At 42.9% G+C, this 57,671-nt stretch carries 52 protein-coding genes and 3 tRNA genes (2 of these 55 only partly in view); 28 read left to right on the top strand and 27 right to left on the bottom strand.

Annotation, left to right across the window (positions count from 1 at the left end; all coding sequences use genetic code 11):
• The 4 genes from D9A03_RS08215 to D9A03_RS08200 all read right to left on the bottom strand — a co-directional run.
• A protein-coding gene (locus D9A03_RS08215) for an ABC transporter ATP-binding protein (protein WP_120496709.1) crosses the window boundary here: on the bottom strand, positions 1 to 296 show its 5' portion. It extends 829 nt beyond the left edge of the window; the window shows 296 of its 1,125 coding nt (coding positions 1-296); its start codon is at positions 294 to 296; its stop codon lies beyond the left edge, outside the window.
• An 8-nt stretch (positions 297 to 304) separates the two neighbouring features.
• A complete protein-coding gene (locus tag D9A03_RS08210; protein WP_120496708.1) occupies positions 305 to 1,186 on the bottom strand; it encodes a carbohydrate ABC transporter permease in 882 nt (293 codons plus the stop codon).
• Entirely contained in the window at positions 1,179 to 2,078 is a 900-nt protein-coding gene (locus D9A03_RS08205; RefSeq protein ID WP_120496707.1) for a carbohydrate ABC transporter permease, read from the bottom strand. The genes D9A03_RS08210 and D9A03_RS08205 overlap by 8 nt, the downstream gene beginning before the upstream one ends.
• Before the next feature lie 84 nt (positions 2,079 to 2,162).
• Positions 2,163 to 3,407, bottom strand: a complete 1,245-nt coding sequence (locus tag D9A03_RS08200; RefSeq protein WP_120496706.1) for an ABC transporter substrate-binding protein — start codon at positions 3,405 to 3,407, stop codon at positions 2,163 to 2,165.
• A 250-nt stretch (positions 3,408 to 3,657) separates the two neighbouring features.
• Here D9A03_RS08200 and D9A03_RS08195 point away from each other — a divergent pair, with 250 nt between their 5' ends.
• Complete coding sequence (locus D9A03_RS08195; RefSeq protein ID WP_120496705.1) at positions 3,658 to 4,710, top strand: LacI family transcriptional regulator; 1,053 nt, start codon at positions 3,658 to 3,660, stop codon at positions 4,708 to 4,710.
• Positions 4,707 to 5,741 (top strand): hypothetical protein, encoded by a 1,035-nt coding sequence (locus D9A03_RS08190; RefSeq protein WP_120496704.1) that lies wholly within the window; start codon positions 4,707 to 4,709, stop codon positions 5,739 to 5,741. Before D9A03_RS08195 ends, D9A03_RS08190 begins: the two co-directional genes overlap by 4 nt.
• A gap of 88 nt (positions 5,742 to 5,829) precedes the next feature.
• Here the strand turns inward: D9A03_RS08190 and D9A03_RS08185 are convergent, their stop codons facing one another.
• Positions 5,830 to 6,099: a hypothetical protein gene (locus D9A03_RS08185; protein ID WP_120496703.1), complete on the bottom strand. Its 270-nt coding sequence runs from the start codon at positions 6,097 to 6,099 to the stop codon at positions 5,830 to 5,832.
• Positions 6,100 to 6,476: 377 nt separating this feature from the next.
• Between D9A03_RS08185 and D9A03_RS08175 the strand changes: the two genes are divergently transcribed.
• Positions 6,477 to 7,610, top strand: a complete 1,134-nt coding sequence (locus D9A03_RS08175; protein ID WP_216825413.1) for a M14-type cytosolic carboxypeptidase — start codon at positions 6,477 to 6,479, stop codon at positions 7,608 to 7,610.
• A 50-nt stretch (positions 7,611 to 7,660) separates the two neighbouring features.
• A complete protein-coding gene (locus D9A03_RS08170) occupies positions 7,661 to 9,616 on the top strand; it encodes an ABC transporter substrate-binding protein (RefSeq protein ID WP_254054994.1) in 1,956 nt (651 codons plus the stop codon).
• Positions 9,617 to 9,693: 77 nt separating this feature from the next.
• Here the strand turns inward: D9A03_RS08170 and D9A03_RS08165 are convergent, their stop codons facing one another.
• The 9 genes from D9A03_RS08165 to D9A03_RS08125 all read right to left on the bottom strand — a co-directional run bounded on the left by D9A03_RS08165 (position 9,694) and on the right by D9A03_RS08125 (position 18,825).
• The gene (locus tag D9A03_RS08165; protein ID WP_120496701.1) at positions 9,694 to 10,473 is read right to left on the bottom strand and encodes an MBL fold metallo-hydrolase; all 780 of its coding nucleotides are present in this window, start codon (positions 10,471 to 10,473) and stop codon (positions 9,694 to 9,696) included.
• 2 nt (positions 10,474 to 10,475) lie between these two features.
• Positions 10,476 to 11,264: a TatD family hydrolase gene (locus D9A03_RS08160; RefSeq protein WP_120496700.1), complete on the bottom strand. Its 789-nt coding sequence runs from the start codon at positions 11,262 to 11,264 to the stop codon at positions 10,476 to 10,478.
• On the bottom strand, positions 11,264 to 12,817 hold the full coding sequence (gene metG, locus D9A03_RS08155) for a methionine--tRNA ligase (protein WP_120496699.1): 1,554 nt from the start codon (positions 12,815 to 12,817) through the stop codon (positions 11,264 to 11,266). Before metG ends, D9A03_RS08160 begins: the two co-directional genes overlap by 1 nt.
• Before the next feature lie 45 nt (positions 12,818 to 12,862).
• Positions 12,863 to 13,978, bottom strand: coding sequence for a DNA polymerase III subunit delta' (locus tag D9A03_RS08150; protein ID WP_120496698.1), 1,116 nt, complete (start codon positions 13,976 to 13,978; stop codon positions 12,863 to 12,865).
• On the bottom strand, positions 13,971 to 14,612 hold the full coding sequence (gene tmk / locus D9A03_RS08145) for a dTMP kinase (RefSeq protein WP_120496697.1): 642 nt from the start codon (positions 14,610 to 14,612) through the stop codon (positions 13,971 to 13,973). Before tmk ends, D9A03_RS08150 begins: the two co-directional genes overlap by 8 nt.
• Before the next feature lie 5 nt (positions 14,613 to 14,617).
• The gene (locus D9A03_RS08140) at positions 14,618 to 15,763 is read right to left on the bottom strand and encodes a D-alanyl-D-alanine carboxypeptidase family protein (RefSeq protein WP_162938035.1); all 1,146 of its coding nucleotides are present in this window, start codon (positions 15,761 to 15,763) and stop codon (positions 14,618 to 14,620) included.
• Between the two features lie 129 nt (positions 15,764 to 15,892).
• Positions 15,893 to 16,849, bottom strand: a complete 957-nt coding sequence (locus tag D9A03_RS08135) for a septal ring lytic transglycosylase RlpA family protein (RefSeq protein ID WP_120496695.1) — start codon at positions 16,847 to 16,849, stop codon at positions 15,893 to 15,895.
• A gap of 124 nt (positions 16,850 to 16,973) precedes the next feature.
• The gene (locus D9A03_RS08130) at positions 16,974 to 18,263 is read right to left on the bottom strand and encodes a lytic murein transglycosylase (RefSeq protein WP_254054993.1); all 1,290 of its coding nucleotides are present in this window, start codon (positions 18,261 to 18,263) and stop codon (positions 16,974 to 16,976) included.
• A 103-nt stretch (positions 18,264 to 18,366) separates the two neighbouring features.
• Positions 18,367 to 18,825 (bottom strand): hypothetical protein, encoded by a 459-nt coding sequence (locus D9A03_RS08125; protein WP_120496693.1) that lies wholly within the window; start codon positions 18,823 to 18,825, stop codon positions 18,367 to 18,369.
• Between the two features lie 127 nt (positions 18,826 to 18,952).
• On the opposite strand from D9A03_RS08125, the gene D9A03_RS08120 reads away from it, so the two are divergent.
• The 3 genes from D9A03_RS08120 to D9A03_RS08110 all read left to right on the top strand — a co-directional run bounded on the left by D9A03_RS08120 (position 18,953) and on the right by D9A03_RS08110 (position 19,981).
• Positions 18,953 to 19,291, top strand: coding sequence for a hypothetical protein (locus tag D9A03_RS08120; protein WP_120496692.1), 339 nt, complete (start codon positions 18,953 to 18,955; stop codon positions 19,289 to 19,291).
• 54 nt (positions 19,292 to 19,345) lie between these two features.
• Entirely contained in the window at positions 19,346 to 19,690 is a 345-nt protein-coding gene (locus tag D9A03_RS08115; RefSeq protein ID WP_216825412.1) for a FliM/FliN family flagellar motor switch protein, read from the top strand.
• Between the two features lie 201 nt (positions 19,691 to 19,891).
• Positions 19,892 to 19,981 (top strand) — tRNA-Ser (locus tag D9A03_RS08110).
• A gap of 49 nt (positions 19,982 to 20,030) precedes the next feature.
• Here D9A03_RS08110 and D9A03_RS08105 read toward each other — a convergent pair.
• A complete protein-coding gene (locus D9A03_RS08105; protein ID WP_120496691.1) occupies positions 20,031 to 20,576 on the bottom strand; it encodes an NADPH-dependent FMN reductase in 546 nt (181 codons plus the stop codon).
• Positions 20,577 to 20,707: 131 nt separating this feature from the next.
• On the opposite strand from D9A03_RS08105, the gene D9A03_RS08100 reads away from it, so the two are divergent.
• The gene (locus D9A03_RS08100) at positions 20,708 to 21,607 is read left to right on the top strand and encodes a LysR family transcriptional regulator (RefSeq protein ID WP_120496690.1); all 900 of its coding nucleotides are present in this window, start codon (positions 20,708 to 20,710) and stop codon (positions 21,605 to 21,607) included.
• A gap of 31 nt (positions 21,608 to 21,638) precedes the next feature.
• Here the strand turns inward: D9A03_RS08100 and D9A03_RS08095 are convergent, their stop codons facing one another.
• Complete coding sequence (locus D9A03_RS08095) at positions 21,639 to 22,952, bottom strand: FAD-binding oxidoreductase (RefSeq protein WP_120496689.1); 1,314 nt, start codon at positions 22,950 to 22,952, stop codon at positions 21,639 to 21,641.
• Positions 22,953 to 23,305: 353 nt separating this feature from the next.
• Positions 23,306 to 23,548 carry a hypothetical protein gene (locus tag D9A03_RS08090; protein ID WP_120496688.1) on the bottom strand — a complete coding sequence of 81 codons (243 nt, stop codon included), beginning with the start codon at positions 23,546 to 23,548 and terminating at the stop codon, positions 23,306 to 23,308.
• Between the two features lie 407 nt (positions 23,549 to 23,955).
• Here D9A03_RS08090 and D9A03_RS08085 point away from each other — a divergent pair, with 407 nt between their 5' ends.
• The 6 genes from D9A03_RS08085 (at position 23,956) to D9A03_RS08060 (ending at position 30,734) form a co-directional block, all read left to right on the top strand.
• A complete protein-coding gene (locus D9A03_RS08085) occupies positions 23,956 to 25,593 on the top strand; it encodes an ATP-binding protein (RefSeq protein WP_254054992.1) in 1,638 nt (545 codons plus the stop codon).
• Positions 25,594 to 25,602: 9 nt separating this feature from the next.
• Positions 25,603 to 27,000 (top strand): sigma-54 dependent transcriptional regulator, encoded by a 1,398-nt coding sequence (locus D9A03_RS08080; protein WP_120496686.1) that lies wholly within the window; start codon positions 25,603 to 25,605, stop codon positions 26,998 to 27,000.
• 232 nt (positions 27,001 to 27,232) lie between these two features.
• Positions 27,233 to 28,213, top strand: a complete 981-nt coding sequence (locus D9A03_RS08075) for a TRAP transporter substrate-binding protein (RefSeq protein ID WP_162938034.1) — start codon at positions 27,233 to 27,235, stop codon at positions 28,211 to 28,213.
• 92 nt (positions 28,214 to 28,305) lie between these two features.
• Positions 28,306 to 28,848: a TRAP transporter small permease gene (locus tag D9A03_RS08070; protein ID WP_120496685.1), complete on the top strand. Its 543-nt coding sequence runs from the start codon at positions 28,306 to 28,308 to the stop codon at positions 28,846 to 28,848.
• Positions 28,848 to 30,209: a TRAP transporter large permease gene (locus D9A03_RS08065; protein ID WP_120496684.1), complete on the top strand. Its 1,362-nt coding sequence runs from the start codon at positions 28,848 to 28,850 to the stop codon at positions 30,207 to 30,209. The genes D9A03_RS08070 and D9A03_RS08065 overlap by 1 nt, the downstream gene beginning before the upstream one ends.
• Positions 30,210 to 30,230: 21 nt before the next feature.
• Positions 30,231 to 30,734, top strand: a complete 504-nt coding sequence (locus tag D9A03_RS08060) for a CoxG family protein (protein WP_162938033.1) — start codon at positions 30,231 to 30,233, stop codon at positions 30,732 to 30,734.
• Between the two features lie 38 nt (positions 30,735 to 30,772).
• Here the strand turns inward: D9A03_RS08060 and D9A03_RS08055 are convergent, their stop codons facing one another.
• Positions 30,773 to 31,576: an alpha/beta hydrolase gene (locus D9A03_RS08055; RefSeq protein WP_162938032.1), complete on the bottom strand. Its 804-nt coding sequence runs from the start codon at positions 31,574 to 31,576 to the stop codon at positions 30,773 to 30,775.
• Positions 31,577 to 31,821: 245 nt separating this feature from the next.
• Here D9A03_RS08055 and D9A03_RS08050 point away from each other — a divergent pair, with 245 nt between their 5' ends.
• The 3 genes from D9A03_RS08050 (at position 31,822) to D9A03_RS08040 (ending at position 34,297) form a co-directional block, all read left to right on the top strand.
• Positions 31,822 to 32,931, top strand: coding sequence for an S-(hydroxymethyl)glutathione dehydrogenase/class III alcohol dehydrogenase (locus D9A03_RS08050; RefSeq protein ID WP_120496681.1), 1,110 nt, complete (start codon positions 31,822 to 31,824; stop codon positions 32,929 to 32,931).
• 104 nt (positions 32,932 to 33,035) lie between these two features.
• Positions 33,036 to 33,899 (top strand): S-formylglutathione hydrolase, encoded by an 864-nt coding sequence (fghA, locus tag D9A03_RS08045; protein ID WP_120496680.1) that lies wholly within the window; start codon positions 33,036 to 33,038, stop codon positions 33,897 to 33,899.
• Positions 33,900 to 34,003: 104 nt separating this feature from the next.
• Entirely contained in the window at positions 34,004 to 34,297 is a 294-nt protein-coding gene (locus tag D9A03_RS08040; protein WP_120496679.1) for a hypothetical protein, read from the top strand.
• A 313-nt stretch (positions 34,298 to 34,610) separates the two neighbouring features.
• Here the strand turns inward: D9A03_RS08040 and D9A03_RS08035 are convergent, their stop codons facing one another.
• Entirely contained in the window at positions 34,611 to 35,375 is a 765-nt protein-coding gene (locus D9A03_RS08035) for a DeoR/GlpR family DNA-binding transcription regulator (protein WP_216825411.1), read from the bottom strand.
• A gap of 174 nt (positions 35,376 to 35,549) precedes the next feature.
• Here D9A03_RS08035 and D9A03_RS08030 point away from each other — a divergent pair, with 174 nt between their 5' ends.
• Genes D9A03_RS08030 through D9A03_RS08005 form a run of 6 tightly spaced genes read left to right on the top strand, consistent with a single transcriptional unit; the run spans position 35,550 to position 41,326 of the window.
• Complete coding sequence (locus D9A03_RS08030; RefSeq protein WP_120496677.1) at positions 35,550 to 36,518, top strand: ABC transporter substrate-binding protein; 969 nt, start codon at positions 35,550 to 35,552, stop codon at positions 36,516 to 36,518.
• Positions 36,519 to 36,529: 11 nt separating this feature from the next.
• Positions 36,530 to 38,224 (top strand): iron ABC transporter permease, encoded by a 1,695-nt coding sequence (locus tag D9A03_RS08025; RefSeq protein ID WP_216825410.1) that lies wholly within the window; start codon positions 36,530 to 36,532, stop codon positions 38,222 to 38,224.
• Entirely contained in the window at positions 38,212 to 39,255 is a 1,044-nt protein-coding gene (locus D9A03_RS08020; RefSeq protein WP_120496675.1) for an ABC transporter ATP-binding protein, read from the top strand. Before D9A03_RS08025 ends, D9A03_RS08020 begins: the two co-directional genes overlap by 13 nt.
• A complete protein-coding gene (locus D9A03_RS08015) occupies positions 39,256 to 40,323 on the top strand; it encodes an MBL fold metallo-hydrolase (RefSeq protein ID WP_174233639.1) in 1,068 nt (355 codons plus the stop codon).
• Positions 40,320 to 40,865: a histidine phosphatase family protein gene (locus tag D9A03_RS08010; protein ID WP_120496674.1), complete on the top strand. Its 546-nt coding sequence runs from the start codon at positions 40,320 to 40,322 to the stop codon at positions 40,863 to 40,865. The genes D9A03_RS08015 and D9A03_RS08010 overlap by 4 nt, the downstream gene beginning before the upstream one ends.
• A complete protein-coding gene (locus D9A03_RS08005) occupies positions 40,862 to 41,326 on the top strand; it encodes an HAD family acid phosphatase (protein ID WP_120496673.1) in 465 nt (154 codons plus the stop codon). The genes D9A03_RS08010 and D9A03_RS08005 overlap by 4 nt, the downstream gene beginning before the upstream one ends.
• Before the next feature lie 183 nt (positions 41,327 to 41,509).
• On the opposite strand, the gene D9A03_RS08000 is transcribed toward D9A03_RS08005, so the two are convergent.
• From D9A03_RS08000 to D9A03_RS07965, 8 genes are all read right to left on the bottom strand, one after another.
• Positions 41,510 to 41,585: transfer RNA gene (locus D9A03_RS08000), tRNA-Glu, on the bottom strand.
• A gap of 221 nt (positions 41,586 to 41,806) precedes the next feature.
• A tRNA-Glu gene (locus tag D9A03_RS07995) sits at positions 41,807 to 41,882 on the bottom strand.
• 91 nt (positions 41,883 to 41,973) lie between these two features.
• A complete protein-coding gene (locus tag D9A03_RS07990) occupies positions 41,974 to 42,765 on the bottom strand; it encodes a DUF1194 domain-containing protein (RefSeq protein WP_120496672.1) in 792 nt (263 codons plus the stop codon).
• A gap of 9 nt (positions 42,766 to 42,774) precedes the next feature.
• Positions 42,775 to 44,577 carry a single-stranded-DNA-specific exonuclease RecJ gene (gene recJ / locus D9A03_RS07985; protein ID WP_120496671.1) on the bottom strand — a complete coding sequence of 601 codons (1,803 nt, stop codon included), beginning with the start codon at positions 44,575 to 44,577 and terminating at the stop codon, positions 42,775 to 42,777.
• Between the two features lie 135 nt (positions 44,578 to 44,712).
• Positions 44,713 to 45,681, bottom strand: coding sequence for a class II fructose-bisphosphatase (gene glpX / locus D9A03_RS07980; RefSeq protein ID WP_120496670.1), 969 nt, complete (start codon positions 45,679 to 45,681; stop codon positions 44,713 to 44,715).
• A 64-nt stretch (positions 45,682 to 45,745) separates the two neighbouring features.
• Complete coding sequence (locus D9A03_RS07975) at positions 45,746 to 47,035, bottom strand: homoserine dehydrogenase (RefSeq protein ID WP_120496669.1); 1,290 nt, start codon at positions 47,033 to 47,035, stop codon at positions 45,746 to 45,748.
• Between the two features lie 3 nt (positions 47,036 to 47,038).
• A complete protein-coding gene (locus tag D9A03_RS07970) occupies positions 47,039 to 48,250 on the bottom strand; it encodes an LL-diaminopimelate aminotransferase (RefSeq protein ID WP_120496668.1) in 1,212 nt (403 codons plus the stop codon).
• 191 nt (positions 48,251 to 48,441) lie between these two features.
• Complete coding sequence (locus tag D9A03_RS07965; RefSeq protein ID WP_162938031.1) at positions 48,442 to 49,446, bottom strand: OmpA family protein; 1,005 nt, start codon at positions 49,444 to 49,446, stop codon at positions 48,442 to 48,444.
• A gap of 225 nt (positions 49,447 to 49,671) precedes the next feature.
• On the opposite strand from D9A03_RS07965, the gene D9A03_RS07960 reads away from it, so the two are divergent.
• From D9A03_RS07960 to D9A03_RS07940, 5 genes are all read left to right on the top strand, one after another.
• Positions 49,672 to 51,516: an alpha/beta hydrolase gene (locus D9A03_RS07960; RefSeq protein WP_120496666.1), complete on the top strand. Its 1,845-nt coding sequence runs from the start codon at positions 49,672 to 49,674 to the stop codon at positions 51,514 to 51,516.
• Between the two features lie 162 nt (positions 51,517 to 51,678).
• Complete coding sequence (locus D9A03_RS07955) at positions 51,679 to 53,115, top strand: efflux transporter outer membrane subunit (protein WP_162938030.1); 1,437 nt, start codon at positions 51,679 to 51,681, stop codon at positions 53,113 to 53,115.
• Entirely contained in the window at positions 53,115 to 54,374 is a 1,260-nt protein-coding gene (locus D9A03_RS07950) for an efflux RND transporter periplasmic adaptor subunit (protein WP_120496664.1), read from the top strand. Before D9A03_RS07955 ends, D9A03_RS07950 begins: the two co-directional genes overlap by 1 nt.
• Positions 54,367 to 57,552 carry an efflux RND transporter permease subunit gene (locus D9A03_RS07945; protein ID WP_120496663.1) on the top strand — a complete coding sequence of 1,062 codons (3,186 nt, stop codon included), beginning with the start codon at positions 54,367 to 54,369 and terminating at the stop codon, positions 57,550 to 57,552. The genes D9A03_RS07950 and D9A03_RS07945 overlap by 8 nt, the downstream gene beginning before the upstream one ends.
• Positions 57,549 to 57,671 carry the beginning of a response regulator transcription factor gene (locus D9A03_RS07940; RefSeq protein WP_120496662.1) on the top strand. 537 nt of this gene lie beyond the right edge of the window, so 123 of the gene's 660 nt are visible here — the first part of the coding sequence; the start codon lies at positions 57,549 to 57,551; its stop codon lies off the right edge, out of view. The genes D9A03_RS07945 and D9A03_RS07940 overlap by 4 nt, the downstream gene beginning before the upstream one ends.

Below are 57,671 nucleotides of genomic sequence, written 5' to 3'. Positions count from 1 at the left end.
CCAAAAGCAATATTATCAGCCACTGTCATATTTGGGTAAAGCGCATACGATTGAAAAACCATGGCAATGTTACGTTTGGAAGGATGAACACCATTCATTTCTTGCCCTTTTATCGTCATAGAGCCTGATGTTATTTCTTCCAAGCCTGCAATCATGTTCAACAAAGTTGATTTACCGCAACCAGACGGTCCTACGAGCACCAGAAATTCACCTTCTTCAACAGCGATATTGATGTCATGAAGTACAGTTAGCTTTTCGTATGATTTGCTGACATTTTTGATATCAAGAAACGCCATAATATGAATTATCCTTTTACTGAACCGGCCATAAGGCCACGTACAAAGTAACGACCTGCGAGTACATAAACCAGAAGTGTTGGTAATGCGGCAATGATGGCACCGGCAAAATGTACGTTGTATTCTTTGACGCCTGTAGATGATGAAACCAGATTATTAAGTGCAACGGTCATTGGTTGACTGTCAAAATCTGTAAAAGAAGCCCCGAACAGAAAATCGTTCCAGATATTCGTAAATTGCCAAATGACACAAACTACAATAATTGGCCCTGAAACGGGCAACATGATCCGATAGAAAATTCGAAAGAAACCGGCACCATCAATTTGCGCTGCCATAATCAATTCATTTGGAATTGCCTTATAATAATTACGAAAATAAAGAGTAGTAAAACCTATTCCATAAACGATATGAACGAAGATCAGACCACTTGTCGATCCCGCCAGACCTGTTATCCCCAGAATTCGCGCCATGGGTATCAAGACAATTTGAAAAGGGATAAAGCAGGAAAACAACATTAACCCGAATAAAATTGTGTCACCTTTAAAACGCCATTTTGTTAAAATGTATCCATTAAAGGCGCCAAGAAGAGTCGATATTATCACAGCAGGTATAACGACTTTGATAGAGTTCCAAAAATATGGCGCAAGTCCTGTTGGTTCGATACCAACTTGTGCTGTTGACCATGCCTTCAACCATGGCTCAATTGTCCAACGATCTGGAAATGCAACCATATTTCCACTTAAGATTTCGTCAAGTGGTTTGACCGAATTTAAAACCATTATTCCGAATGGCAACAGATAATAAAGAGCAAAAAGAAAAAGGAAAAGATAGATCAGTGCTCTTGTAATGCGCCCGGTATTTATGGCTGTATCCTGTGTAATACTAGCCATTTTTATTTTCCTTTAATTCTGCATAGAGGTAGGGAACAATAACGCTTGCAATTGTAAGCAGCATAATGACGGCTGAGCTGGCACCAATACCCATTTGGTTTCGGGCAAATGTATAAGAGTACATGAAAGTTGACGGGACTTCGGTTGCCCGTCCCGGCCCTCCATTGGTCAGGGCGACAATAAGATCGTAAGATTTAATGGCAAGATGGCTGAGAATAACAAAAGCTGATAAAAATGCCGGACGTAACTGAGGGATTATGATACGTCTGTAAAGATTGAAATTAGACGCTCCGTCAATCTGCGCAGCTTTTAATAACTGATTGTCAATTCCACGAAGGCCAGCCAAAAACATGGACATTACAAAGCCTGATGTTTGCCATACAGCCGCGATAACAACGGTATAGATCGCCATATTTCGATCTTTGATCCAATTGAATTCGAAACTTTCCCATCCTAGTTGATGCATTGTGTGCTCAAGGCCGATACCAGGATCAAGAAACCACTTCCATGCTGTACCGGTTACAATAAATGATAAAGCCATCGGGTACAGATAAATTGGCCTTAAGAAACCCTCTCCCCGGATTTTTTGATCCAGAAAGATGGCCAGACTAAGCCCGATACAGGTGCAAATAACTATGTATAATGCACCAAATATGAAGAGGTTTGTTAACGCAATAGACCAGTGTCTCAGCCCAAATAACTTTATATAATTGCTAAAGCCAACAAAATCATAACTAGGTAAAATTCTGGAATCTGTAAAAGACAGTGCCGCTGAAAACAGAATAAAGCCATAAACAAAGATCAATATCAAAAACAGACTTGGTGACAAGACAATTTTTGGTAGAATATTCTGCACACGACTAGTCATATCCGGTTTTGAATAGGAAGACATAATCTTTGATCTTTCTTAGCAGGCGTAAAAATCACAGAAAAGCGCACTACATTCTGTTTCAGATGTAGTGCGCCTGCATTTCATTTACTTGGCGATTGCAATAGCATCGACAAGTTCTGCAACAGCTGTTTCACTATCAAATTCACCGTTAAAATGCGCAGTGATGACATCGTAAAATGCATTTTTTATTGCTGCAGGTGCAGAATGCCCATGGGCCATAGACCCATAAAGTTTCCCGTTGTCGTTTGCTTCAACAAGATCTTTCATTCCTTTTTTACCACATTCATCAAATGCAGCATCAGAAACATCTGTTCTAGCCGGTACAGAACCTTTAACTACATTAAATGCAGATTGGAATTCCGGGGCCAGGATTGATTTTGCTAATTGCGCTTGCGATTCAGTTTGATTGCCATCTACATTAAACATAGCAAACTGGTCGGAGTTAAAAGTAACATAACCTTGGGTACCTGGAACACGCAGACAAAGAAAATCGGCTCCCGGCTTTTTATTTGCTCTCAAAAATTCGCCTTTAGCCCAATCCCCCATAATTTGAAATGCAGCTTCGCCGTTGATAACCATAGCTGAAGCCAGGTTCCAGTCTCGACCAGAGAAATTATCATCAACATAACCACGGAGAACTTCCATGCGTTCAAATACGGTTTTCATAGTATCTGAACCTAAAGTCTCTTCATCCAGATCAATAAAAGCTTTTTTGTAAAAATCGCCACCACCCGTTAACAAGGCGATAGATTCAAACACTGTAGCGTCTTGCCAAGGTTGACCACCATGAGCCAAAGCAACCTTACCACTGGCCTTTACTTTATCCATTGCGCTAACCAAATCATCCCAGGAGTTCGGTTCACTTATATTCAATTCATCAAGAATGGCCTTATTACTCCAAATCCAGTTTGTTGAATGAACATTTACCGGGGCGGCAATCCACTTGCCCTCATGTTTGGAGAACTTTTGCAGGGCAGTTGGAATGACGGCATCCCAATTACCTTCTTTTGCAACAGCATTCAGGTCTGTTAATGCGCCTTGTTGCGCCCAGTCAAGTATGTCAAAGCCTAACATTTGAACTGCTGTTGGCGGGTTACCTGCTGCAACTCGGGCTCGAAGCACAGTCATTGCCGCAGTCCCACTTCCACCAGCTACAGGCATATCGTTCCAACTAACACCTTTGCTACTCAAATCATCTTTCAAGACATTTAACGCACCGGCTTCCCCACCGGAAGTCCACCAGTGCAGAACTTCTACACTCTGATCTGCATGAGTTTGAAAAGATAAAAGAGTAGTAAAAACAGTTCCCAACATTAATCTCTTAAGCATTTGAGGCCTCCAATGGTATTATTATTTATATAGTTTGGTATTTTTAATTGCGAATAATTATAACGTTATAAATTAAGCATCTGTCAATGGGTAATATTTTTCTGAATTTATGTAATTGATATTAAGTTGTTTTTTAGATTCAGTGATACGTTTACCCATTCCAATGTAAAATCTGTTTGTAATTTTGCAACGTTATAATTATAATTTTTTTTTGCAGGATAATGTTCCTACAGTACTAAAGGCAGTAAAAATGAGTGCTGAAAAAAAAACAAATAAAGTCTCACATATCAAAACTACCCAAAAACCTACATTACGTTCTATAGCTGAAAGTATGGGACTGGCTTTAACTACTGTTTCACGAGCACTTAAAAATGACCCCGCGATTGCTCAAGCAACACGCGAACGCGTTCAGAGTGTCGCACAATCAGTGGGGTACACGCCTGATCGTGCTGCACAAAAATTGAGAACAGGCAAAACCAATGTTATAAGCCTGGTTTTGAATCCCCACGAAGAGATTCTTGGCTTCGGTAGTTCACTCATATCAGGTTTAACACATTCACTGCGCGGTACAGACTATCATCTCAATGTAATGCCGCAATTTCACGGCACACCAACTCTTGAACCAATTAATTACATACTGAGAAACAAAACAGCAGATGCGATCGTTTTTTCGCGAACAAAACCTTTTGATGAACGAGTTAGCCTCCTATTGGAAAGTGACTTTCCATTTATCTGTCACGGGCGGACAACTCTGAGCACTCCTCACCCTTATGTCGACTATGATAATTTCAATTTTGGGTACCACGCTGCGAAGCGGCTCGTAGAAAAAGGTCGGGAAAATATTGTTTTTTTTCCTGCAAATCCAAGTTTCACATTTAGCCAGCATTTACAACATGGCTTTATGACTGCAATTCAAGAATCTGGTGTCAGGTTTCAAATACCTACTAATCTAAGCATTTACAGCCCGGCAAATGACATAAAAAATTACTGTTATAATGCAGCTAAGAGCACGGCTGCACCCGACGGATATGTTTGCGGTGGCGAGGTTTCTGCGCTTGCTTCGTTGGCTGGTTTAACGGATGCCGGATTAAAAATTGGCGAAGATGTTGATATTATTGGTAAACAAACATCACCTCTACTTGATCAAATCAGGCCAAAAATTGAAACAATATACGAGGACCTTTCTGCAGCGGGTCACATGTTGGGAACTCTTCTACAAAGACGATTACAGAATGAAGATATTAATAAACTCAATTATCTTCAGGAAACAATTCTTATGTTCGATAAAAAGCTGAACAAATGAGAAGTACAGAAAAAAAGCAAAATTCTATTTTATTGCAGACATCCAAAATCAGTCTGGAAATACAGCCTCTGGGCGCAATGATTGGGCCTGCCAGATTTATACTTCCTGGCGGAAAGGATATTAATCCATTCTTTGTCGCCCCCTGGTGCGATGATAATGACAACCCATGTTATGCTTCACTCCCTCCCCTGTTAAAAAAGTTACGTGGAGAATGGCCTTGTGTTCCTTTTGGAAGAACCATAAGACCAGAAGGTTTGAAAGATGAATGGAAGATTAAGACTTCAGTAGAAAGTATTTCTGGTGAAACCAATCCACATGGAATTTCTTCGAATTCTGAATGGGATCTGGAAAAACAAAATGATAATTCTTTAATTTGCAGGCTTAAATACCCAGAAGATCACCCTGTTGAATGGCTGGAAAGAAGAGTAGTTCTTTCCGAAAAACGGCCAAAAATCTATCTTTCGTTAACCATTCATGCACGACAAAACGCATTCCTTCCAATTGGATTACATCCCGTTTTTTCTCTTCCCATAACACCTGCTGCAGCTCAAATATCTGTATGCAAAAATGCACGTGCGTGGACATTTCCTGTTGATATTCAATCTGATCGAAGCTGGTTTCAGGCTGATCAAAGAAATATCAAGCTTGATGAACTTGTAAATCGAAATGGAGAAACCGATAGTATTAATTATCTTCCATTTATTGAACCTTCAGAGGATTTGGTTTTGTTATCGGGAACAGAGGGCAAAGTGAAACTTGATCATACAGAGGAAGGCTACAGCACACTGCTACAATGGGATGCCGAAATTTTACCGTCCTGTCTTTTATGGATATCCTGTGGAGGGCGTGATTATTATCCCTGGAATGGTCGGGTCAGAGCTATTGGAATAGAGCCGATTGCGGCTCCTTTTGATCTTGGTATAACACAGTCTGATGACCCATTGTCGACAGCTGGCATTTCCACCGGTATTCAATTAGACCCGACAAATCCATTAACGATCAATTACTCTGTTTCACTTCAAGAAATATAAAGAACACAGATGTTAAAAACAAAACAGGGAATAACGACTTATTATTCCCTGTTTTCTATGTAAGAACTAAACTTTGGAAAATTTTTATTTACAGTGTTGCCGGAAAATCCTTGAGAGGATCGCCAAACTTGTGTTCAGTCCACTTGACCATCAAAAAACCGCTAACAGCGATAATAGCAGCTATAAGAGCTGACAGCATAAGTGGTTCCAGTAATAACTGACTATTTCTCCCAAGAATGGGGAGAAGCGTTGCAAATGCACTAGCAGCAAAAATTGTAGCCAGCAGTGTTCCAATTCGACTTAGAAGCCAACCAGAAGACTTGAGTATCACTGGTAAATAGGTGGGCTTTTTACGCATGATACAACTACCTTTCTCTGTAGTTTGGAACATCACATTACCTGTTGTTGGAACAAATTTCAATCCGGTGCGCAATTTTGCCACAGGCAAATCAGGTTGAAGATAATCATTTTCAAGAAGCCCAATAGTGGAAAATCAAATCGGGAAATTCTTTTTTTTCATCTATTTCAAATCTGTAATCAGTAATTTTTTTCATTCCAGGGTGCAGAAACAGCGTTTAAATTTAAAGAAAATAATTTTTTGTTACAAAGATTATTGTCAGATTTTTAATCAGGAGAAAGATTTCTTGAACAGGACGACACAAGACTTGCTGCCTGTTACTTATCAGGTATTCTGATGTTTAAATATATAAGGATAATTAAGCGAGTAATATTCTAATGATCCGTATTTCAAGCAATTTTGATGCAGGCAACATTCGCTGCCTATCTTCTGATAATCCTTCTAATATTCAGTTAGAAATCGAATCAGACACGAATTCCCATTTTTATCAATGGTTTTACTTTCGTCTTAGTGGCGCTCAGGATCAGATCTGCACGTTGAAGATTCTCAATGCTGGCGGTGCTGCGTATCCTGGTGGGTGGGAAAACTATCAGGCAGTTGCTTCCTATGACCGTGAAACGTGGTTCCGCGTACCGACCACGTCTTATGACGGTGAAGTACTAACAATTGAATTTACACCAGGATATAACTCAGTCTATTTCGCTTATTTTGCCCCCTACTCTATGGAACGACACGCAGATCTCATTGCAGAAGCTCAACATGGGCAAGGAGTTACTCTTGATGTCTTGGGACAGACTATTGACGGGCAGGATATCGATCTGTTGACTATTGGCGAAGCTGACAAAAACAAAAAATCATGCTGGATTATTGGAAGACAACACCCCGGCGAAAGCATGACAGAATTCTGGATGGAAGGCTTTTTGGGACGCCTGCTGGATGAGAACGATGCTATCGCACGAGAACTGTTAAAAAAGGCTGTTTTTTATGTTGTCCCGAATATGAACCCGGATGGTAGCCGACGAGGGAATCTTCGGGTTAATGCCGTTGGTTCTAATTTGAATCGTGAATGGCAGGCACCTTCATTGGAAAAAAGTCCCGAAGTTTATTATGTTCGTCAGAAAATGATGGAAACTGGTGTGGATCTTATGTTTGATATTCACGGTGATGAAGCTATCCCGCATAACTTCATCGCGGGAACCCACGGCATTCCGTCTTTTGATGATCGATTATTAAATTTACTGGATCGCTTCCAAACCTATTACATGGAAGCCAGCCCCGATTTTCAAATCACTCATGGGTACCCGCAGAATGAACCGGGGAAAGCCAATCTTACGATTTGTAGTAACAATACGGCTGAGACGCACGATTGCCTGTCAATGACACTTGAAATGCCTTTTAAAGATACAGCTGATGCACCAAATGAGTTTGAAGGATGGTCGCCAGACCGATCCGAAAAACTGGGCGCCAGCAGTTTGGACCCTATTTACCGGATAATTGATGACCTTAGATAGAACCAACAAGTAAGATAAAGCGCTGGGTTTTCGGTATTATTGAGAGAAAAATGAACATAATAGCTGGTAAATTTTTAAAAACGTCAATCAGATCTTTGGCAATATTAGGTATGGTGACAGAAATATCGACAAGCCATGCGGAAACCTATCTCTCTCCTGCTTTTGATTTTAATGCTGACACACTTAAGGAAGTTCCTGTCTTTGAAGGCAAAGTTATCAATGGTGAAATGCCACCTATCGCAAAGCGTGTACCGGAAACACCATTTGTTGTTAAACAAAGTCATCATTGGCAAGCAGGAAAATATGGTGGCTCAATCCGAAGCCTGATAGCCAAATCCAAGGATGTTCGGTTATTTTCCGTTTATGGCTATGCCCGTCTTATCGGCTATACACCGGACTTGGGTTTTACAACTGATATTTTAGATAAACTTGATGTCGAAGAAGGCCGTATTTTCACACTGACGCTTCGCAAGGGACATAAATGGTCTGATGGGCATCCCTTTACCTCTGCCGACTTTAAGTATTTTTGGGAAGATGTTGCAAACGACAGCAATTTAAGGCCGTTTGGTCCTCCAGCTGAATTACTTGTTGATGGAGAGCTGCCAACAGTAGAAATTATTGATGAACTCACGGTCCGTTATAGCTGGTCGGTGCCCAATCCTTTCTTTTTGCCAAGTTTGGCAGCGACGCGGCCGCTTTACATTTTTCAACCCGCCCACTATATGAAGCAGTTTCATGCAAAATATGTGGATGTTGACGATTTAGGGCAACGGGTAGAAAGTGCAGGTGCACGTAACTGGGTGCAGTTACACAATCGCAAAGCAAGGCAGTATAAATTTACCAACCCAAAGCTTCCAACCCTGCAGCCATGGGTTAACACGGTTAAACCGCCTTCGACGAGATTTGTTGGTAAAAGAAATCCTTTCTATCATCGGGTTGACGAATTCGGTCATCAACTTCCTTATGCGGACGAATTAATATTGTCTGTAGCAGGTGGCGGATTAATTCCGGCAAAGGTCGGATCTGGAGATTCTGATTTACAATCCAGAGGACTCAATTTTTCTGACTATACCTTTTTAAAAGGGAGTGATGATCAAAACGGGTATTCGGTTCGTCTGTGGAAGACTGTTCGTGGATCACAATTTGCACTCTATCCGAATTTGAACGCAAAGGATCCGGAATGGCGAAAACTGAACCGTGATAAAAGGTTTCGCCATGCTTTATCCTTGGCGACTAATCGTTATGAATTAAATCAAGTTCTCTATTATGGGTTAGGGCTTGAGGGAAATAACACCGTTTTACCGAGCAGTAGCCTATATAAAGAAGAGTACTTCAAAAAATGGACTGAGTATGATCTGGGAAAAGCCAATGCGCTTTTGGATGAAATCGGCCTGACACAGCGGGATGAAGATGGTCTTCGTTTATTAAGCGATGGTCGTCCGATGAAGATTATTATTGAGACAGCTGGTGAAAGTGGTGAAGAAACCGATATTCTTGAATTAATTGCAGATTCCTGGTTGAAAATTGGCGTAAAACTCTATCCTAAACCGTCACAAAGAGAAGTTTTACGTAACAGAATTTTTTCTGGCGAAACCAATATGTCGCTTTGGTACGGCAACTTGAATGCTCTTTTGTCACCACATTCTTCACCAGCTGAGTTAGTCCCTCGTCAACAACAATCATTCCAATGGCCTAAATGGGGACAGTACGTGGAAACCAAAGGTAATGCAGGTGAAGAAGTTGATATTACCAAGGCAAAAGAACTCAATAATCTTTACATTCTTTGGTTCAGAGCTCAGTCAACGGCAGAAAAAAGAGATATTTGGGAACGTATTTTGGAAATCAATGCCGAAGAAACCTATACAATAGGATTGGTAGCTGAAATCCCGCAGCCAATTGCCTTGTCAAACAAACTAATGAATGTACCGGAAAATGGGTTTTATAATTGGGAACCCGGTGCCCTGCTTGGCGTTTATAAGCCAGATGGTTTCTGGTTTGACGAGTGATTATTTATTCCAAATCGACGGTGAACAAAAAAGGCGGTGAAATTTTTTCACCGCCTTTTTTTGAGAGGTTAAATCTTTTAGATTACTTCAAATGTTAATCCATCATATCCAGGCTCTATACCCTCGGGACATTTTGATTTGAGATCACCATAATCAACTTGCTGATTCATATGGGTAAGGATTGTTCTTTCAGGCTTTAAACGCTCTACCCAGCTGAGAGTCTTTTCAAAATGAGCATGTGATGGATGGGGCTCGTAACGCAAGCAATCGACAATCCAGTATTTGATACCAGATAATATTTCAAAGGCGCGTTCATCAAGATCAAAGACATCGGTGGAATAGGCAAAATCGCCAAACCGAAATCCGAGAGATGTTGTTGTACCGTGATTTTGATAAAAAGGTATAATTTCAACTGATCCAACCTTAAAAGGGCCATCAATGGTTTTATCGTCCATCATTGGTGTATACGTACTTTCAGGGTCACATGAAGATGTAAAGGCGTAGGCAAAGCGGTTTGTAATTATTTCGCGATCTGCTTCGTCCATGTACGCTTCAATTGGGCCGCCAGCCTTGTAAGCGAGATATCTTAGTTCATCCAAACCGTGAATATGATCAGCGTGATCGTGGGTGTAGAGAACCGCATCGATACATTCTACGCCAGCATCCAAAAGCTGAACCCTCAGATCTGGGCCTGTATCAACCAAGATCGTTGTATCTTCATGCTCGACAAGTACAGAAACTCTACGACGTCTGTTTTTCGGGTTTTCCGGATTACAGTTTCCCCAATTTCCGCCGGGTGTGCCCGCGCAAATTGGAACGCCGCCTGAACCACCGCATCCTAGCATTGTAACTTTCATGATTATGCTGCCGTTGGTCTTTTAGCTTTTGTAAAGAGACGATAAAAGTTGTCAGTGGTTGTGGTATGAATTTCCTGCAAGCTTACCTTTTTAATATTCGCCAAGGCTTCTGCAGTGTGGCGCACAAAAGAAGGTTCATTCTTTTTACCACGCATTGGAACTGGTGCTAAATAAGGGCTATCCGTTTCAATCAACAATCTATCCAGTGGTGCTTCGGCTATGGTTGCTCGAATATCTTCGGCTGACTTATAAGTGATGATACCGGATAGAGAAATGTAAAAACCCATTGCCAAAGACGCTTTTGCCAGTTCAGCACCAGCCGTGAAGCAATGAATAAGTGCGGGATATGCACCTTTATTGTACTCATCGCGCATGATCGCAATCGTATCGTCATCTGCATCACGTGTATGAACAACAAGGGGAAGTCCCGTTTCTCTCGCGGCCTCTATATGCGCGCGAAAACTCTCTTGCTGACGCTCTCTAGGTGCGTGGTTGTAATAATAATCAAGACCACTTTCGCCCAAACCAATTACTTTTGGATCCCTGGCTTTTTCAATCAGGATATCAGGTGATGATAACCCTTCTGCCCCTGCCTCGTGCGGATGGATGCCAACGGTGCAGTAGATATCATTATTTGCCTTTGCAATGCCTAATACAGTGTCGAACGTGGATAGCTTGGTGCCAATGGTAACCATGCAGCCAATTCCAACGTCTCGTGCACGTGTTAAAGCATCTTCCAGATCACCGTCTTTCAGAAAGTAATCAAGATGGCAATGAGAGTCGACAATCATTATGCCCCCTCTTCCTCTACATACCGTGGGAAAACCCCTTGGGGTTTATCAATCTCGATACCGGTAGCAAGTGGTGTCTTCAAGTCAGAGAATTTTCGCGCATCTGCGGGCAAGTTCAACTGATTTAGCATCTTTTCCATTGAGTCCGGCATAACGGGTTGAAGAAGAATTGCTATTTGGCGAATAGATTCAGCCAGAACATACAAAACAGTTCCCATGCGGGCCAGATCAGTTTTCTTTAATGCCCAAGGTGCTTGTTCATCAACATATTTGTTGGCTGCTGATATAACGTTCCAAACAGATTCCAGACCGCGATGGAAGCTTTGCTGATCGAAATCATTTCTAAGTTTGGTATGTAACGTGGCTACGCTATCAAGAAGTTCCTTGTCGGCATCAGTAAAGTCGCCGTGCTCAGGAATTTTACCTTCGCAGTTTTTGAAAACCATTGAAAGTACACGCTGGGCCAGATTTCCGATATCGTTTGCCAAATCCCCGTTCATTCGCGAAATCATGGCCTGCTTTGAATAGTCGCCGTCTTTCCCAAAGGGAACCTCTCGCATCATGAAATAACGAACTTGATCAAGGCCATATTCGTCAATCAGAGCTATTGGATCTATGACATTGCCAATCGATTTGGAAATTTTTTGACCTTCGTTTGTCCACCATCCATGTGCAAATATACGTTTGGGTAATGGCAAGTCAGCTGCCATGAGGAAAGCAGGCCAATAGATAGCATGAAAGCGCAGGATATCTTTTCCTACCATATGAAGATCAGCGGGCCAGAAATTCTGATATTCTGTTGCGTTTTCATCCGGGTAGCCAACAGCTGTCAGGTAATTTGTTAAGGCATCCAGCCACACATACATAATGTGATCATTGTTACCGGGAACCTGGACGCCCCACTTGAATGTTGTGCGGCTGACTGACAGATCTCTCAAGCCACCTTTGACAAAGCTGATCACTTCATTACGACGGCTGTCAGGGCCGACAAAAGATGGGTCATTCTCATAAAGAGCTAGTAGTTTGTCTTCAAAAGCGGAGAGTTTGAAAAAACAAGACGGCTCTTCCACCCACTCAACTTCTGCGCCTGTTGGTGCAATACGCTTACCGTCTGCGTTTTTTGTAAGTTCGGTTTCTGTGTAGAAGGCTTCATCTCGAACGGCATACCATCCAGCATAACTTCCTAAATAGATAAAACCTTTGTCTTCCAGAACCTGCCAAAGTTTTTGACATGCTTTTTTGTGACGATCTTCAGTTGTTCTGATAAAATCATTATTTGAATAGTTACAAACATCTGTCAGGTCCCTAAAGTTCTGAGAAACCTGATCTGTAAATGTCTGTGGGTCTATTCCTGCCTTTTCAGCAGAAGTTTCGACTTTCTGACCATGTTCATCGGTCCCGGTCAGAAACTTTACATCATAGCCATCCAGCCTTTTGAAACGAGCGAGAACATCGCAGGCGAGTGTGGTATAGGCATGCCCAATATGTGGCTTATCATTCACATAGTAAATGGGCGTTGTGATATAATAGGATCCGTTTTCTGATCCAGTCATAGGAAACTCCTGATCAACAGTACTTGCCGGGAAACCCTGTACAAATCAGGCAGTCAGGTTTTGGAGTTCCGTTAAGGTTGTCACAACGACCTGCTTTTTATCCAGATTAGCACGAGTAGCACTGGCATAATTCTTCGAGCACTTCTCCCACAGGCCGAGCCATTGCGCAAGACCATGTCGTTCAATTAATGAAGAGATTAGTGTTTGTTCTTCGGGAATAACCATATCAGGCAAGACACCTTGCCCAACAGTTTTGGTTAAACGTGCCAGCCACCAAAGATACAGTTCCATACCGGTTTTAAAAGCTAGCGGATCTGTGCTGGAAAGCTTATCAGCAAAGGCATAGAGTTTTACCATGTCCAGGTTGGGGATAGTCGAAAGTAGAGATATCATTTCTCTATATAATTCAAGACCACCGCTTTTCCATAGATTCAGCGCCTTTCCGACAGATCCTTCTGATAGTTTGGCTAGTTGAATAGCATCATCATCTGAGAGTTCCGGTACTTTGTTTTTGAGTAAGGCTATAACCGTGTCTTCTTCCAAAAGTGCAAGTGGAAGATGGCAGCATCTGGAATGGATCGTCTGCAGAATTTGTCCGGGAAGATGTGATATGAGCAACAGCACTGTTTTTTCAGGTGGTTCTTCTAAAACCTTTAGGAGTGCATTTGCTGCATTGGTATTCATTTCTTCGACAGCATCGACAATGACAATGCGCCAACCACCTTCGATTGATGTCTTGTGCGAAAAGTTTACGATTTTACGAACATCATCGACCGGAATTGTTGTTCGCATCTTGCCTTTATCGTCTGGACTCAGCTCTAGAGTGACCAGATCTCCATGCGCCCCTGCCGCAATTCTTTTCGCTACAGGGTTGTCGATACCAATATCCAAAGTAGTTGGCGGGGCGCTATCTCCAAAGAGGCTGTTACCTTCGCCTTCATTGATTTGATTCATTAGAAAACGTGCAAAGCGATATGCAAGTGTTGCTTTGCCAATACCTTTGGGACCGGTAAGCATCCATGCATGCGGCAGTTTACCTGAATTAAACCCTCTAAGGAGAGTTTCTTCTGCTTTCGTGTGGCCAATCAGGTTCTGTGTTAATCTGGGATGATCAATGAAATCTGGTTCAGGTTGTGTTTTCTTTCGGGGTGCTTTAGCCATCGAACGAACCAGAGAATTTATCGGTGACAGCTTTCCATATAGAATTTTCTACGTCATCAAGTGATTGAGTGGCATCAATGACGATACACCGGCTTGGAGATTCCTTTGCGATAGACAAAAAGCCATCGCGCATCCGCTCATGAAAAGATGTTTCCATTCCTTCAAAACGGTTTTCACCCAAGTCGTGGCCTCTTGTCCGCCCTAATCCAACGGAAACAGGTAAATCCAATATCAATGTGAGATCAGGTTGAAAGCCACCTAGCACCCAATGGTGAAGATCTGTAATTTTTTGTGCCCCCAATCCATGTCCGATACCTTGATAGGCAACAGAGGAGTCAGCAAAACGGTCACAGATTACCCATTCCCCTTTTTCAAGAGTGGGCTTTATGACTTTTTCAACGTGTTCTTGGCGGGCAGCAAACATCAAAAGAGCTTCTGTCTTGGGTGTCCAGCGCGATGCATCACCACGTACCAATAAGTCACGAATAAGCTCTGCCCCCGGAGTTCCTCCGGGCTCTCTCGTACAAGTATTCTTGTAACTGTATTTATCAAGGCGTTGGGATAAGCGTTTGATTTGCGTACTTTTCCCTGCCCCTTCTCCACCTTCAAGGGATATAAAGAAACCTTTAGACATAAGGGTTATGATTTTCCGAAAATCAGATAATTCAGAGCAGAAACAATACGGCTAAAGCCCCCTTCTCTCTCTACTGAATTTGCTGCAACAAGCGGAATTTCAACCGTATCAATATCCGGTGCGGCGATAGTCAGTGTTCCCAGTCTTTCCCCTTTTTCGATTGGGGTCTGGATCGGGCCGACATAATTGACTGTGGCAGTCATTTTATTTTTTGCGTTCCGCGGCAAGGTCAAAAGAAGGTCTTCTTCGGGAACCAGATCGATGGTCTTTTCTGTGCCAAGCCAAACATCAGCTGTATCAACTGTTTCACCAGCTTTGAAGAGTTCAAAATTATCAAACTCTCTAAAGGCCCAGGAAACCAGACGTGCTGATTCTTCTGCGCGTTCTTTCGCACTTCCCATACCATTTAAAACCATAATGATACGTCGATCACCTTGTTTGGCGGATGCTGTTAAACCATAACCTGCTTCTTCGGTGTGACCAGTTTTAAGACCATCAGCCCCAAGGTTTTTATAGAGTAACGGGTTTCTGTTTCCCTGTGTAATACCAGACCAGGTAAAGGATTTTTCTGAATAAACATCATAAAATTCAGGGAAGTCTGTGATGATGCGATCAGCCAGAATTGCCAGATCTTTTGCTGTCATTCTTTGCCCTGGATCTGGCCAACCTGTCGCGTTAGCAAAGGTGCTGTTTTCCATACCAAGCTCACGGGCCTTCGTGGTCATCTCTAACGCGAAATTTTCTTCGGACCCACCAAGACCTTCTGCAACAACAATGCAAGCATCGTTACCTGATTGAACAATAATACCGCGCAAGAGATCGTGGATAGATATTTCTTTCCCGACTTCGACAAACATTTTTGATCCGCCTTTTCGCCAGGCTTTTTCGCTGACGGGCAATTTGTCATCCAAAGAAAGTCGGCCATCCTTCAAGCGTTCAAAAACCATATATGCTGTCATGATTTTACTCATGGAAGCTGGGGGCATAGAAACTTCGGCGTCTTTATTTATCAGAACCGTTTTGGTCGTGTAATCAATCAGATAGGCTTCTCTCGCTGACGTCTCAATAGCTTGCGCCGATTGAGTGAACGCGAATAGGCATACACCGCTGAATAAAATAGCTTTTAAAGAAGAACTGAAGTTTGAATTCATTTTATTTTGCAAGGGTCTGACCTGAGTGTCTCGGAGTTTTTTTGATCGTTAATCTGTCACGTAATACTAAAGGAGTACTGGGGCTTTGTGGAGAAAATATGGCTTTCAGCCTGCGTCTCATCCGAGATCCTAATCCACCACAACACGGGCATCATTGTAACCATTATCATGAAGTATTTTTAAGAGTTCGTCAGCCTCTTGAACATTTGTCAATGGGCCTAAACGAACACGATAAAACATACGTTCTCCGACGGCAGCATTAGCAACTTTCGCAGTACCTAGCGGAGAGAGACGCGCCCGAAGACGATCTGCATTATGGACTTGAAGGAAAGAGCCAGCCTGAACATAAATACTACTTGGTGCAACAGGCGTCTGAGACACGACGCCATCCGTAAAATTTGCAGTAGGCTCAATACTTGCTGTTTGCAACGATGAAGTTGGTTGGCTTGTTGTAGATGTGGTTGTTATTGGAGCATCCAAAGGCTCTGCCGTTACCGTTTCTGTTGGTGCAGCCAGTGTTGTATTGTCGCTTGAAACAACCTGTGGCGTATAATCTTTGCCTTGTGCTTGGGCGGTTAGTTGCCGGCTTTCTTCTTCGAGTATTTCAACCTTGACCTTTGCTGTTCCTTGAAGCTCGAAGCCCAAAAGCTGAGCTGCACGGCGAGACACATCAATAATACGATTGTTAGAGAAAGGGCCTCGATCATTAACCCGAAGCTTTATTGATCGTCCGTTTCCCAGGTTTGTAACACGTACAAGTGAAGGCATAGGCAATGTTCTATGAGCTGCGGTAAGTGCATATTGATCATAGATTTCCCCATTTGCAGTTTTCTTGCCATCAAATCCTGGGCCATACCAAGATGCTATTCCAGTTTCACTGTAATTGTAATCTACAGCCGGGTAATACCAGATATTTTTAACTTGATAAGGAGAGCCAACTTTATAGCGACCAATGGTTTTCGGAGCATCACTTCTTGTAATTGTTTTGGTGGCATGAGAAGCAAGCTCAATTTCTGCACATCCACTTAACCCCAGACCAATAGCAGTAAGGCATATTGCAATTTTAGGAAATTTATTTAAGCTCATTAAGCCCCCCATACATATACTGTAAAAGATTGTATGCTTCTATCGAAGTCTTATCAATCTTATCTAGTGCGATCCCTAGGATTAATTTTCTAAATACTTGTTGTTTCATGTAATATCTATGCCACTAGGATTTTCTCAGTTTCAATAAAAGAGCTTCATCGGGGTAGCCGTCTCCCGGTAACCCAACCTTCTTTTGGAAATTGCGAATGCCTTCGCGTGTTTTCCTGCCAATGATGCCATCGGCTTTGCCAACATCGTAGCCAAGTTTGGCAAGAAGGATTTGAATTTCTTCAATTTCGGTTCGATGCAGGGGACGTTCATCCACCGGACGTGGCGAAATTAGGGGTGTTTTCCCGGCAATACGATCTGATAAATGGCCAACGGCAAGAGCATAAAGTATGGATCTGTTCCAGTTCAGGATTTTTCGGAAATTGTTGTAAACCAAAAATGCTGGGCCTTTGTGACCAGAGGGAAGAATTAACGATGCTTCCAGATCAAGTGTGGGTAAATTGTTACCAGTTATTTTTCGCACACCTGCTTGTTGCCATTCTACCAAGGTCTTTCTGGTATCAAGGCCAACCAAATCCCAATTAAAGCCTTGAGGAAGCTGAACTTCTCTACCCCAAGTATATTGGTCATCCCATCCTATTTGCCCAAGATAGTTTGCCGCTGATCCAAAGACATCTGGCAAGCTGTGCCATATATCTTTACGGCCATCACCATTTTCATCTACGGCGTAAAGGTTATATGTTGAGGGAATAAATTGAAGATGCCCCATTGCGCCAGCCCACGAACCCTGCATTTTTTCCGGGGTAATATGCCCATCATCTATAATGCGCAAGGCTTCAAGCAACTGGGTTCTGAAAAAATCACTGCGTCGCGTGTCGTATGCAAGTGTCGCATCTGCCGCGATAACAGAAAAACCGCCGGTATGTTGGCCGAAATTACTTTCCAGTCCCCAGAAAGCGAGCAGGAATCTGCTTTGGACGCCGTACTTTTTACTGATGTTGTCCAATAGTTCTTTGTGAGTTTGCTGAAGTTCCTGTGCTTTTTTTATACGCTGGGTGTTAACGGCCCGATCAAGATAGTTCCAGAAAGTGCGCGTGAATTCCGGTTGCCTGCGATCATATTCAATGATTTTAGGAATCGGTTCTATACCCTTAAAACTTCGGATCAGGGTCTGTTCGGAAATCCCCTGGCTTCTTGCTTCTACTTTAAATTCGTTAAGCCATTGTTCGAATGATATCTTTGATGCAACTTGTTCGGGCGTACCCTCAATAGTTTGGGCATGTACGGTTGGAACTAAAAATGAAGAAGAAATAACCGTTGAAAGAAGGTATCCATAGAAAACAGTTTTGGGATTAAGGTGATGATTTTTTTTAAGTTTGAAGTTTCGGCGTATTAAAAGAAACAAAGTAAGCTCCGAATCGCAATAGATGATCTCATTCATATTTTGAGAACTCTATCCGAAATAATGAGGTAAACGCTAGCTTGTTTCCAATAATGTTGATTAAAATCTATATTCGTTTGTGATATACACGACAATTCGATGTACCCTGCCCTTTAAACAGGTAAATCCTGTCTTTTTCTGCAAGTTTTTTAGGGTCGTGTAGCATACTTGTTTGATATAAAGCCGCGCCGTACTTTCTACCCTCAACAACAGCAATGTATTGCATCGATTTTATCTGCTTGAAACGACCGCGCTGGCAGGCTTTGCTTAAGCCTACATCTTTTGTGAAAATTTCTCGTAAAGATTCTTCTGTGCTATATATTAGCCGACTTCCAAGATAACGTTCTTTTTTGAGCTGCTGATTTGGCAATCCAGGCTTTAACAACGGCTTACGTTTAATGTTGTTCGGAGTCAGGTAACCATTTTGCGCAACACTGTTGTGCGAAGAAACTGTAAAAGCAATACAGATTAATGCTGTTGATATAATTTTTTTCAGATGTTTCCGCATAACAATACTTTTTTTCATGCTCTATATTTCAAGAACACAAATATAACTGTTAAAAGAAAACGTAGAGTTAACATCTTGTTTCCATTTTTATGAGACCTTACAACTTATTGTATTATTAATTTATTTTTAAAGGTCTCACGCGGGCATGATCAAAAATTTGTTAGACAAGCTTTTTGGTAAAAAAGAAATACGCCGCGAAGGTCGCGAATTCGGCGTAACCGGAACTGTTGAGATTAGGGGTGTCGGTTATTCTTTAGATAATTGGAGTTCCAGTGGGTATGCCGTAAAAGGATATGATGGCCCTTTGTTACGCGGCGATCACATTGATATTCATTTCCGTCTTGAGTTGGATGGCAGTGCGTTGGAATTTGACTGTAAATCAATTATTGTTCGAATTGAACCGGACAAAGAAATTCTGGCAGGTGTTTTTGTTGAAATGAGTCCTGAAACGCGAGTTCTTATTGCTAATTATTTTGATAGCTAAGATCTCTAAGCCAGCGTATTCTATGTACAGATAAATTATATAAAAGGTAACTTCATGTCTGATGAAGAATCTATGAACAATGATGATGTTGATGATATGTTCGATTCTGCTCCTGCTGAACCAGATACGACTACGTCGGATTCCTCTGAAATAGATGAAAATGTTCCGGCTGTTCACGGTGTTGGGCTGGAAGTATCTGCAATTCTTGGTACGGCACAAATGCCTGTCAGCCAGCTTTTAAAAATGGGGCGTGGCGCAGTTGTCGAACTTGATAAGTATATCGGCGATACCATTGATATCTCTATTAATGATCAAATGATTGCCCGTGGTGAAGTTATGATTAAAGAAGATCGGCTTTGTGTTGAGATTATAGAGATGATTAAACGTACAGGTGATTGATATTGTACATTTCCCTATTGGGTAAAAGATATCATTGAGGCCAAAAATTAAAGAGCTTTGTAGCTCTGTTTTCGTTTTTTGTAAGAAAAAATCAAAAATGTCAATTTTTCTTATCTAAGCATTTGACACTACGTTCAAATGGAGATATTTCAAAGCCCGTCGGAAAGAGAATAACAAAATATAATTCTCAAGACGATATGTGGAAGGATGGCAGAGCGGTTGAATGCACTGGTCTTGAAAACCAGCAAGGGTGCAAGCCCTTCCAGGGTTCGAATCCCTGTCCTTCCGCCATCACCTAAAGAACAAGCGCCGATTTTGGCGCTTTTCTTTTTTGTACTACCTAATGCAAACCATGAAAGTTAATAAGCACCTCGCACAATTTTCTGTTCAAGTTTTTGTTTGTTAGCTGATTTTTATCGCTATCAAAATTATCGAAAAAACTTGGGATTGAAAGTGTGCCTTTTATCTCTGCACCAAAAAATGGTGCCGATGTCTCAGCTGATTTCAGAACACTGCTTGCTCCGCCTTGTCCCGGCGATGTAGAAAGAAACAATGATGGTTTATTCTGAAAAACCTTGATATTTATTCGTGATACCCAATCAAACAGATTTTTGTAAGCTGCTGTGTAGGATCCATTATGCTCGGCAAAAGAGATAATGAGACCGTCTGCTGACTTGATCTTATTATAAAAATCATGAGCAAGCTGTGGCTGTCCAAGTTCTTCTTCTCTATCAGTGCTGAACAAAGGTAGTTCGTAATCATTAATATCAATAACTTCTACAGTTACATTGTCTCGCAACTCTTTAAGTTGCTCACTTGCATAGGTAACGAGTGTTTTGTTGATTGATTTTCTACTGTTGCTGGCGGCTAAAGCGAGTACTTTCATTGTAACTTCCTATCTTGTACTTGGATTATTTGGCTCTATTCAAAAAATAGATGTTCCAATATTCTTTTTACAGGTTTGATTTCGAGACATATTGTTCTAAAATTGGAACAATATGATAGCGAGGATTTTCCGTGATTAATTTGAACGACATGGTGCTGTTTGCAAAAGTTGCTGAACTTGAAGGAATTTCGGCTGCGGCTCGGGTGTTGAATATACCCAAGTCACGAGTTAGTCGGCGTATTGCGACCCTTGAAAATGATCTGGGGGTTCGTTTAATTGAACGAACAACACGCGCGGTTCAATTAACGGAAATGGGATCTATTTTTTTTCATCACTGTCGGCGTATTGCGGAAGAATCCGAAAGCGCCATTGAGACCATAAATAACATGCAAGAAACGCCGAGAGGCAATTTGCGGGTCAGTGTTTCTTTCGCGATTGGTCAATATCTTGTTGCACCCTATTTGGGTGAGTTTTCTAAACTCTATCCTGATATTAAAATTAGTCTGGACCTTAATAATAGACATGTTGATCTGATTACCGAAGGCTATGATCTGGTTGTCAGGGTCGGGGAGCAAAAAGATTCAAGCTTGATGAGCAAGATTATTGGACAGGCAAGAGCTAAGCTGTGCGCATCCCCCGCTTATCTGGAAAAACATGGGTGCCCGGCCTGTCTGGAACAATTGCCTGAACATAAGATACTTATGATGAGTGATCACAATGAATTCAAACAATGGACATTGGAAAATAGAAATGGAAGACTATGCTCTGTCGATATTATGCCAAGTGATAATGTAAACGACTTTACCGCTTTACGTTCCATGATAGAAGATGGGTGCGGTATTTCGATTATGCCTGAATATGTCATCCAGAATGCGATAGATAATGGTAAGCTTGTAAATATTTTACCTGATTGGCGTAGTAAGGTGATCAGCTATTACGTTCTCTATCCCAGCCGGAAAGGCTTGACGAAAAAAGCCCGTGCTTGGATCGATTTTTTTGAAGAGAAATTCAAACTGGGTACCAGCGCATAATGATATACGCTGAGATACCGGTTCATTCCGATTACCGATCTAACCCAACTCCTATAAAGCGCATTTTGATCTTAAAGAAAGCGCCAATATCCAGGAATGGTCGTGGTGGTATCCAAGTGGCGGGCACAGACGCAAGACAATCTTCCACCAACTTGGATGATACATTACAGGCATAATCGGCTAATGCGACACCAAAGGCTGTTCCCCTGCTCACCCCCGAACCGTTGTACCCTCCGGCAAGGTATATGTTGGATGCTTGTCTGCCGAAGAAACTTGTAAAGTTTTGACTGATACCTTCTACGCCAGACCATGAAAACTCAAAAGGTACATGAGCCAGTTGTGGAAAACGTTTCTCGAAGGCTGCGCGATGAATTTTCCGACGCTTCGACAAAATCGTATCAGACATTAAGGTTGCACCGTGATACTCGGCCGTGTTGCGGAGAGAAAAGCGATTATCCAGCGTAAGCCGAACGGTTGCGCCACCACTGTGAAGCGAAAGAATACCCCATTCTTTCAAAGTACCCAGGCTGGAAAGCTCATCAACTGTGAGTTGGCGCGTAAAGCTTCCAGATAATGTGCTTCCTATAATATAACGCTTGATGAAACCAAGTTTAGGAGCTTCATAGTTCGTTGCAATAATAACTTTATCGGCAGTAATCTTGCCGCTTTCAAGTTCAAAAATGAGGGGTTCACTCTGACTTATTCTTAAAACAGGACTGTTTTCGTAGAGGGTAACATTGGGCGGCAAATTATCACCAAGTCCGTGTACAAGGGCTGCTGGTTGTAAAAGAACACCCTTTGGAACGTGAACACCTGATTTATAAAGAGATGTTCCCAGACGTTCTGTTAGCTCGTCTTGGCTTAAGAGAGTGTGTTCATACCCCAATTGATTGAGATGATCCTTGAAATATTTATATTCTTTCAACGATTTTTCATCTGCTGCAGTGTGATAAAAACCATCTTCTTGCCACTGGCAATCAATTCCAAGGTCGTTTACTTGTTGGCGTAGTAGATTCAGGCCCTGTGTATTGATGCGATTGATACGACGATAATTTTGTTCCTGATTTTTGTCAAAAGCACCAGAAAACTGACTAATAGCAACCGCATAGCCTGAATTTCTCCCAGAAGCTCCCTGCCCCAGTTTTCTGGCATCGAGTAGTATGATCTGATCATCTGGGTTATGTTCTGCTAACCGTCTTGCAGCAGATAGGCCAGTAATCCCGGCGCCAACGACAACCCAGGGGACACGATGATCGCCTGTTAATGGTTTGTTCGCCTCCCTTTTGGGTAGAAGCTCAGCCCAACCGTGATTATCAGTTGAAAATTTATGTGTCGTCAGCGCCATCAAATGATGTCCCGAAAGGTGTTTGTTACATAAAAAGGCTGTCGCATACACTGGGCTGACGGTCAATATGTGTTCTATGTTTTCCTATTATTTTGGTCACTCTAGTTACACATCATCTCAGTGATAGGAAAAACAAAATGTATCAGTGACGTAGAAATATATTTCGGCCTTACCCACTGTCGGGCGCCATGCCGAAGCGAGTAAGGCCGAACAACAAAACTCTTTAGCCATGGCTTAAAGGTTATTTACAGACAAGAGAGTCATGAGCTTTTCTTGATATAAATGACAAGGAACGAACCAGGATTGACAGAGGAAAATATCATAATAGGAGGCAGAAACCTGTTCGTCTGTTTTTAGGGAAGGTTACCTTTTTCGTGTTGGTCAACCAGATATCCTGCTCCTGCACCAACAGCGCCACCTACGACAGCACCGCAAGTTACACAGCCGCCAGTAACAGCAGTTCCGACCACACCGACACCAGTACCAATGGCACCACCACTTAAAACACGTTGTTGTGTATTTGATAACCCGCTACAGGCACTAAGAAAAAGCATAGCTGCTGTAATGATCACGAATTGCTGTTTTATTTTTGTCATAACCAACCCATTAAATTTAATAAACAGGATTTATTTATAGAGACAAGTGACAGAGAAATCGTGTAGCTAATTTGGTAAATAAATGTGTTGAAAATGTGCCGCGTTGAACTGTCAATTCTCCGAAATATTTTACATTCGCAGACATGTAGCTTTTAATTTACTGATGAGTACTAGTAGGATAGCTGTATATATATAAGGATATATAGAGTTTACTTTTTCGGCGTAATAACCTCAATTTCCATAGGTTTAAATAACGATCCATGTTCTCGTTTGCTTATCAATTTTCAAAGCCTATTTTGTGGGGATGGATATTTTTTATTGTATTAGGCAGTCTATCAATCTGGTTAGCTAATTACTGGCTTGGCATATCTACGGCTATTGAGTTAAGGAAAATCTCCCGTGAAAGATTGAGTTTATATGATGCAACACTCCTTGGGGAACTGGATAAGTACCGCTATCTCCCGTTTGTTTTGTCAGGAAACGAAGACGTCAAAGAATTACTGACATCATTTCGTCGGGATCCTTTTTTTGCCAACAAAGTAAGCAAATATCTTGCCGAGATGAATAATAAAGCTGAAGCAAATGTTCTCTACATCATGGATAAGAAAGGAAGTACTTTGGCTTCTTCAAACTGGCAGGATAAAACCAGTTTTGTTGGTCATAACTATTCATTTCGGCCTTATTTTCAAGATGCTATAGAGGGGCGTGAGGGACGTTTCTTTGCGATTGGTACGATATCCGGGATACCAGGTTTTTTTATGTCTCATCCTGTGTATGAAGACAGTAGTATTATTGGGGTTGCGGTTGTTAAAGTGAATCTGACACCATTACAACAACAATGGAATGACGGTGGAGAGAACGTTTTTATTACAGATGAAAATAGTGTGATCTTTTTAGCCAGTAAAAAGGATTGGCTCTATAAAAGCCTGCGACGAATTCCGTTAGAACAGTTGCAGAAACTTCAACAAATTAAGCAGTACGGGACCTCTAATTTTGATATCCTTGACATAAATCACGTTAGTGTCCCAGGAGATCTGGCAACAGAGATCGAAGGAAGAAGGTATCTTGAAACGACACAGGAAATTGCAAATACAAACTGGAAAATTCATTATCTTGTTTCAATAAATTCGATTACAGAAAATCAGCGAACAATTGTAGCAATTGGAATTGGCGTTGTTGTCATTTTACTCGTACTCGCTCTTTTCATCAGAGAAAGACGTCAAAAGGTTATTTCAACCCGTCGTGCACTAGAAGCGGAAAAAATGGAGGACATGAACCGCCAGCTTGAAATAGAAATTGAAGAACGTCGACGAACTGAAAAGGAACTAAGGGCTGCACAGGATGGATTGGTTCAAGCTGGCAAGTTAGCTGCTTTGGGGCAAATGTCAGCAGCAATCGCATATGAAATAAATCAGCCAATTGCTGCTATTCAAAACGATGTTTCAAATTGTGTTTCATATCTAAAAAATCAAAATGATCAGCAGCTCAATAATTCTTTGAACGAGATTTCGTCTTTGACCGAGAAAATGGGAATGATTACAGCACAGTTGAAAAATTTTGCCCGAAAATCTTCGATGAAGACACGACCCGTTGATATTGTAAAAGCCATAAACAGAGCAGGTTACTTGATGCAGCCCGTTTTCAACACACAGGCTGTTCGCTTGGAGATTAATATAGCATCTAAAACGATTCTCGTATCTGGTGACGAAATCAGATTAGAGCAGGTTTTTGTCAATCTCTATCGGAATGCTATTGATGCCATGAAAACGACCCAAGGCGAGAAAGTTATAACTATCAATACATCTGTTACAGGTCAGCAGGTTAATGTTACCGTATCCGATACAGGAACAGGCTTGGAAGAACATGTTGTAAAAAAACTCTATGATCCTTTTTTTACAACAAAACTAAATAGTGAAAGCCTGGGGCTTGGCCTGTCGATTACCTATGGCATTATAAAAGACTTAAAGGGCGAGATACAGGCGTCGAATAATCCAGATGGCGGAGCTTGTTTTGTTTTGTCTTTTCCCCATTATATAGAAAAGTAGATCTAGTAAATGTCACAAGTAGAAGAGCAAAATGATCACGCCCCAATTGATGGCCCGGTTGTGCTTATTGATGATGAAAGAGCAATACGGGTTTCAACAAAACAATGGTTGGAATTAGCGGGTCATAATGAGATCGAAGATTTTCAGGATGCTCGGTCTGCCTTGGGAAATTTGAGCTGGCATTATCAGGGGATTGTAATTTCCGATGTCAAAATGCCAGGTATGGATGGCCTTTCCCTGTTGAGAGAGGTTAAAAACATCGACGCTAATATTCCTGTGGTGCTGGTAACGGGGCATGGCGATGTTTCTATGGCTGTTGAGGCAATGAGAAATGGCGCTTACGATTTTATTGAGAAACCTTTCGAACCAGAACATTTGCTGGACATCGTCAGAAGAGCATTAGAAAAACGCGCTCTTGTGCTGGATAATCGTGCCTTGAAACGCGATCTTGTTGCTGCGGAAGGTCTGGATGCACGTTTGGTTGGTGGCAATCCTATTATGCGCGCGCTTAAGAGAGATATTATCGATATTGCGCCGACAAATGCCTCTATTCTTATTCAAGGGGAAACAGGCAGCGGTAAAGAGGTTGTTGCCAGCTGTTTACATGAATTCGGTGAAAATCCGGGTGGAAGCTTTGTTGCAGTAAACTGTGCTGCAATTCCCGAGCAAATGGCCGAGAGCGAGTTTTTTGGTCATGAAAAAGGTGCGTTTACCGGGGCGCAGTCCAGACGCATGGGGAAACTGGAAGCGGCAAATGGCGGTACGTTGTTTCTTGACGAATTATCTTCCATGCCTATGGATTTACAAGCAAAATTACTCAGAGCATTAGAAGAGCGTAAAGTTACTCCTTTGGGTGGGAATCTCGCGAAGCCAGTCCAGTTTCGATTAATTGCGGCCTTGCAAGAACCACCTGAAGAAGCCATTGCATCTGGGCGGTTACGCGAAGATCTTTATTATCGTATTGCAACCTTTGTCATGGCGATTCCTCCCCTACGGACGCGTAAAGATGATTTACCTATTTTATTCAGGCTTTTGGCGAAACGTGCTGCTGAAACTTTTGGGCGTGAAATAGAAATGCCTGGTCCTGAAGGTATCGCAAGCCTTATGGCTCATAATTGGCCGGGAAATGTGAGAGAACTTCGAAATGCAGCTGAGCGATATGCGTTGTCCACTCGCCCATCTGAAGAAAAACTGTCGATAATATTGAATAGTGAAAAAGAAAGTCAGGTTAAAACATCGCTACCTCTTATTGAACAAGTTAGATTGTTTGAACGTAATGTAATTCTAGCCTCTTTGGACCGACATAAAGGGAATGTATCTGCCGTTATGGAAGAACTTTCCATCCCAAGGCGTACGTTGAATGAGAAAATGGCCAAATATAACCTTAAGAGAAGTGATCACGAATAACACTCAGCAATAGTTTCGGCGGATTTTCGCCTATTGATAGTTTTGTTTTCGGCAAGGTTCTGCTAGAGAGAATAATCGTTGTCTGATTTTTCAATATATATCAGCTAGTTATGAAAACACTAAAATGGCACGGGCTTTGCTGTTACACTAACTGGTAATGAGTAATCGTTATCTACAAAGTTCTTTGTAGTTTCTGTTATAAAAATAAAAATTATCCTATGGGAGGATACTCATGCGTAAACTTACTCTTCTTATGGCGGCTGCTGGTGTTGCTTTGTCAGCTTTTGCTGCACAGGCAGAGCCTATTATCATCAAACTAAGCCATGTTACAAAAGAGACGGGTCACCCAAAAGGGGAAGCTGCTGCACTTTTTGCCAAACGTGTTAATGAAGAATTAGCCGGTAAAGTAGAAGTTCAGGTTTATCCAAACTCAACACTTTATAATGATGATAAAGCTTTGGAAGCACTTCTTCTTGGTGATTTGCAGATGGCGGCACCTTCACTTTCAAAGTTTGAGAAATATACAAAAAAATATCGCATTTATGATTTGCCGTTCCTGTTTGATAACATTCAGGCTGTAGACCGCTTCCAAAACAGCGAAAAAGGTCTGGAGCTTCTCGGGGCTATGGAAGATCGTGGTCTTCGTGCGCTTGGTTATTGGCATAATGGAATGAAGCAAATTTCTGCGAACAAGCCGTTGATCAAACCCGAAGATGCCGAAGGTTTGAAATTCCGTGTTCAAACGTCGGATGTTTTGGTGGCGAACTTTAAGACACTGGGTGCAAACCCGCAAAAAATGGCGTTTAGTGAAGTATACGGTGCTCTGCAGCAGGGTGTTGTTGATGGACAGGAAAACACTTGGTCAAACATCTATACAAAAAAATTCTATGAAGTTCAGGATGGCATTACCGAGAGTAATCACGGTATCCTTGATTATCTAATCGTGACGTCATCAGAATTTTGGGATGGTCTTCCTGCTGATATCCGCGCAGATCTAGAGCGTATTCTTGCCGAAGTATCTCAGGAACGTAATGCGATCTCTGCTGAAATCAATCAAGCCAATAAGCAAAAAGTTATTGATGCTGGTGGTGTTGTTCGTTCTTTAACCGCAGAACAAAAAGCTGAATGGCGTAAGAAACTTGCACCTGTTTGGGAAGAGTTCACAGGTGACATTGGTCAGGATATGATTGATGCAGCCCTGGCTTCAAACTAATCCAAGTTTGATCTGAAAATCGTTTGATTTCTTAAATATAGGGGCTTACTGGCAGCAGTTAAGCCCCTTTTGTTATCTGGAAGCAAAGTCCCATGAGTAAATTCATTACGCAAATTGAGGAAAGCTTCATCTCCCTACTTATGGCAGCGATGGTTTTGGTCACCTTTTCGCAAGTCGTAGCTCGGTATGTTTTTAACAGCGGGGCTTTGTGGGCGTTGGAGTTAACAACCTATCTTTTCGCATGGCTTGTTATTTTTGGTATTTCTTATGGTGTGAAAACCCATATTCACATCGGGGTTGATGCCTTTGTAAAGCTATTCAAAACACCGGTTCAGAGACTATTTGGCCTGTTGGCTGTTCTGGCCTCTATCATCTATGGTGGGATCATGTTTTACGGGGGATGGGTTTATGTTGGTAAATTGAAAAAAATCGGCATTGAAACCCACGATATGCCAATTCAAAAATGGCTATTCCTGTCTATTCTAGTCATTGGTATGGGGTTGGTGATTTTCCGTTTATTACAGGCTTTCTGGGTTATTCTAACAGCTAAAGACGATTTCTCTATCCTTGGGGATGAAAGCAAGGATGCTATTGAGCAATTCATGGGTGATGATAAGAGTGAGGAACAGAAATAATGGCTATTCTTGTTCTCTTTACATTATTGTTCCTTTTGCTTTTGGTGGGAACGCCAATTGCGTTCTCTCTTGGTTTGGCAAGTTTGACAACGATCATCTTCTTTTCGAATGATTCTCTCGGTTCCATATCGCTCAAATTCTTTGAGACAATGGAACACTATACCTTATTGGCGATACCTTTCTTTATTCTGTCATCGGCCTTTCTTTCAACCGGCGGTGTTGCCCGTCGATTGATACGTTTTGCGATGGACTGTGTAGGACATTTGCAAGGTGGAATGGCAATGGCATCTGTTCTGGCCTGTATGCTGTTTGCTGCTGTTTCAGGTTCGTCCCCGGCAACTGTTGTTGCTATTGGTTCTATTGTTATCGCGGGTATGCAAAAAGCAGGTTATTCGAAAGAATTTGCGGCGGGTGTTATCTGTAATGCTGGTACGTTGGGTATTCTGATCCCGCCATCTATTGTGATGGTGGTTTATGCTGCTGCAACTGATGTATCCGTTGGTCGTATGTTCATGGCGGGTGTTATTCCTGGGCTGATTGCTGGCTTAATGCTGATGATTGGTATTTACGTGGCAGCACGGGTTAAGAAGCTCCCTCGCCTTCCCAAAGCATCTGGCGCTGAAGTTTTTGCTGCTTTTGGAGATGCGATTTGGGGATTGATGCTCATCGTGATCATTATGGGCGGTATTTATGGTGGCGTTTTCACACCGACAGAAGCAGCGGCGGTTGCCTCGGTCTATGCCTTTGTGATCGCAGTTTTTGTCTATCGTGATATGGGGCCGCTTAAGGGGCGTGATCCTTCAGATTTAGGGGTGAGTGATTATTTGATTGCTATTCCCAAAAGTGTGTTTGATGCAGATGTTCGTAAAACAATTCTGGAAGCATCCAAAGTAACTATCATGTTGCTATTCATTGTGGCCAACGCGATGTTGTTTGCCCATGTACTGACTACCGAGCGTATTCCGCAAACCATTACCAATGCGATTCTGGAAGCAGGTCTCGAACCTTGGATGTTCTTGATTGTTGTGAACATCCTTTTGCTTATTGCCGGGAATTTTATGGAACCATCAGCAATCTTGTTGATTATGGCGCCTATCTTGTTCCCGATTGCTATGCAGCTTGGTATTGACCCTATTCATTTGGGGATCATTATGGTTGTTAATATGGAAATAGGTATGATTACGCCACCCGTTGGTCTCAACCTCTTTGTGACGGCGGGGATAACAGGAATGCCAATTCTCAAGGTGGTAAAGGCAGCATTACCTTGGTTGATGATTTTGTTGGTCTTCCTGATATTGATTACTTATGTACCTATCATCTCTACTTTCTTGCCCGATCTTGTATATGGTGCACAGAAATAGCATTTAGAAAGGAGAGCATAATTGCTCTCCTTTTTTATGACATCTTTTATTTGTATCTGCAGGGATGAAGAATTAATGGAAATGACAGGCCGCTACATTATTAACGCACCAAAAGACAAGGTGTGGACGGCAATGAATGATCCACAGGTTTTAAAGCAAGCTATTCCACGTTGTGATGAGGCTATTCGACATACGGATACAGAATTCACAGCAGTTTTTTCTTTTAAATTAGGTTTTATTAACCCTCGTTTAGAAAGTTTAATTTCATTATCTGATATTAATGCCCCGAACTCGTATATCATGACGGCTGAAGGCAAAGGAAAGTTGGCTGGGTTGGCCAAGGGACGGGCCGATGTCACGCTTCATGCGCAAGAAAACAATAAAACTCTGTTAGAGTTTCATGCCAGTGGTGATATGCAAGGCACAATTGCAGAGATGGCTTCCAAATTAGTAACGAAAACCGCGCAAAAGCTCGCTGATGATTTTTTTGCGCGGTTTGATGAGGTGATTAGCAAAGAAACGTAGAGTATCCGATCCTAAGTATCACTGTGCGTCTATTTTGTTCACTGAGGACTTACATATTTATCTAAAAAGGCCGTCACATCTTTTTCTGCCCCGTGTTCATAAAGATCCATATGAAGCCCCTTTTCAAAAAAAGCAGCCTGTTTTTCGCTTTGGATTGCATCTAATAGCTTGCGGGAAAATTGAACAGGAATGACGCCGTCTTTTTCGCCATGAAAAATAAAGACAGGCGCTTTGACTTCTTTTATTGCTTCATGGGATTTCCACTTGTCCTTCAACAAGAATCTTGCCGGTAAAAACCAGTATTTTGATTGGGCGACATCAGCAATAGAGCTATAGGGTGCTTCCAGAATCACGGCCTTTACGTTGTGTTTAGAAGCTAACCATACCGCCATTCCTGTACCCAAAGATTCTCCGTACATTATAAGTTGTTCATCGGTGTATCCTTGGGCTTTCAACCAATTCATTGCATCCAGACCGTCGTTTTTAAAAGCTTGCTCCGAAGGAGTACCATCGTGGCCAGCGTACCCACGGTATTCAACCTGGAACAAGCCGTACCCTAGTTCCATTAAATAAGAGAGTTTCTCTAGCCTGTCACCTGTATGTCCTGCGTTACCGTGGAATGCCATGATCACAGGATAGTCCGGTTTTCGGGCCGGTTGATACCAGTGGGTCAATTCTATGCCATCTGGTGTCGTCAGTGTAATTTCCTGTACCCCTGCCCCGCCATATAGTTCCGGTTTTGCGCGTATTTCTGATCCTGGATAAACCAATTTGGTTTGCAACAAATACATTCCTACCAGCACCAGTGTATAGAATGTTGCTGCAAAAATAATAAAGTTCATTAACAGGCTCCTGAGACGCATACCAATACCTTGTGTTAAAATACCTATAGATCAGTACCTCATATTCATGATTTCATATATAGTGTCTGAACGACAAATGTTGTCGGGAAATGACATGACATAATCGTGACAATACCGTCATACTTTATATTGATTAATTCCTTATTGCCATCTATGGCAGTCATGTTAATGAATAAACCAAGATAAGAGTTTAATTTACCCAATTCATCAGGGAGTGATAGATTATGGATGTGCGTGCTGCGGTCGCCTGGGGTGCTGGCAAGCCCATGACAATTGAAACCGTTCAACTGGAAGGCCCTCGTCACGGGGAAGTTCTTGTTGAAATGAAAGCAACCGGTGTTTGCCATACCGACTACTTCACTCTTTCCGGGGCTGATCCCGAAGGACTTTTCCCAACAATCTTGGGACACGAGGGTGCCGGGGTCGTCGTAGATGTTGGACCGGGTGTAACATCGTTGAAAAAAGGTGATCACGTTATTCCTCTCTATACACCGGAATGTCGTGAATGTGATTACTGCTTAAATCCGAAAACGAACCTTTGTCAGGCAATTCGTTCTACACAGGGCCAGGGATTAATGCCAGATGGTACAAGCCGTTTTTCTATGGATGGAAAAATGCTGCATCACTACATGGGTTGTTCCACTTTTGCGAATTACAGCGTACTTCCTGAAATCGCATTGGCAAAAATTCGTGAAGATGCGCCTTTTGACAAGGTTTGTTATATCGGTTGTGGCGTTACCACAGGTGTTGGTGCGGTTATCAATACGGCCAAAGTTGAACCCGGATCAAATGTTGTTGTCTTTGGTCTTGGTGGTATTGGCTTGAATGTTATCCAGGGTGCGCGGATGGTTGGTGCCAATAAAATCATTGGCGTTGACCTTAATGATGACCGTAAGGCATTGGGTGAAAAATTCGGGATGACCGATTTCGTTAATCCCAAAGATCTCGATGGCGACCTTGTTGAGGCTCTTGTTGATCTGACAAACGGTGGCGCGGATTATTCTTTTGAATGTATTGGTAACGTGAATACCATGCGTCAGGCGCTTGAGTGCTGTCACAAAGGTTGGGGCGTTTCTGTAATTGTTGGTGTTGCTGGTGCCGGACAGGAAATCGCGACCCGCCCATTCCAACTTGTTACTGGACGAGTATGGAAAGGAACTGCCTTTGGTGGTGCCCGCGGCCGTACTGATGTGCCACAGATTGTTGACTGGTACATGGATGGCAAGATCAATATCGATGATTTAATTACGCATACAATGCCGTTGGACGATATCAACTCTGCGTTTGATTTAATGCATAGTGGTGAATCAATTAGATCTGTCGTGCTGTATTAATTTACATGCACACTTGAGGGGCCTTTTTTGATTAAAGGTCCCTCTTCTTTTTTACCGTAAAACACCTTCCCTTTATCAGTAAGCTATAATCAGGTTTCTTTTCAATGACAGAGCTTAATATTACCGACCTTGACCTAATTAGTGAAAACAAGATGTTTGATGGTCTACAGCGTGTCTACAGCCATTCATCAAAAGTTTGTAATGGGTCAATGCGTTTTGCGATCTATTTGCCGCCAGCAGCATTGAAGGGAAACAAAGTACCTGTTGTTACCTATCTGTCTGGTTTGACCTGTACTGAAGATAACGTCACAGTTAAAGCGGGTGCTCAACGTATTGCCAGCGAACTTGGTATTATTTTTGTTGCACCAGATACATCACCGCGAAATCAGAATATACCGAGCGAAGATGATAGTTATGACTTCGGATCGGCGGCAGGGTTTTATCTGGACGCAACAGAAGAGCCCTGGTCGGGTTCTTATAATATGTACAGCTATATAACTCAGGAATTACAGAGTGTTATTTCAGCTAATTTCCCTGAAGCAGATATGAGCAAACAGGGAATTACAGGGCATTCCATGGGGGGGCATGGTGCCTTGACGATCCACCTGAAAAATCCGAATCTCTTCAAAACCTGCTCTGCTTTTGCGCCAATATGTGCAACGATGAGTTGCTCTTGGGGTGAAAAAGCGTTTAGTGGCTATCTAGGATCTGACAAAGCTCGCTGGGTTAATTACGATGCGACTGAGCTTGTTAAAAAGTCACCTTCTAATGCTACTCTTCTTGTTGATCAGGGAAGTGCGGATACTTTCCTCGTAGAACAGCTAAAACCAGAACTGTTACAGAAAGCTTGTGATACATCAGGCCAAAAACTGACGTTAAGAATGCAAGAAGGGTATGATCACAGTTACTTCTTTATGGCGACCTTTATCGAAGATCACCTGAAGCATCATTTGAATGGCTTGTCATAAGGAATAAATTTAACAGATTTTGCCTCTTGTAAAGGTTTTGGTCATAAATTTCATGCCATTATCTTTTTCGTATTACAGGTAGTAATAGATGAAAGAGGCAATGTATGTCTAAGGTACTCGTATCAGGTGATAGTTTATCATCCCAAGATATTGAACTAATTCAGTCTTTCTATAGAGATAATATAGAGAGCGGCCATATTGGTGAGGTCTTGCCATTGGCGACTCAAGAAGGTGAACAGGTCGTCGCTGTCCTCACCCCGGATAATAGCAATTTACTATGTGCATTTGGCAAGGTATCGGATTGGTATTGTGCAATTGATACCCACTCCAATGTGCTGGCAAAGGCGCAGGTACTGGGAGATTTAATCTCTAACCTATCTTTGGCTTCTTTGGGATAAGAAGAATAATAAAATAAGCACCGCGTTTATATTGTAAGCGTGGTGTTTTTTTAGCGAGATCACTATAAACAATCTGATTAATTGTAAAATATTCTCACAAGCTAATATGTCATAGAGACCTCAGCAAAACTCTACAGCGGCTACGTTCATTATAAAACTATGAGTTGATTTGCATGATTTTTGCCAGTTGGCTCCCATTTGTTCTCTTTTTGACCTTGATATGTTTGCGTGAATTAACTCGTGCCAAATACTATTTCGGTTTTTTTCTCAGTGTGGATCGTTTTGCTGAGGTCTCTCATAAGAATTACTTGAATTATACATAAATAATTCTACAGGCATTTCGCACGCAACCTTTTGTAATATCCTCATCAAGCTCTGCTGTGGTTACGACGATATCGTATTCCCATAAATAGCCGTATTGGCATGCCAAATCCAAACCGACTTTTTTCTTGTCAACTACCAAAACTTTTGTTTTGGCACAGCTGGAAATTGCTTTTCTTGCAGAGACCTCATCCGAGTTGTAATCCATCACCATTCCAGAAGACGATACCCCACCACAACTGAAAATGGCATAATCAATACGGTATTTTGCATAAAACTCAAAAGCGGCGGCACCAATCATATCCAAATCTCTCATACGGACACTGCCACCTGCTATCTCGACCTCTATAGTGGATGAGTTTTGTAGGGCGCAAACAGCATGAATGTTGTTTGACACGACAAATAAACCCTTATGGGAAGTCAAAAAGCTCGCACAGTGTTCAACCGTGGTGCCTGTACCAAGTGCCACGCGTGCGCCATCTGGAATGAGGTTTTTCACTGCTAGCGCGATTCGTTGTTTTTCCTGTCGCGATATTCGTGATCGTGGGTGGTATGCGATATTCTCGCTTTTTTGGCGCAGTTGAACCATACCATTACGTCGGCGTATCAATGCTGCATCATCCAAAGATCGTAGGTCCGCCCGTATCGTTTGGACAGATACCGAGAGGCGTTCAGATAGTTCTGTGGCAGAAAGTGCGCCATTTTCTGACAAAAGCGCAATGATACAATCGCTTCGCTCGCTCAAATCCATCCTCATTATAAATTTCTTTCGAAAGAGTTTTCGGCCATAATCAAAACGTTAAACAGTAAAATATTTTTTCTCAATATATTTAAAATCATTACGAAATCGTCATAAAATCGTTACACAAAATAGAAATAAGATCTCCACAAATCTCTTTCGTTCGAAATCAAAGATCCTTTGGAGAAACTCATGAAGACCTTCCTTATTACAACTGCGCTTACATTCATCGCCAGTACTTCTTTTGCAGATACAGTTACACTTTACACCTCACAACCCAATGCAGATGCACAGAAAACTGTCGATGCCTTCATGGCAGCCAATCCGGGTACAGAAGTTGAGTGGGTTCGTGATGGTACAACCAAATTGATGGCTCGTCTTCGCGCCGAAATCGAAGCTGGCAACCCACAGCCAGATCTTCTTTTAATTGCGGATACTGTGACACTGGAAGGAATGGCGCAAGAAGGTTATCTGACTACATATAAATCGCCGGAGGCAGCCAATTATGATAGCGCACTTTATTCATACGATGGTTTTTACCACTCGACGAAACTGATTACAACAGGGATCGTCTACAACACAGGTGTTAAAGACGTGCCAACGTCGTGGGCTGATTTGGTTGATCCGACAGTCAAAGGTCAAGTTGCCATGCCATCACCTCTCTATTCTGGTGCAGCCTTAATCCATTTGGCGACGCTCACAGACGATAAAAAGCTTGGTTGGGACTACTATGGCAAATTGGCTGGTAATGATGCTAGAGCGCAAGGTGGGAATGGGGGAACATTCAAAGCTGTTGCTTCCGGTGAAAAGCCCTACGGTATGGTTGTTGACTTCCTGACTATCCGCAACAAAGCCAATGGTTCCCCGGTTGAGTTTGTTTTCCCAACAGAAGGCGTGTCATATGTAACTGAGCCTGTTGCTATTATGTCTTCTGCGAAAAATGTTGAAGGAGCAAAGAAATTTGTCGACTTCTTACTCAGTGAAAAAGGTCAAAATCTGGTCCTTGATATGGGGTATATCCCTGCCCGTAACGGCATGGGCGTTCCCGCAGGATTCCCTGCGCGCGAAGACATAAAGCTGATGGATTTTGACCCTGCTGTTGCACTTAAAAACGCAGAGGTAAACAAAGCCAAATTTGCAGAGCTTTTTGGCACTAAATAATGGGCGTTGCAATGCAAAACGGAAGCAATCGATCTGAAAGTCGGCTGCTATCGGTTATTCTTGTCACTGCTATTTGTTTAACATTATCCCCTGTTCTACGTCTGTTTATAGAAGGGCTGACGACTAATCAGGGTACGTTAGGACTATCATTGGCAAGTGAAATTCTTGCAAAACCATCAACACTGAACGCACTAAAATATTCTCTGATTACGGCTGCTTTCGGTACGCTGGTGTCTTTGATCCTGGGTGCGGCCTTTGCATTTCTTGTCGCGTTAACCGACTTGCGAGCCAAGGCTATACTGGTTTTTTGCTTGATGATTCCGATGATGATTCCGCCTCAAATCACAGCACTGTCATGGACCCAAATTACGGGACCTTCTTCCGTTCTACTGAAGGCATTAGGCCTTGCCCCTCCACTTGGATCACCCCAACCACTCTACTCAGTCGAGGGAATCATCCTGCTGTTGGGTATTCAGCATATGTCGATCATTTTCCTAACTACACGTGCGGGACTACGTGCTATCCCGCAAGAAGTCGTAGAAGCTGCGCGGATCAGTGGTGCACACGGGCTGCGGACATGGTGGCAAGTGGTTATGCCTCTAACCTTGCCAAGCCTTGCTGCCGGTACCGCAATCACATTTGTTACTGCTCTTGGTAACTTTGGTATTCCAGCGATGCTTGGTATTCCAGCGGGCTATATAACATTACCGGCATTGATTTATCAAAAACTTGCAGGGCTTGGCACAAGTGTGTTGGCTGAGGTCGCGGTTCTGGCGATGTTGATTAGTGTTGTTGCTGTGATTGGCATTCTGGCGCAGCGATTTTTCCAGACGCGGCAAAAAATTTATCTTGTAGGTTCAACATCTCGCCCACTGGCAATCCCCTTAGGAGCCGCGCGCTTGCCAATAGAAATTTTGTTATGGGGTGTTGTTTGCATAATCCTTGTTTTACCAATGCTTGGCTTAATGACGACATCGTTGGTGCCTGCTTATGGTGTGCCCTTAAGCTTTGATACAATAACCCTGACCTCATGGTGGGAGGTGCTGTTTCGCCAACCTGTCTCAGCGCGGGCTTTTGTGAATTCTTTTTCTCTGGCTTTTGGGACGGCGTTTGTTCTGATGATCCTGTGCTTGCCATTGGCGTGGCTGATGGCACGTAACCCGATACGACTTTCTCGTCTGTTCGACAGTTTACTTGATCTGCCCTATGCACTACCCGGTGTCGTGTTGTCCATTGCGATGATCCTTTTACTTATTAATCTACCCTTCACCGAGGCCACGCTTTATGGAACAATTTGGATTATTTTCCTTGCTTATCTGGCTCGTTTTTTTTCGATCATGTTTCGTCCCATTCAAGCCAGCATCAAGCAACTCGATCCCGCAATGGGTGAAGCAGCGCAGTCCATTGGTGCATCACTGTACCAACGCCTGCGAGATGTAATCGTGCCACTATCAGCCCCAGCTGCTGCTGCTGGGGCAATCCTTGTTTTTCTCACGGCATTCAATGAACTGACTGTATCAGCGCTCTTGTGGTCTTCGGGAACAGAGACATTAGGTGTGGTGATTTTTAATTTAGATGATAGCGGAGAGAACGTCATGGCCAGCGCTCTGTCAATGACAATTGTTATGGTCGTCATGCTGCTAATGGCAGTGGTTCAACTCTTATCTCGCCACTTACCCAAAGGAATAGTCCCATGGCAGACATAACACTATTGTCCGTTAACAAAGTATTCTCGGGTACGCCCGCGCTGCAAGACATCACCACCCGATTTGAGGATGGAGAGTTTATTGCCCTTCTTGGGCCGTCGGGTTGCGGCAAAACCACACTTCTTCGGTTGCTGGCGGGATTTGAAATGCCCAGCAAAGGTCAAATTCGTATTGGTACGCGTGATATTGCCGATGGCCATAAAGGGGTAATGGTACCTCCTGAAGAGCGCAATATGGGGTTTGTATTCCAGTCTTATGCGCTCTGGCCTCATATGACCGTGCGTCGCAATGTGTCCTACCCCTTGGAAATTCGAAGATTTTCCAAGAAAGAGATCCTGAAACTAACAGATGCAGCACTGAACACTACAGGGCTTGAAGCCTATGCTGACCGGATGCCATCAGAACTGTCGGGCGGCCAAAGGCAGCGGGTTGCACTGGCACGTTGTCTTGTCTCTAACCCAGATGCAGTACTGCTGGATGAACCGCTGGCAAATTTGGACGTTGCGCTACGCGCTTCCATGCAGGCTGTGTTTACAGATTTCCACAAACGAACTCGCGCAACAATGGTTTATGTCACCCATGATCAGGCAGAGGCCATGGCCATGGCGGACCGTATTGCAGTTATGGATAATGGTCGTATTCAACAATTCGACACACCGCAAAATCTTTATGAGCGACCGAAGAATCGATTTGTAGCGGAGTTTGTTGGTCTGGGTACTGTTGTTCCGGTGTTCGGTGTTGAGAAAATGGACTCCTTGGCCCACGGTCATGTGCTGGGTAAGCGAATTAAAGTACAAAGTAATCATGACAGCCCCAGTCACGTCTGCCTCCGACCCGAAAATTTAACAATATCTGAAACAGGAGACTTTCGCGCAAAGGTTGCGCGCGTCACTTATTTGGGTGGGAAATATCTTTTGGAAACAGTGTCTGATTGCGGCACACGATTGTTGGCGGAAACGCGAGCCAAATTCGATGTTGGCGTTCAGCTCGGCTTGACCATCTCCACTCCTTGGGCGTTTTACGAGGAATAAATGCAAAGTGTAAGAATACTCTCTGGTATCGGAGACAAAGGTCCCGCCTGTATACAACTGAACACAGGTAGTCAGCGTTGGTTGCTTGATTGTGGCTTTGGCCCAGAAGCCCATGCACAGTTTGCCCCTACATGGCTTGATGAGGTTGATGCTGTTTTTATAAGCCATGATCATGTTGATCATATTGGGGGTGCATCTCATGTTGTTGAGGCAGGTCTGCCCATTCATGCGACGGCTCAAACAGCCAAAGCCTTGCCACCAGCTGCTGTGGTCCATATTCTTCCTGAACAGGGTGAAAGCATTATTGACGGCGTGCGTCTGACAACAGGTCGTAATGGGCATGCTTTGGGCGGCGTTTGGATGCATTTTGATATGGGGGATGGATTATTTTATTCAGGTGACTGGTCTGAGGAATCCGACTGGTTTCCCTTTGATCTACCCCCAGCAGCTGCAACCGCTATTCTCGACTGTTCTTATCATCTAGATAATGTCCCTCAATCTGTTCGTTTTGCAGAGTTTAATAGACTACTGGACAGTCTCGAAGGTCAGGTGCTTTTACCAGTTCCCCCGACAGGTCGTGCGGGCGAGATAGCACTATTTATGATCAAGCGTTACGGAATAACAAATGTGATGTTAGATCCTGAATGTCAGAACATTTTACGCGCAGCATTGTTAACCCCGAGCCTCGGCGGGCATGTGCAAGAAATTGCACCACTTTTAGAACGCAGTCCCATGGAACAAGCCCGTTTTCTTATTTGTGATACGCCTAATGCCGATGGTGGCGCGGCTTGGGGATATGTAAGAGCATGGCATGAAAGCGGGCGGCTTGGTCATGATGCACATGTTGTTTTCACTGGTCATATGACGGCTCACGCACGCGGCATTTGCAGCGTGCCTGGCGGATATTTCCAGCGTTGGAACGTCCATCCACCATTACGCGATCAAATTAAAATGCTTAAACACCTTGGTGCAAGACGCTTTGCACCAGCCTTCTGCGCCCAACCGGAAGACTATCTTATTGAAAATTTGGGCGTTGAGGTTTTTATGCATGATCCTGTCCGGCTATGATCCTCAACTCCCTTCCTGTTAAAAGCTTTTATTTAATCCGTCACGGCGAAACCATAGCTAATGCAAATAGCATCATCGCAGGTATCACTGATGTGCCGTTGAGCGCACTTGGGAGATATCAAGCACAGACTTTGGCTGAACACACATGGCCTGATAGAATTGCATTATTCTCAAGTCCACTGACACGTGCACAAGACACTTGTCAGTTGGCTTTTCCCGGGTATGATTTTAAGATTCACGACGGTATTATGGAACGTAACTGGGGCATATTTGAGGGCCGTAATCTTAGTGAGTTGTCCACCCGTGAAGATACTCCGGATGAGGGCGAAAGCTGGCCAGCTATGTTGGCGCGAGTACATCATGCCATATCCGAAATATGTGTCATATCCGGAAGTTCTTACCCTGTAATTGTATGCCATTCAGGAGTCATTCGAGCAGTTCGTGTGCTTTGGACTTCTGGCACTGTCGGAGATCGCCCCCTCAATGCCGCCCCGATCCTCTTCCACAGGTCTGCCCATAAAATCGAGGAGAAACCACAATGACAGCAACAGATTTAATCCCCTGCGTTGTATTTGATGTTGATGGGACCCTGGCGGAGTTTGACGAAGAAAAATTGGGGCATCTGGTGCATGGGGTAGAAAAACACTGGGACGAATTTCACTTAGCAATGGCCAATGCTCCCCTTATTATTCCTGTTGCCAAATTACTGCGGCGACTAAAAGAAAGCGGCGAAACCATTATCATTTGCTCTGGGCGCCCCAAAGGTTGGGCTGAGCACACAATTACCTGGTTGCGCAAATATGACCTTCCTTTTGATGGGATCTACCTTAGACCTGCTGATCAGGACGAGGCCAGCGATCCCGAAGTGAAACGTCATGCATTGGCAGAGATGCGCGCAGACGGTCTTAAGCCTTGGATAGTTATTGATGATAGGAGTTCTGTTGTTGAAGCTTGGCGAGCCGAAGGGATTGTATGTCTGCAATGTGCTTCAGGAGACTTCTAGAAATACTAAGTTAAGCGTTTGTGATTTTTGCTTTATCTTAAGGGCTATTGTTCTTATCTGACACAATTATATTGAATATAAAATGTTCAGCTGTCCTCAATTTAGGGATAATTTTATCTAAACGGATATAGTTGAAATTATTGTTCAATTAAAAAAGCCGCTGACAAGCGGCTTTGAGCCGAATGGCGACCCCTACGGGATTCGAACCCGTGTTGCCGCCGTGAAAGGGCGGTGTCCTAGGCCTCTAGACGAAGGGGTCATCTTTCGGTGAGCAAGGATTTACCGATTTCAGAGACCCTTGGCAAGTACCTTTTTCACATAAAGTTCGTTTTTTTAACTTTTCTCTGAAAAGCTCTAGAAAACATAAATTCAGAATTTAATTTCAGCAAGATAGGTTATTGATAATCCAATGAAAAGATATCTGGATGAAAATTTAACACAAGAATCAAAAAAGCCGCTGACAAGCGACTTTGAAACGAATGGCGACCCCTACGGGATTCGAACCCGTGTTGCCGCCGTGAAAGGGCGGTGTCCTAGGCCTCTAGACGAAGGGGTCATCTTTCGGTGAGCAAGGATTTACCGATTTCAGAGACCCTTGGCAAGTAGGTATTTTCGATTCTGTAATCTTTTTTTTTATTAAGCCTAGATTATTGGCTCGCGAGCTTGATTACATGGGCTTTTTTCGCAACGGGCACACCACCGATTTCTTTGATCAACTTTTCTTTCATCGCAGCGCCGAAATCTTCGTAGGTAGTTGCAGTCTGAACAAAGGCCCCTGTGCCGCCAATAACAAATTTTTCATAATAACGATCAATAAAGGGATCTTCATTGTTAATGGTCAAACCATTAATCACAATGCCCTGAGTTGTAGATTGATTGCGAACAAGTTCCGGTGGGGCGCCCTGATTGGACCGCCCATCTCCGGAAATATCGATAACTTTACGTGCACCTATGAAGGGGTTGATTTCCATTTGGCGTGTTGAATAGGTGATCGCTCCGCCAATAGAGGTACCCCCGCCAAAAATATACCTAGGGGTTTCATCTACAATATCAGCAAATTCGGCGGCGCTTTGCTCATCACGAATTAAGAACCAATCCACTGCAACTTTTTGAAGCAGATTGTTTGCCCACTGGATAACGGCAACTGCCACACCGCGATCCCCGGCAACGGCAATGGCTTGTACGACAGAAGGATCTCTAAAAGCTTGGGCTATGCCACGCATCTGCAAATCAAATTCTTGTGCAGAAACGCTTGTAGAGGCATCAACGGCAAGAACCAGTTCCAGATCAACTTGGACAGCTTCTTGCGCATGGAGCTTTTTTGTCGGGGAAAAAACGGATGTGATCAAAACAGTTAAAAAAAAGGCAGAAACTATTCTGCCTAGGGAATGAAAATAATTAAAAGAATAGCATCTGGAAGAAAAAACCGACTGTTTCATTCTGTTATCTTATCCGTTTATTGGTGCTGCGTCTTCTATAATTATTTGTACACCATCTGGCCCGGACCAGGTATCACGTTTTAGTTTACCGCATACATGGATGGGCACTCCCCCGGTATTCAAAAGCAGCTGTCCCAACTCGTTGTCAAGCGATCGAAAGGCTATACCCTTGATCGTTTGGCCATCAGAGCCGCTTAAAATACATCTGACGTGGCTTTCTCCAACGAGACCCGGACGTAAAACACGAACAGAAGGCAAAACGAATCTTGGTTGAGGATTGCCAACACCAAAAGGGCCGCATGAATCTAGTAAGTCGATAAGATCAGTACTGGCTCCGCCGGGTTGAAGGGCGCCGTCTATGCCTATGCTAGGCGTATAGGAAACTTCAGATAAAGCTTTGGATAGGCGTTCTGATAAGAAGTTACAGAGTTCTCTGTAATTTTCCTCAAGAACAGTTAAGCCAGCTGCCATGGCATGGCCGCCTCCATTTTCAAGCAGACCAGCTTGGCGTGCAGCAATGACCGCAGCCCCAAGGTCAACGCCGGGGACAGAGCGGCCAGATCCTTTGCCAATACCCTTTTCATCAAAGGCAATAACAAGGGATGGTATATTGTAACGATCCTTGAGGCGACTGGCGACGATGCCAATAACACCGGGGTGCCACCCCTCACCTGCTGCAATGGCAATACCTTTTAATTTTGTTTCATCACCGATTGTTCCCAGTGCCTGATCAAGAACATCGGTTTCGATTGTTTTACGCTCTGAATTATACTCTTCAAGCTGTGAGGCAATTTTTAATGCTTCGTCTGCATTTTCTGTGGAAAGTAACTTCGCACCAAGCCATGATTGACCAACGCGCCCTCCTGCATTTACACGGGGACCCAATGTATAGCCCAGATGTCCGCTATCAGGTTTCTCAGAAAGCTTGGCAACATCTGACAGCGCTACAATTCCAGGGTTATGTCGTTTGGCCAGAACTTTGACACCTTGACTAACATAGGCTCTGTTCAGACCAGATAGAGGGACAACATCACAAACGGTTCCCAAAGCAACAAGATCCAGAAGAGACATAAGGTTTGGCTCTTTGATATTTTTATTATTGAGCCATCCTGTTTCTCTCAAGTGTCGGTTCAAGGCGACAAGGACAAGAAAAACTACCCCGACTGCAGCAAGGGAGCCATATTCTCGTGTTTCGTCCTGTCTGTTTGGGTTCACAACAGCAACGGCGGGTGGTAGCAGTGCTTCGGCTTCGTGGTGATCGATGATCAGGATATCAAGGTCCGCTTGTTTTGCACCTTCAAGAGCTTCAAAGGCTGATGTTCCGCAATCTACCGTGATAACAAGAGAGCACCCTTGTTGCTGCAAATTTAACAATGCAGAAAGATTGGGACCGTAACCTTCACTTACTCTGTCTGGAATGTGTACGACAATTTCAACACCAAGTGCATTAAAGTAACGTATAAGAAGTGCAGAGGAAGTTGCTCCATCTACATCGTAATCTCCAAAAACAGCAATTTTTTCTTTTTGCTCCAAAGCTTTAAGAAGTCGTGCTGTTGTATCGTCCATTCCCTTTAGAACGGATGGGTCAGGTAGCCAATCTTTAAGAGTTGGTTTCAAGAATGCTTCGGCTGTATCCTGGGTGACGCCACGGGCGGCTAGTAATCTGCCAATAATTTCAGGCATTCCCAAACGTTGACTGAGAGCAAGGGCAGAACGTTGGTCCTTTAAACGCTCTTCCCAGCGCTTTCCAGTAATGGAGCTTTCAATACCCAAAAAAGTATCTCGCAAAGTATCCTGTTCTTTGCCCTGCATAATAATAAACCGACCAATTAGAAGTGATTAAAAAAGGTGTAGAGATAGCCTACGTGCTTAGACTACCGGGCTCCCCATAAAAAACAAGAGGCGCCAATGCGACGCCTCTTGTTTTTTGGTTTGTCTGATAAAGTATTAAACACCCAGATTGTCATACCATGTTTTACGGTAAAAGTTGTGTGTTGCATCAACTACACGTGATGTTCCGGTTTTGGAACGCATCACAATAGACTGTGTTGTTGCACCTCCTTGGTAACGGCGTACCCCGCGAAGAAGACTTCCGTCTGTCACGCCAGTAGCAACAAACATGACATCGCCCTTAGCAAGTTCGTTGATCTCATATTTACGGTCGAGATCCTCAATACCCCAGCGACGTGCACGGGCAACTTCATCATCATTTCTAAAGAGTAAGCGGCCTTGGAATTGACCACCTGTACAACGAAGTGCCGCAGCAGCGAGAACACCTTCTGGTGCGCCACCTGCCCCCATAAACAAATCTATACCACTATCAAAACGGCTGGTTGCCAAAGCACCTGCAACATCGCCATCGCCGATAAGAACAATACGGGCACCGCATTCACGAACTTGTGCGATTTTCTCTTCGTGACGCGGGCGATCCATAATACAAACAACCAGATCACTGATATCTGTTTTCTTTGCTTTTGCCAGATTGGACAGGTTATTTACAACTGTCTCGTCAAGGTCAACAACGCCTTCTGGCAATCCGGCACCAACTGCAATTTTATCCATATAGGTATCGGGTGCATTCAAGAAGTTTCCAGATTCAGCCATAGCAATAACACACATCGCATTAGGGCCGCCTTTGGCTGTTAGTGTTGTACCTTCCAAGGGATCCAGCGCAATATCAATGCCTGGTCCGCCCTTTCCGACTTTCTCGCCAATATAAAGCATTGGGGCTTCATCACGTTCGCCTTCGCCGATAACGACAGTGCCGTCAATCGCCAATCCATTCAGGGCGTCGCGCATAGCATTCACAGCAGCTTGGTCAGCTGCTTTCTCATCCCCCCGCCCCATAAGGCGGGAAGAAGCCAATGCGGCAGCTTCTGTGACACGTACGGTCTCTAGGGCCAGGTTACGTTCCATATCTTTGTCCTCTGACTTTGATATCGTTCAATAATGAACGGTTTTATTACTTTCAAATCGTTCTTTAAAGAGAAACGATCCGGATCATGTTTGGTTTTTCAAGTACGCAATCTAGTTGCGAGATTTTTTCAAGTGATCTGTTCATAGCTGTTTCCACTGTTGCCTGTGTTGTAATCACAAGTGGAACAGATTTTCCCGGATTGGATTCATGCTGAATGAGCGACTTCACAGAAATATCTTCATCCTTGAGGATGTGGGATATATCCGCAATTACACCTGGACGGTCTTCGACCTGTAAACGCAGGTAATAGGAACCTTCGCGTTTTTCTACAGGCTGGGCGATTGGTTTTTCAAGTGCGTTAGCCGGAACGCCGAAAGTTGGCAGGATGGTACCGCGCGCAATGTCTACGAGATCGGCAACAACTGCTGACGCAGTTGGTCCGCCACCTGCCCCTGCGCCTTCAAACATTGTGGTTCCAACATGGTTTCCGTTACAGACGACTGCGTTCAAAACACCTTCAACAGAGGCAATCGGTTGGTCTTTGGCAACCATACAGGGATGAACACGTTGGTCAATACCATGTTCAGTTTTTCGTGCAATACCAAGGAGCTTGATGCGGTATCCCAACTCTTCTGCATTTATAATATCAAGTGCAGAGATGTTTCTAATGCCTTCAATATAAACAGCATTGAAGTCAACTTCCGTCCCAAATGATAAAGAACTTAACAGTGATAGTTTATGAGCAGCATCAACACCATCGACGTCAAAACTTGGATCTGCTTCGGCATAACCAAGTTCTTGAGCCTCAAAAAGAACTTCGTCGAAATTGCGTCCTGTTTCACGCATATTTGTCAGAATAAAGTTACAGGTACCATTTAGGATACCGTACACGAGATCAAAAGAATTGGCGGCAAGCCCTTCACGAAGCCCCTTAATCACCGGAATCCCACCTGCAACCGCAGCTTCGTAAGCTAGAGCAACACCCGATTCTTCAGCTTGCTTGGCGAGTTCTGTCCCGTGATGCGCCAACAAAGCTTTGTTCGCAGTAATAACGTGACGGCCTTTGGCTATTGATATTTCAACAACATCTTTCGCAATCCCCTCGGAACCGCCAATCAATTCCATGAGAACATCAGCATCACAATTTTCGGCCATATCTACTGCGTTGTCATAGTAGGTCATGTCGCTCATATCAAAATCGCGATTTTTACGGCTGCGTGCTGATACAGCGACAATAGACATTTCGCGTCCCGTGCGTTGAGCCAGGACATTCAGATTATCCTGAATAAGTTTGACGGTTCCGGTACCAACGGTACCTAACCCGGCGATCGCAATCTTAAGGGGTCCACTCACGATTTATTTCCGCTTACTAATTTGTTCAAGAATACTGTCTTTTCTCTGCATCATGGCCTTCACATTTTTAACAGCCTGACGCGTACGTTGTTCGTTTTCTACGAGTCCCAACCTGACATAACCTTCGCCATACTCGCCAAAACCGACACCGGGAGCAACCGCTACATTAGCATGTTCCAATAATAACTTGGAAAATTCCATTGACCCAAGGTGAGAAAACTCTTTTGGCAAAGGAGCCCAGGCAAACATTGTCGCAGGGGGGCTTGGTACATTCCATCCTGCTGCACTAAGGCCTTTTATCAAAACATCGCGGCGGCCACGATAACGATCACGCATTTCACCAATGCATTCCTGTGGACCATTGAGGGCAGATACGGCAGCGACCTGAACTGGTGTAAAGGCACCATAATCAACATAGGATTTAACCCGAGTAAGAGCTGCGACAAGTTTTTTATTTCCTGAGCAGAATCCAACACGCCACCCAGCCATTGAATAGGTTTTGCTCATAGACAAAAACTCTACAGCAATGTCTTTCGCACCGGGAACCTGAAGAATTGATGGAGGAGGTGTGTCATTAAAGTAAACCTCAGCATAAGCCAAATCTGAAATAATATAGATTTCATGCTTGCGGCAAAAATCAACAATCTCAGCGTAAAAATCCAGATCCTTCACTTCGGCAGTGGGGTTTGACGGATAGTTCAGGATAATAGCCAAAGGTTTGGGAACAGAATGTCGAACAGCAATTTCCAGCTGCTCCATAATCTTCCCGCCCTGTGTCATCGGCATAGATCTGATGGCAGCACCGGCAATGATAAACCCAAAAGCGTGGATTGGATAACTTGGGTTAGGCGCCAAAATGATGTCGCCCGGGCTGGTGATTGCCTGTGCCAGATTGGCAAGACCTTCTTTTGAACCTAGCGTAACAATGGTTTCTGTTTCCGGATCAACATCAACCCCAAAACGTCGGTCATAATAAGCAGATATTGCTTTTCTTAAACCAGGAATACCACGAGACGTAGAATATCCGTGTACTCTTGGATTTTGGACAACATCAGTCAGTTTATCAATAACATGTTGTGGTGGGGGTTGATCAGGGTTTCCCATACCAAAATCGATAATATCCCTTTTCGCCGCTCGTGCCGCTGCTTTCAATGTATTAACTTCAGCAAATACATAAGGCGGCAAACGTTTTATACGGTGAAATTCCTGATCCATTCTCAACTCGAAATTGTTGGGTTATCTTTATTTGGCCAGAATAAGAAAGCTATTCCTTTCTACTCTATAGCCAAGGCGAATAGCCCTATAAAAAAGGCCACGAAGCAGATAGCAGAATACCAGCCTCGTGACCAATGTTTTATGTGTTTTTCCCTTGAAAAATTTATCAAAAATTTCTCTGGGTAATTTGCTTAGTTTACATATATTTCCACACGTCTGTTTCCTGCCTCGCCCGTGGGCATGAACTCGTGGAAAACAGGGTTACTGTCAGAACGGGCATCTGTAATAATCTGACGCGCAGGAACACCAGAGTTTTGTAGGGCTCGTGTGACAACCTCGGCACGACGTCCGGAAATTTCATAATTGACTTGCTGGTGCCGTAGTGCATCAGTCAGCTGCGTTCTAGAACTTGAATGTCCAAGTACAGTAATGGCACCACCGCGTTGTCCGTATAATGCTGCGACGTCCCGAATGACCTGAATATCCTGATTGTTCAAGTTTGATGATCCGTGCGAGAAATAAATGACAGCAACAAGCTGCCCACCAGGATATGCCGCATAAGGCGAACCATATACCTGGCCTGTATAACCTTGAATATATCCCTGCCGCGCATAGGGTGACCCCCAACTTGGTGTATTATATTGCGGTCCAGTGTACTGAACTTGTGCATAAGCTGGTGCACCGTTTGGAAATGCGGGCGGCAAAGCTGCACCTTGAGATGAAATGACAGCTGTTTGAGATGTCGCACCAGTCGTGGCCTGGGGTGAAGCAGGAACTGTACCTGGAACAATAGGCGCAGGTGCTGCCTGTACTGTTTGAGGTGCTTGCGGTACAGAAGGTGGCGGAGCTGCAGGAACCAGCGTGGATCTGGCCGTTAATGGTTGATCACTGTATTCTGCGTTATTACGGTCTGCGATCAAACCTTCGGCAACTTGGGTTCTGTAATCACCTGATGTTGTTTGTGGAGATTCGCCAGGCACACTTGAAAGATTCGGGAAGCCCTCGGCGGGGACGACATTTTCGGCGTTTGTTACCTGTGTTGGTTGTTCAGGTTCATCACGTTCAAACCAGGCCACCGGGTTCGCCCAGTCTGGTGTTGAAGAGCAGGCTACAAGTACTAGCGGAAGCACAAGTGCTCCTAAAATGCGACCTTTACCTCCAAAGTGGTATACACTACGTTTTTTCAACTCAGGCATATAATTGTCCTTGGTCATAACTAGAGACCGTTCCCCCATGCAACTGTCAAATAAATCGATACACATACACCAAAATTACAACTGACCAGATGTACATAGCAACGAAATTGACCTCACTTGTTGTTCTTTACGCTTACAGCTGTAACAATGGGTGTATAGCATTGAAAGAGCTACAAGGCGATACACTATTCTTAAAAAGACTAAACAGATCATAGGGAAGGCTGGATGGTCGATCAACACCCCGAGGGAATAAAGCTACCTGACCCCTCAGAAATTACTGAAACAATGACAGCAATTTCTGAGAAATCTCAAGCAATGATTGAACGCTTTTTGATGAAACAAAGCGAGCAAACGCTAGATAATGAGCCTGATCCCATGCGGATTGGCAAAGCATTTTGGGAATTGTCTCAACAATTCTGGTCTGATCCAGAAAAAGCAATCAAACTTCAAACTGACTTATGGCAGGGGTATAATTCTCTCTGGCTGGAAGCATCGAATAATTTTTTAAACCCTGCATATAAACCCTCTGAAAATAAATCAAATACTGCAAAAGAATCGCTTTCTGAAACACAATCACCACAGAGCAAGAAAAGAGGTGATCGACGTTTTCAGGATGAGGCTTGGGAAGAAAATCCATTTTTTAACTTCCTTAAACAATCTTATCTTTTAACAGCAACCACGATTCACAATTCGGTTAACGATATTAGTGGTCTGAGTGAGACAGATGCACGCAAGGTTGATTTCTATACAAAACAATTCTTGGATGCGCTCTCTCCGAGTAATTTCCTAATGACAAACCCCCAGATTTTAAGAGCAACGGCAGAAACTGGCGGCAAGAATTTGTTGCAAGGGTTGGAAAATCTGATTTCTGACTTGGAAAAAGGTCGCATTAAGATGACGGATGAAGATGCTTTTGCTCTGGGCGAAAACATCGCAACATCAGAAGGTAGTGTTATATACGAAAATGAGCTGATGCAGCTTATTCAATATGCACCAACGACAGAGAAAGTCTATTCTCGTCCTCTTATGATCATTCCTCCCTGGATCAATAAATTTTATATTCTGGATCTCAAAGCTAAAAATTCATTTGTAAAATGGGCTGTGGATCAGGGCTTTACCGTTTTCATGATTTCCTGGGTGAACCCTGATGAAAGTTTAGCGCACTACTCTTTTGAGGATTATATGCTCCGTGGCCCCCTCGCCGCACTTGATATCATTGAAGAAGCAACAGATACCAAAGGGGTTAATGCTATCGGTTATTGTTTGGGGGGAACTCTTCTGGCTTCTACGCTGGCTTATATGGCCGAAAAGAAAGATACGCGGATCAAGAGTGGTACGTTCTTTGTCACAATGACTGATTTTGCTGAAGCGGGTGAACTCAGAGTTTTCATTGACGAAGAGCAGATGGAAGTTCTTGAAAAGAAAATGTCGGATCGAGGGTATCTTGATGGGGCTGAAATGGGAACGACCTTTAATATGCTGCGGGCAAATGATCTTATCTGGTCTTTTGTTGTGAACAACTATTTACTTGGTAAAACCCCCTTTCCTTTTGATTTGCTTTACTGGAATTCCGATACAACGAGAATGCCAGCAAAAATGCATTCTTTTTATCTTCGAAACATGTATCTGGATAATAAACTGGTCGAGCCCGGTGGCATCACATTAGACGGTGTACCTATTGATTTGGGTAAAATAACCGTTCCAAGCTTTATGATCTCAGCAAAAGAAGATCATATCGCTCCCTGGAAATCGACATATGCCAACACACAGCATTTTTCAGGTGAGAAAGAGTTTGTTCTTGCTGCATCTGGCCATATTGCCGGGATAATAAATCCGCCTGCTGCTAAAAAATATTCTCACTGGATTAATTCTGAAACCCCAAGCGACCCTGAAAAGTGGTTTGAAGCTGCAAAAGAGCATCCCGGGTCATGGTGGTCTCACTGGGCTAAATGGGCAAAAAAGAGAAGTGGAAAATTAATTCCGGCAAGAGTGCCTGGTGCGAAAACATCTAAGGGGGCGGTTTTAGAAATAATCGAACCAGCACCAGGACGTTACGTGAAATCCAGATAAGACAGGTCTGCATTTTTCCCTATACTGCCTAGAGTTTTTAACAAAACATTGACTTAAGTCGTGCGCTTCTATTGTCAGTGTTCTGTCAGGCTTAGGTTATATCTTGAGCCCATGTGTTGGCTTGGTTTTTCTAAAATTCATTTTTTCCGACTTGTTTCGGCAATGAGTGTCATTGCCGTGCAAGGGTGTGTTATTTCAACTGATCTACCTGATTATAAGGCCACTTTGCCAAAGATTACTGACCAATGGTCTTCTCAACGGAACGCTGGGGTTAATAAAAGTTCTGTTATTTCTGTTTCTGAAACATGGTTTACGCCGGATTTTCACAAACAAGTTAGTGAATTTATTGTTGAGGGAATAAAAAACAATCCAGAGTTAAAGTCAGCAAGAGCACGTTTGGAACAACAAATTGCACAGTATGAAGTCTCTGAATCTGCTCTCTTCCCCAAGATTGATCTCTTTGGGGATGCCAGCAGAACAAAAAGCTCGGCAAAAGGCCTCAGTGGCGAACGAATTAAGAATTATGAGAACTCTTTCAAGGCCGAAGCCAGGATTTCCTGGGAGATAGATGTTTGGGGGCGTTTAGAAGCTGAATCACAAGCCTCTTATAGCGCATTATTACAAAAACAACGTGATGTTGAATTTGCTGAATTGTCAGTTGCAACGCGTATTGTCTTGCAATGGATTGAGCTTATTGCTCTGGAAAAACAGTTAGATATTTCGCGCCAGGAGAGAAGCAATTTGATTGAAATTGTGGCGCGAACGCAAGATAGATATCAACAGGGGGTCGGATCAATTCTTGATCTGCGTCTCGTCGAAACAGATCTTGCAAATTCAGATGCAACATTAACATCAAGAATTAAGGAGCGGTCTCAAGCTATTAGGAAATTAGAATTAATTTTGGGAAGGTACCCTTCTGGAAAAATTCAAGGCTCTAAAGAGTTCCCCAAAATTGTAACGGATTTTACTGCTGGTATTCCGTCTGATTTGTTGGTGCATCGTCCTGATCTTTTAATTGCAGAACAGAAGATTATAGCAGCACATCATAACCTGAATGCCGCAGAAGCAAACCGATTACCCAGGCTATCTCTCACACAGAGTACAAGTTATCAAAATAGAAAGCTGAGTGATGTTTTCGACCCCTACAGTCTTGTCGCATCTATCGCAGGTAACATTATTCAACCTATTTACGACGGAGGGCAGCGCCGAGCTGTTATCGCACAGAATAAGGCGATTGAAGACGAAACAATTGCTGAGTACGTAAAAACGGCCCTGAAGGCGTTTGATGAGGTTGAAAACTATCTTGGAGACGAAGTTCACCTTAAACAACAAGAGGACGAATTAAGCCGCGCTTCTTTGATGGCCGAACAAGGTCAAAGCCTTTCAAGGCAAAAGTATTATAGCGGTTTGATCCCTATTTTGGATTTGTTGCAAGCTCAACAAAGGTTTTTTGTGAGTAAATCACGACTGATTAATATTCGAAAACAGAGACTTTTATCACGGGTAAATCTTTATCTGGCCCTTGGCGGGTATAACACACCGCTGCAAAAAATTATGCAACCTGATACAGAATTATCAGAAGATAACGGGAATTTGTGATGTCCTTTGATCTATCGCATAAAAAGACAACGATTTTGTTGTTAAAGCTGATTTTTCCAATTCTGGTTTTGACAGTATCAATCTTTATAACCTTCGTTTTGATCAAGGATGAGAAACCGGTTATTGCCGAGGTATCTAAACAACCAGAATTACCAAAGTTATCGACCTATAATATCGTCGAGAAACAAAAACAATTTACCATTAAAACCCAAGGTGTTGTGCATCCAAAATTTGAGACAACTTTAACTGCACAAGTTTCTGGTGTTATTACAAAAACAGCAAATGACCTAAAGGTTGGTGATCGCTTTGAAAAGGGTGATTTTCTCTTTCAAATTGACGCGCGTGATTATGAACTATCCCTCGCAACAGCTAAGGCCAATGTAGCGAGTGCTAAACAGAAGCTGATCAAGGAACAAGCTGAATCAAAACTCGCAAAATTAGAGTGGAAAAAATATGGTAAAGGGTCCCCCTCTCCCTTAACCCTCAGAATTCCTCAGTTGAATGAAGCAAAGGCAAATTTAGAGGCGGCAAAGTCAGAACAGAAGAAAGCGTTGTTAGCCCTTTCGAGAACGACAATTGTCGCACCCTATGCGGGGACTATAAGGGAAAAGATGTCTGCTGTTGGGCAATATGTTTCTTCAGGTACAAATGTAGCGAAGTTCTTTTCTGATCGATTGCTGGAAGTCAGGTTACCTGTAACTCGCCGCCAATTGGATAGTCTCTCATTCACTGAAAAAAATATTCAATCAAAAACGATCCTTATAAGAGATCCGCAAAGAAAAAATACTTTACATTGGGTTGGACAGGTTATTGGAATGGAAAAAGAAATCCAAAAACAAACCAATCAATACATGTTGATTGCCAATGTTAGCTCAGAGGAAAAGTCTGCATTGGATCCATTGTTATCGGGTACCTTTGTTTTTGCCGAAATAAAGTCTGAAGCCATATCAAATATGTATCGGATTCCTGCGAGTGCTCTTTACATGCGAGATAGTATTCTCGTGGTGGACCATAACGATTTTGTTCGTCAGTTTAAAATCGATATTCATCACAAAGATATGGCGCAGATTTATTTTTCGGCAGATATAAAACTACCAACAAAAATTTTGACACAGCCACCAGAAATCTTTGTTGAAGGGATGAAGATTCGAACGAATTCCAACGGTGCCGTTAGCAAATTAGATTCTATCAAAAATTTAGCTGATATTAATCCCGATCTTGATAACAGCAACAATCAGGTAGTTGTAATCAATGAATAAAATACTTCACTGGTTTGTCAAAAACCCAGTAACCAGCAACCTTTTGATGGCTGTTATCTTGCTGGGGGGGATCGTCGCCAGTTTTGACCTTAAAACGCAAATATTTCCCCCTGTGAAGTTAAATGCTGTTGATGTAATGATCGAATACGACGGTGCAACGCCTGAAATTATTGCCCGTAATATTTCTATACCTGTAGAAAATGCGCTCAAAAGCATAGAAGGCATAAAAAATATATATTCTTTTGCGGTTGAAGAAATCGGGACAACAACGGTCTTTTTTTACTCTGATGTAGATGTTGATGAGAAAGTATCTGAAATTAAAAGAAAAATTGATTCTCTTGGATCTTTACCCAAAGGAATTGAACGTCCCCAAATAACAGAAACAAAAGATAAAGACCGCATTCTGGATATCGCAATTCATGGAAATGTTGACTTGGAAGCCCTGACCCGTATTGGTGAACAGGTAAAAAATAAACTTATAAGTGAAACCAGCGCGAGCGATGTAAAGCTTTTTTCTGCGCCGAAGCGTAAAATATCAATCGAAATATCTTCTGATGATTTGAGACGAACAGGCCTCACCCTTAAAGATATATCAAATGCAATTTCTGTTGCTTCGGTAAATGTACCGGCAGGTTCTATTGGACACGGCAGCAATCAAATATCTATTCGTGGAAACGAAAGAGCTTATCACCCGGATGATTTTGAATACATTTCTGTCGTAAACAAAAAGACAGGTGAAAAGATCCTTTTGGGTGAGATTGCCGAGATAAAATTTGACCGCAAAAATATAAACTTTATTAGCCGTTTTAACGGTGAAAATGCATCTGGATTAGAGATTTTTATCTCAGAAGGACAGGATCTTCTTGGTGTAAGGGACGAAATCGGACGTAAAATTTCCGAGATAAAAAACAGATTACCCCAAAATGTTGGTATTACTATCTGGTTGGATGACAGTAAGGATATTGCCCAACGTTTAACCATGTTACTGGATAATGCTCTCGTTGGTTTGTGCTTGGTATTTATCGTCTTGATCCTTTTTCTGAATCTCAAACTCGCATTTTGGGTTTGTACCGGGATTGTTATTTCCTTTACCGGTGGAATCTGGCTTCTCCCCGCGTTTGATATTTCTCTCAACCATCTGTCGACGTTTGCTTTCTTATTGATTCTGGGGGTTGTTGTTGATGATGCTATTGTTGTTGGCGAAAGTGTTTACAACAGACAACAGAAAAATGGACCAGGCACAAAGTCAGCCTTTTTAGGCGTAAAAGATGTATGGAAACCTGTTTTTCTTGGCGTATTAACGACGATTGCTGCCGCTGTCCCCGGTCTAATGTTCAAAAGTATTATTGGCAGTTTTCTTTTTGACATCTCTTTTATCATTGTTGCTGTTCTTTGTTTCTCACTCGTAGAATCACTTCTGATCTTACCCTGTCATCTGGTCACGTTTCGCCCCGGGAGTGACAGTCGATTTAGCCACATTATCAAAATGCCACGCAGGCAATTTCAAAAGGGATTGCGTGTGGTTATTATGATGATTTATCGGCCTTTGATTAAAAGAGCAGTTGTCTGGCGTTATTTTACCCTGTCAATCTTTCTATCTATTGCCGTTCTATCTGCTGGATTAGTGATATCGGGAAAAGTTCCCATGCAACTTTTCCCAAATATGGTCGAAGGGCAAATTATTACATCTATTTCAATGAACCGCGGAACGACGGCAGAAGAAATGCTGGATACAATGTTGCAGCTTGAACAATCTTTCGAGGCTGTTCTGCCCGCAATTATATCTGATTTTGACAATGCCCAGGAAAATGATGTTTCATTATCTACACTTATAAAAAACAGAGCATCATTTATAGCCGATAATGATATCTACATGTTGGTAGAGCTTGATTCTGACGCCCTGAAAACCATCCCAGTGGAAGAAATCGAAGCGAAATGGCAAAAGGAGCTTGGGGTAATTTCCAATGCAAAAAAAATTAATTTCTCTTCGAGTGAAAATGGTGATGCCAATAGTATTTCATTGAAAATTTTCGGAGCAACTTCCGAGCAAATAACATTACATATTAATGCTTTGAAACAAAAGTTGCTCATGACGCGTGGTGTCAATAATTTTACAGTTACACAAGGAACAGAGCAAAAAGAGTTTCTCATTGATCTTTTGCCCGAAGGCATGCGGTTTGGCGCAAACGTAAGTAGTATTAGTAACCAACTCTCTGAAGCTTTTTACGGTACACGTGTAGATCGACTGCCCGGGGTTATGGAAACTATGGATGTTAATTTACGTCTCCCGGAAAGTGAGCGACTTTATATCGAAAATGTTGAAGATTTTCCCGTGAAAATCCTGGATCAGAAAAGTTTGGTTCCATTCGCGAGTGTTGCCAAGCTAAGGGATACTAAAACACCAGGTTATATTGAACGTATTAACGGGCAGCAAATAGCAACAGTCAATGTTAACTTTGATGAAGATCAGTGGACACGTTTCGAACTGTTGGGTGTGATTAATGATCTTTACCTTGAAGATATCCGCAGTGAGTACCCAAATTTCAGTTACAAGCTGGATGGTGATGCTGAAGAGGAAGGCGAGTTCCTTTCAGAATCATTACGCCTGTATGTTATTTTCTTTTTTGTCATCTATGCCATCTTGGCCATTGGGAGTAATTCTTATCTGTTGCCTTTTGTTATTTTAACAGCTGTTCCATTTGGTCTGGTTGGTGCTATTTTAGGCCATAGCCTCTTTGGTCTTGAGGTAAATGCTTTTTCAATAATGGGTGTTCTGGCCGCTGCAGGTGTCGTTATTAACGATAATTTGGTTCTCATTGATCAGATAAATAAACTAAAACAAAAGGGCGTAATGAGTTCTGTGGCTATTTTACATGGAAGTATTTCGCGATTTCGTCCAATCGTGTTGACATCCTTGACAACGTTTCTCGGGTTGTTGCCAATTTTATTCGAAACAAGCTATCAGGCTCAGTTTGTTATTCCTATGGCTATATCCCTGGCTTTTGGTGTTGTACTCGCCACGTTTGTTACCTTGTTATTAATCCCTTCCCTTTATGAAATAGGTCTTGATATCTCTCGGATTATCTCATTCTTAAAGAATGGTTTTAAAGATGATAAATCAAGGTCATCCATTCCAACTCAGGTGTGCCAAACTCAGCGTGAGAAAGTTAAAGCATGAAAGTATTACTTGTAGAAGATGATCCGCAACTGGGTGCGACACTGGAACGAGCACTGCATCATGACGGAAGTGTTTGCGAATGGGTTAAGTCAGCAGAAGACGCCTCTCTCGCACTGGAT

The organism is Kiloniella sp. EL199, from assembly GCF_900313065.1.
GTDB lineage: Bacteria > Pseudomonadota > Alphaproteobacteria > Kiloniellales > Kiloniellaceae > Kiloniella.
The sequence above is the reverse complement of the archived record's forward strand: the minus strand, read 5'-3'. Positions and strand labels throughout refer to the sequence as shown.

Excerpts from the sequence above, each read along its gene's own strand:
- metG (WP_120496699.1), bottom strand. The coding sequence starts at position 12,817 with ATGACTGGATCAGAAAACGGATCCTATTATATCACAACGCCCATTTAC.
- D9A03_RS07960 (WP_120496666.1), top strand. The coding sequence starts at position 49,672 with ATGGTCGATCAACACCCCGAGGGAATAAAGCTACCTGACCCCTCAGAA.
- D9A03_RS08055 (WP_162938032.1), bottom strand. The coding sequence starts at position 31,576 with ATGAACTTTATTATTTTTGCAGCAACATTCTATACACTGGTGCTGGTA.
- D9A03_RS08095 (WP_120496689.1), bottom strand. The coding sequence starts at position 22,952 with ATGGCGCTGACGACACATAAATTTTCAACTGATAATCACGGTTGGGCT.
- recJ (WP_120496671.1), bottom strand. The coding sequence starts at position 44,577 with ATGCAGGGCAAAGAACAGGATACTTTGCGAGATACTTTTTTGGGTATT.
- D9A03_RS08125 (WP_120496693.1), bottom strand. The coding sequence starts at position 18,825 with ATGAAAAAAAGTATTGTTATGCGGAAACATCTGAAAAAAATTATATCA.
- D9A03_RS07945 (WP_120496663.1), top strand. The coding sequence starts at position 54,367 with ATGAATAAAATACTTCACTGGTTTGTCAAAAACCCAGTAACCAGCAAC.
- D9A03_RS07970 (WP_120496668.1), bottom strand. The coding sequence starts at position 48,250 with ATGGATCAGGAATTTCACCGTATAAAACGTTTGCCGCCTTATGTATTT.
- D9A03_RS08175 (WP_216825413.1), top strand. The coding sequence starts at position 6,477 with ATGATCCGTATTTCAAGCAATTTTGATGCAGGCAACATTCGCTGCCTA.
- D9A03_RS08005 (WP_120496673.1), top strand. The coding sequence starts at position 40,862 with ATGACAGCAACAGATTTAATCCCCTGCGTTGTATTTGATGTTGATGGG.
- D9A03_RS08190 (WP_120496704.1), top strand. The coding sequence starts at position 4,707 with ATGAGAAGTACAGAAAAAAAGCAAAATTCTATTTTATTGCAGACATCC.
- D9A03_RS08160 (WP_120496700.1), bottom strand. The coding sequence starts at position 11,264 with ATGATTGTCGACTCTCATTGCCATCTTGATTACTTTCTGAAAGACGGT.
- fghA (WP_120496680.1), top strand. The coding sequence starts at position 33,036 with ATGACAGAGCTTAATATTACCGACCTTGACCTAATTAGTGAAAACAAG.
- D9A03_RS08035 (WP_216825411.1), bottom strand. The coding sequence starts at position 35,375 with ATGAGGATGGATTTGAGCGAGCGAAGCGATTGTATCATTGCGCTTTTG.
- D9A03_RS08195 (WP_120496705.1), top strand. The coding sequence starts at position 3,658 with ATGAGTGCTGAAAAAAAAACAAATAAAGTCTCACATATCAAAACTACC.
- D9A03_RS08025 (WP_216825410.1), top strand. The coding sequence starts at position 36,530 with ATGCAAAACGGAAGCAATCGATCTGAAAGTCGGCTGCTATCGGTTATT.
- D9A03_RS08120 (WP_120496692.1), top strand. The coding sequence starts at position 18,953 with ATGATCAAAAATTTGTTAGACAAGCTTTTTGGTAAAAAAGAAATACGC.
- D9A03_RS08020 (WP_120496675.1), top strand. The coding sequence starts at position 38,212 with ATGGCAGACATAACACTATTGTCCGTTAACAAAGTATTCTCGGGTACG.
- D9A03_RS07990 (WP_120496672.1), bottom strand. The coding sequence starts at position 42,765 with ATGAAACAGTCGGTTTTTTCTTCCAGATGCTATTCTTTTAATTATTTT.
- D9A03_RS08090 (WP_120496688.1), bottom strand. The coding sequence starts at position 23,548 with ATGACAAAAATAAAACAGCAATTCGTGATCATTACAGCAGCTATGCTT.
- D9A03_RS08170 (WP_254054994.1), top strand. The coding sequence starts at position 7,661 with ATGAACATAATAGCTGGTAAATTTTTAAAAACGTCAATCAGATCTTTG.
- glpX (WP_120496670.1), bottom strand. The coding sequence starts at position 45,681 with ATGGAACGTAACCTGGCCCTAGAGACCGTACGTGTCACAGAAGCTGCC.
- D9A03_RS08075 (WP_162938034.1), top strand. The coding sequence starts at position 27,233 with ATGCGTAAACTTACTCTTCTTATGGCGGCTGCTGGTGTTGCTTTGTCA.
- D9A03_RS08065 (WP_120496684.1), top strand. The coding sequence starts at position 28,848 with ATGGCTATTCTTGTTCTCTTTACATTATTGTTCCTTTTGCTTTTGGTG.
- D9A03_RS08115 (WP_216825412.1), top strand. The coding sequence starts at position 19,346 with ATGTCTGATGAAGAATCTATGAACAATGATGATGTTGATGATATGTTC.
- D9A03_RS08140 (WP_162938035.1), bottom strand. The coding sequence starts at position 15,763 with ATGAATTCAAACTTCAGTTCTTCTTTAAAAGCTATTTTATTCAGCGGT.
- D9A03_RS08010 (WP_120496674.1), top strand. The coding sequence starts at position 40,320 with ATGATCCTCAACTCCCTTCCTGTTAAAAGCTTTTATTTAATCCGTCAC.
- D9A03_RS08040 (WP_120496679.1), top strand. The coding sequence starts at position 34,004 with ATGTCTAAGGTACTCGTATCAGGTGATAGTTTATCATCCCAAGATATT.
- D9A03_RS07965 (WP_162938031.1), bottom strand. The coding sequence starts at position 49,446 with ATGCCTGAGTTGAAAAAACGTAGTGTATACCACTTTGGAGGTAAAGGT.
- D9A03_RS08050 (WP_120496681.1), top strand. The coding sequence starts at position 31,822 with ATGGATGTGCGTGCTGCGGTCGCCTGGGGTGCTGGCAAGCCCATGACA.
- D9A03_RS08150 (WP_120496698.1), bottom strand. The coding sequence starts at position 13,978 with ATGGCTAAAGCACCCCGAAAGAAAACACAACCTGAACCAGATTTCATT.
- tmk (WP_120496697.1), bottom strand. The coding sequence starts at position 14,612 with ATGTCTAAAGGTTTCTTTATATCCCTTGAAGGTGGAGAAGGGGCAGGG.
- D9A03_RS08015 (WP_174233639.1), top strand. The coding sequence starts at position 39,256 with ATGCAAAGTGTAAGAATACTCTCTGGTATCGGAGACAAAGGTCCCGCC.
- D9A03_RS08070 (WP_120496685.1), top strand. The coding sequence starts at position 28,306 with ATGAGTAAATTCATTACGCAAATTGAGGAAAGCTTCATCTCCCTACTT.
- D9A03_RS08205 (WP_120496707.1), bottom strand. The coding sequence starts at position 2,078 with ATGTCTTCCTATTCAAAACCGGATATGACTAGTCGTGTGCAGAATATT.
- D9A03_RS08080 (WP_120496686.1), top strand. The coding sequence starts at position 25,603 with ATGTCACAAGTAGAAGAGCAAAATGATCACGCCCCAATTGATGGCCCG.
- D9A03_RS07955 (WP_162938030.1), top strand. The coding sequence starts at position 51,679 with ATGAGTGTCATTGCCGTGCAAGGGTGTGTTATTTCAACTGATCTACCT.
- D9A03_RS08105 (WP_120496691.1), bottom strand. The coding sequence starts at position 20,576 with ATGAAAGTACTCGCTTTAGCCGCCAGCAACAGTAGAAAATCAATCAAC.
- D9A03_RS07950 (WP_120496664.1), top strand. The coding sequence starts at position 53,115 with ATGTCCTTTGATCTATCGCATAAAAAGACAACGATTTTGTTGTTAAAG.
- D9A03_RS08030 (WP_120496677.1), top strand. The coding sequence starts at position 35,550 with ATGAAGACCTTCCTTATTACAACTGCGCTTACATTCATCGCCAGTACT.
- D9A03_RS08165 (WP_120496701.1), bottom strand. The coding sequence starts at position 10,473 with ATGAAAGTTACAATGCTAGGATGCGGTGGTTCAGGCGGCGTTCCAATT.
- D9A03_RS08210 (WP_120496708.1), bottom strand. The coding sequence starts at position 1,186 with ATGGCTAGTATTACACAGGATACAGCCATAAATACCGGGCGCATTACA.
- D9A03_RS08200 (WP_120496706.1), bottom strand. The coding sequence starts at position 3,407 with ATGCTTAAGAGATTAATGTTGGGAACTGTTTTTACTACTCTTTTATCT.
- D9A03_RS08185 (WP_120496703.1), bottom strand. The coding sequence starts at position 6,099 with ATGCGTAAAAAGCCCACCTATTTACCAGTGATACTCAAGTCTTCTGGT.
- D9A03_RS08135 (WP_120496695.1), bottom strand. The coding sequence starts at position 16,849 with ATGAGCTTAAATAAATTTCCTAAAATTGCAATATGCCTTACTGCTATT.